Consider the following 54,087-nt stretch of genomic DNA (forward strand, 5'->3'; position numbering starts at 1 on the left):
AAGAAGATGGCCAGCAGGCCGTCGGCGGCCCACGTCCCGAGGGTGAGGTCCAGGTGCAGGGCCGCCGGCCCCACCCGGGTGTCGCGCAGCGCCTCGTAGCTCTCCGCCCAGGGGGAGTTGGCCCAGACCAGCGCGATCGCCGCCCCCACCAGCAGCAGGGCGCCGCCTACGGTCTCCTTGCGGAGCACCGAGGCGACGCGCTGCGCCTCGGTCCAGGAGCCGCGTCCGAAGAGGCGGTTGGGGGCGGTCGACGTCACGGGGCGGCTCCGGAGGGCAGGATCGGGTCGGGGGCGCGCCCGGCAACGGACGCGCTGCCGACCAGACTTCCCGGCGCACCTGGGTTTCACGCTACCCGGCGAGGAGCTCCCGGATGCGGGGGGACAGCCCGGCGTCGCCGCGGGGCGCGCCGTCGACGGTGTGCACGGTCACCGCGCCGCGCACGCCGGAGAGCAGCCAGACCGCGTCCGCGGAGTGCAGGTCCTCGACCGTGCCGGGGGTCGACGCGGTCGGCCACCCGGCAGCGCGCGCGGCGTCGAACAGCCGCGCCTGGGTGGTGCCGGCGAGGATGCCGCTGTCCACCGGGGGCGTGTGCAGCGTGCCCGCGGCGGCCCAGACGACGGTCGAGGTGGGGCCCTCCAGCAGCCGCCCCTCGAGGCTGGTGAGGACGACGTCGTCGGCCCCCAGGTCGTGCGCGTGCCGCTGGGCCGCCATGTTCACCGCGTAGGAGAGGGTCTTGGCGCCACCGAGGAGCCACGGTGCCCCCGCGCGGAAGTCCGCGGGCACCCCGAGCCCGAGCGTCACCACCGAGATGCCCTCGCGACGCTGCCGCACCGTCTCCGCGGGGACCGGGGCGAGCAGGGCCAGCGCCGTGGGCGGCGCGCCGTCGCCGAGCCCGCGGGTGAGGAGGAGGCGGCACACGCCCTCGACGTCGGCCGGCCAGCCGGCCAGCACGACGGCGACCAGCTCCCGCCAGGCCGTGTCGCCGGGGTGCGGCAGCCCCAGGAGACCGGCGGAGCGGGCGAGCCGGGCCAGGTGCGCGGGCAGGTGCGGCGTGCTCCCCCCGACCACGAGGACGGACTCGAAGACGCCGTCGCCGCGGGCCAGGCCGAGGTCGAAGGCGGTCACGACCGGCTGGTCGGCGGGGACCGGCGCCGCCGCGCCGTCCTGCCAGACCGCCACCCTGCGCTGCTCGCTCACGGGTCCAGCCTGCCGCACCGCGGGCTTAGGCTCACCGCATGGGGACCGACGACGTCGCCGCTCCGCTGGCGGAGCAGCTGCGGGCCCGCGGCCTGCGGCTGACCCCCCAGCGCGCCCGGGTGCTGGCCGCGGTCGCGGCGCTGCCGCACGCGACGCCGGAGGCGATCGGCGCCCGGCTGCGCGAGGAGGCCGGCCCCGGCGGCAGCGCCCCCGACACCTCGACGGTCTACCGGACGCTGGAGCTGCTGGAGCGGCTCGGGCTGGTCTGGCACACCCACCTGGGGCGTGGCGCGCCGGTCTACCACGCCGCGGAGCGGCCCCACCTGCACGTCGTCTGCAACTCCTGCGGCGAGATCTCGTCGGCGGCCCCCGACCTGCTCGACGCGGCGGCGGAACGTCTGGCGGCCGACCTGGGTTTCACCGTGGACGTCGGCCACGTCGCCCTGTCGGGCACGTGCCGCGCCTGCCGAGACCGCGCCGGAACGGAGTCGTCATGACCACGCCCTCACCCCTCCTCTCGCGACCCGGGGCGGTGCCCCTCGAGGCCGGACCCGAGTCCGCCCGCGTCGTCGCGGCGCACTACGGCGACCCGCTGCGCGAGCAGCGGCTGCTCGCCGAGGGCGCCGGCCTGGTCGACCGCAGTGACCGCGACGTCCTGGCGGTGCCCGGGGTGGACCGCCTCTCCTGGCTGCACAGCATCACCAGCCAGCACCTCGAGCGGCTGGCCGACGGCATCGGCAGCGAGGCGCTGGTGCTGAGCCCCCACGGGCACGTCGAGCACCACCTGGTCCTCGCCGAGCTGGGTGGCACGACCTGGGTCGACGTCGAGCCGGGCGCCGGCCCCGCCCTGCAGGCGTTCCTCGAGCGGATGCGGTTCATGCTCCGCGTGGAGCCGGGGCTGGTCACCGACGACTGGGCGGTGCTGTCCCTGGTCGGCCCCGGCGCCGACGAGGTGCTGGCGACGGCGGAGCTGCCCGTGCCCAGCGCGCCGTACGCGGTGGAGCCGGCCGGTGCCGGGTGGGTGCGCCGCATGCCGCCGGTCGGCGACGGGTCGGCCGCCGTCCACGACCTGCTGGTCCCGCGGGCGGACCTCGGGGCCGTGGCCGACCGCCTGGGCGCCCCCCTGGCGGGTGCTGCGGCCCACGAGGCGCTGCGCGTCGAGGCCAGGCGGCCCCGGTTCGGCGTCGACAACGACCACCGGACCATCCCGAACGAGCTTGAGTGGCTGAGCACCGCCGTCCACCTCGACAAGGGCTGCTACCGCGGGCAGGAGACGGTCGCCCGCGTGCACAACCTCGGCCGCCCGCCCCGCCGGCTGGTGCTGCTCCACCTCGACGGGGTCAGCGAGGACCTGCCGGGCCCCGGCGAGCCGGTGCTGGCGGGCACGCGGACGGTCGGCCGGGTGGGCAGCGTCGTCCGGCACCACGAGCTGGGTGTGATCGCCCTGGCGCTGGTCAAGCAGTCGGTGGCCCAGGACACCGCGCTGGCCGTCGGTGGCTCGACGGCCGCGATCGACCCCGACGACGCCACGCCGGCGCTCGACGACACCCAGGTGGCGGCGCGGAACCGGGTCCGGGCCGTCCGGTCTGGGACGATCGGCTGAGCGCGCCGCGGCCGTCCGCCTGACGGGTGGGCAGGTCGGGGGCGCTGACCTACGCTCCGGCCAGCGCCCGCCGCTGACCACCGCCGATGCCCGTGCGCCGGGCGTCCCGCACCTGGAGGCCACCCCCGTGAGTCCGAAGCCGTCCCCCGCCGGGGGTGCCGCCGTCGACGCGCTGCTGGACCCGGCGTTCCTGGAGAGCGCCGTGAGCCGGCCCATGGGCGACGTGCGCCGGCTGCGCCGGGAGGCGGAGCAGCAGGAGGTCAACCTCTCCTACACCCGCCGGCTGCTGCAGGGGCGCCTGGACATCGTGCGGCGCGAGCTGCAGCGGCGGGCCGAGCACGACGGGCGCTCGCTGGTCGACCTGCTGCCCGAGATCCTCGCCGAGAAGGGGCGGGGCCCCGCGCACGGCCTCGGCCGCCACCAGACGGTGCAGCCGGCGGACCCGCAGGAGTACGAGTCCTGGGTGCACGCGCTCACCCCGGGCGCCGACCTCTCGGCGATCACCGAGCTCTCCGACGCGAAGCTCGAGGCGGCCGCGCGGGCGCTCGCCGACGCCGAGAAGGGGCTGTCGGAGCGTCGCCGCGGCGTGCAGCAGGTCATGGACGGCCTGGCCGCGGAGCTCGGCCGCCGGTACCGCGACGGCGAGGCCGACGTCGCGGCCCTGCTCGCCGACGAGGGACGCCACTAGGAGGACCACTAGAAGGACCACGCCTCCCCCCGTGCCTCGCACGCTCCGCATGGGACCCTGAGGCGTGACCGTTCCAGCACCTCAGCACGCTCGCGGCGGTTCTTCCGCCTCACCGTGGCCGGAGAACCCCGTGCTGGTCGAGGTCCGGCGGTCGGGGTTCCTCGAGTCGGTGCACCGGGGAGCGCTGGTGGTGCTGGGCGCCGACGGGGACGTGCGGTTCGCCGCCGGCGACGTCGACCGGCCGGTGCTGCCCCGGTCGGCGAACAAGCCGGTGCAGGCGACCGCGATGCTGGCGTCGGGCTGGACGCCGCGCTCGGCCGAGGAGCTGGCCATCGGTGCCGGTTCCCACAGCGGCGAGGACGGGCACCGGGAGCTGGTCGCCGGCATGCTCGCCGCCGTCGGGCTGGGGCCCGACGACCTGGGCTGCCCGCCGGCCCTGCCGCAGCACGAGGCGACGAAGGCGACCTGGCTCGTCCCCGGGCGCGCCCCCGAACGCCTGGCCATGAACTGCTCGGGCAAGCACGCCGCGATGCTGTCGGCCTGCGTCGCCGCCGGCTGGCCGACGGCGGGCTACCTGGAGCGGGAGCACCCGCTGCAGCAGGCGATCGAGGCGCGGCTGGGCGAGGCGGCCGGTGTGCCGGTCGCGGCCGTCGTCGTCGACGGGTGCGGTGCGCCGCAGCACGCCCTGCCGCTCACCGGGCTGGCGCGCGGGGTCCTCTCGCTGGTGCAGGCGGCCGACGGCTCGCGGGAGCGGGCGGTCGCCGACGCGATGCGTGCCCAGCCCTGGTTCGTGGCCGGCTCGGGCCGCGAGGACACCGACCTGATGCGTGCGGTCCCCGGCCTCCTGGTGAAGGGCGGCGCCGACGGGGTGCACGTGGCGGCGGTGCCGGGTGCGGGAGCGGTGGCGCTGAAGCTGGACGACGGCGGGGACCGCGGGCGGACGCCGGCGCTCGCGGCCGGGCTGCGCCGGCTCGGGGTCCCCGCCGAGGTGCTTGCCCCGTGGGCGCGGACACCCGTCTCCGGCGGGACCGGTGTCGTCGGCGAGGTCCGGGAGTCCGCTGCGCTGGACGCCTGACCGGCCGCCGGCCGGGTGTGGCTGGTATCACCCACGGGTGCTAGCCGCTCCGCTTGCAAGAGCTAGCACCCGGGGTTAGCGTCGAAGGCGTGCAGACCCCTGGTGACTTCGTCCGCGACCAGGTGACCACGGTCCGCGAGAGGGTGGACCGGGTCGCCGGCAGCGTGGCCGACACCGTCGCCGACGCACCGAGCGTCTCGGCGGTCGGCTCGTCGGTAGGTGACTTCATCCGTGAGCAGCGCAGCGCCGCGCGCGTCTCGCTGCGCGAGCTGGCCCGCACCGCCGGGGTCAGCAACCCCTACCTGTCCCAGGTGGAGCGGGGCCTCCGCAAGCCGTCGGCGGAGATCCTCGCGTCGATCGCCCGGGGCCTGAAGATCTCGGCCGAGACGCTCTACGAGCAGGCGGGGATCCTCGACCGGCGTTCCGGGAACCCGGACACCGTGGCGGCGATCCGCAACGACGACGCGCTCTCCGAGCGGCACAAGGCCGTCCTGCTCGAGCTCTACGAGACCTACGTCCGCGAGCACCGGGCCTCGTCCCCGGCCGCCGGCTGACCCCCTTCCCCCACTCCTGAGGAGTTCCGCATGACCCCCACGCAGACCGTGAAGCAGTACGGCGAGTTCGCCGTGACCCAGGGCCGCACGCTCGCCGAGCAGGCCCGCACCCCGCTGCTGGCCTTCGTCGGCGCCGGTGACCTGGCCGTCGAGCGGGCCCGCACCGTCGTCGCGCAGTTCCGCAGCACCGCCGAGGCGCTGCCGGGCGAGGCGCAGGTCCAGGCCGACCTGGCCGTCAAGGAGGCCCGCACCCGGGCCGCCGAGGCCGCCGGCACCGCCCGCACCACCGCCCAGCAGCTGGCCGACGCCGTCCGTCCCGAGGTGCTGGCCAGCACCGTCGCCGGGCTGGTCGAGACCGCCCGCACCCAGGCCGCCGCCACGGTGGAGACCCTGGCCGAGCGCGGCGCGGTCGTCGTCGAGGACCTGCGCCGCCAGCCCGGTGTCCGCCGCGTCGTCCGTCGCGCCGAGCGGGCCGTCGACACCGTCGAGGACGCTCTCGAGGACGCGCTCGAGGACGGCGCGGAGGCCGTGGTCGAGGCCTCCAACGAGGTGACCTCGGTCGCGCAGAAGACCGCGGCGAAGGCCACCAAGGCGGCGGCCAAGGCCGAGGACAAGCTCGAGGACGCCGCCGACGCGACCAAGGACGTCGCCGAGGAGGCCGTCGCGGCGCCCAAGGCCAAGCCCGCCAAGAAGGGCACCTCGGCCGCCCGCAAGTCCCCGGCCAAGGCCACCTCGGCCCGCGTGACCCGGGCCCGCGCCGCCAAGCCGGCGGACCCGACCGCGGTGCCCACCAAGAAGAACTGACGCCACGGCGCCACCGACCAGGGCCCCGGAGCCGCGACCAGCGCTCCGGGGCCCTGTCGCGTCCGGCGAGCCCCTCCCTTCGGGCGAGTCTGCCGGTTCGCTGGTCCGGCGGACGGCGGAGCGCGGGTAGGCTCGGGGCATGGGCGTGTTCGACGGATGGCTGCTGCTCATCCTGTACTGGGCGTCCCTGGGGCTGACCGCCTGGGCGTTCGTGGACGCCCTCATCCGGCCGGCCGCCGGGTACGTCGCCGCCGGCAAGCTGACCAAGCCGGCCTGGGCGGCGATCACCGGCCTGGCCCTGCTGGTCATCTTCTGGCTGAAGACCCCGCTGTCGCTGCTCGGGCTGCCCGCGGTCATCGCGGCGATCGTCTACCTGGTCGACGTGCGTCCCGCCGTCGGCGGGATGCGCCGCGACAACACCTGGTAGCAGGCGGCCGCCCCGTCGACCCGGCTCAGGGCCGGTCGTCGGCCGGGATGATGATCCAGAGCAGCAGGTACGCCACGAACTGCGGGCCCGGGAGCACGCAGGAGAGCACGAAGGCCACGCGCAGGCCGCTGCGCGAGAGCCCGAAACGTCGGGCGATGCCGGCGCAGACGCCGGCGACCATCTTGTGGCGGGTGTCCCGGCGCAGCCGGTACGGCGCAGGTGTCGTCACGCGGCCAGCCTAGGTCCGTGCGACGAGTTCGTCTCGTCCTCGTGGCCTCGGGTTCCGCGCAGACGGTCGGGTGGTCAGCGGCCGAACACGCCGGCGGGTGGCTCGGGCGAGGGCTGCGCATCGGCGTCGAGGACCGGCCGGGCGTTGCCCGTGAACCGGTCCAGCTCGATGCCGTCGACCACGCGCGACGGCATCGGGTCGCGGGCGCACGCGCGGCTGAGCTCCGCGAGCGGCAGCTCGGCGTCGGAGGCGACGGCGACCAGGTTGCCGAAGCGCCGGCCTCGCAGGATGCCCGGCTCGGCGAGCAGGCAGACGTGCCGGAAGGCGGTGCGGAGCGTGGCGACCTGGCCGCGTGCGAAGCGCAGCGGCGGCCCGTCGGCCACGTTGGCGGCGTAGACGCCCCCGGGCCGGAGCGCCCGCGCGACCTGGCCGGCGAACTCGACGGTGGTGAGGTGGGCGGGCGTGCGGGCGCCGGCGAAGACATCGGTGACGACGACGTCGGCGCTGTCCGCATGCAGCGCGGCGAGGGCCTCGCGGGCGTCGGCGGCCCGCACCCGCACCCGGGCGGCGCGCGGCAGCGGCAGGAACTCGCGCACCAGATCGGTGAGGGGCTGGTCGATCTCGGCGACCCGCTGGCGCGACCCGGGGCGCGTGGTGGCCACGTAGCGGGGGAGCGTCAGCGCGCCGCCGCCGAGGTGGACCACGTCGAGCGGGGCGCCGGGCTCGGCGGCCAGGTCCAGCACGTGGCCGATCCGCCGGACGTACTCGAACTCCAGGTGGGTGGGGTCGGCGAGGTCCACGTGGGACTGCGGGGTGCCGTTCACCATCAGCACCCACGAGCCGTCGCGGTCGGCGTCGGCGAGCAGCTCCGCGGTGCCGCCGTCGACGGGGACCGGCCCCGGGGGAGTTCTCACCGGTGCGCCGTCCCCATCCGGCGCTCGGCCGTCCCCGCTGACATCGCAGGCCATGGTCCCATCTGCGGGCGCGTGGGCGCCGGGGACGGCCGGCGGTACAGGGGTCCGGCGAGACTCTGCCTCTGCTCCCACCTGGGAGCAGAGGCAGAGCGTTCCCGGGGGGACCCTCGGCGCTCGGGCGGCTACCGTCCCCGACGTGCGCCGGGTCGAGCTGCCGCCGCGGGAGATCACCGCCTTCGGCAGCCGTGGGGTGTCCATGGTCTCGCCGGCCCGGGTGCCGGAGTCGGTGCCCGGTTTCGCGGTGCACCTGGTGACCTTCGCGGCCGGCGCGGTCCTGGGCCGGCACGAGACGCGCCTCTGGCAGCTGTTCGCGGTGGTCTCCGGGGAGGGCTGGGCGGCCGGCGGTGACGGTGTCCGGGTGGCGCTGGCGGCGGGGGACGCCGTCCTCTGGGAGCCCGGCGAGCTGCACGACAGCGGATCGGGCACCGGGATGGCCGCCGTGGTGGTCGAGTGCCCGGTGACGCCGGTGCCGGACGAGGGCTGAGGCCCGCTCAGACCGGGGCGACCGCCGACCACCGCACGGTGATCTCGCCGTGCCGCCAGCGCCGGCTGGAGCCCACCAGCGGCCACCCCTGCGCGCCCAGCGCCTCCACCGCCGTCGTCCAGCGCTGGCGGGGGCCGAAGGCGCTCATCCCGGCGGCGGCGGCCCAGGCGGCGTCGAAGGCGCGCAGGAACTCGTGGACCGGCTGGCCGGGCACGTTGTGGTGGATGAGCGCCTTGGGCAGCCGCTCGGCGAGATCGAACGGCGTCGCGATGTCGGAGACGCGCGCCGCGAGCGTCAGGGTGAGCGGGCCGTCGGCGTCCAGCGCCACCCAGGCCGAGCGCCGCCCCCACTCGTCGCAGGTGCCCTCGACGATCAACCCGCCGGGGGCGAGCCCGCCGCGCATGGTGTCCCAGGCGCGCGCCGCGGACTCCTCGTCGTACTGGCGCAGCACGTTGAAGGCCCGCACCAGGACCGGCCGCAGCCCGGCCAGCTCGAACCCGCCCACCCGGAAGTCCACCCGCGGCGGATCCCGGTCGGCGGCCACGGCCGCCACCCGCGCCGGGTCGATCTCCAGCCCGACGACCTCCAGGCCGGCGACCTCCGGTCCCAGCCGCTCGGCCAGCTCCAGCGTCGTCACGGCGGAGGAGCCGTAGCCCAGGTCCACGACGAGCGGACGAGCGGCGTCCCGCAGCCGCGGCACCTGCGTGGCCACCAGCCACCGGTCGACCCGGCGCAGCCGGTTGGCGTTGGTGGTCCCACGGGTGGGCAGGCCCAGTGCCCGCGCCCGCCCCGCGGCCAGCCGGGGCGCCTTGCGCTGCGGCTGAGGGGACAGCGAGGCCCGGCGCTTGTGGTCGTTGCCAGGCTCGCTCACCGGGTGGGAGCCTAGTCCGGGCTACCGTCGTCCCCGTGCAGGTGCGATCCGGGGTCCCGCTGGCGGAGCTCACCACCCTGGCCGTGGGCGGTCCCGCCGAGCGGCTGATCGAGGTGGAGACGGCCGCCGAGCTCGTGGCAGCGGTCCGCGACGCCGACGAGTCCGGCCGCCCGCTGCTGCTCATCGGCGGCGGCTCGAACCTCATCGCCCCGGACGAGGGGTGGCGGGGTGACGTGGTCGCCGTCCGCTCCCGCGGGATCGAGCGGGCGGGCGATCGCCTCACCGTGCAGGCGGGGGAGGACTGGGACGCGCTGGTCGCCTACACGGTCGCCCACGGGCTGGCCGGCGTGGAGGCGCTGTCGGGGATCCCCGGGTCGACCGGGGCGACGCCGGTGCAGAACGTCGGCGCGTACGGCCAGGAGGTCGCGCAGACCATCACCGGCGTGCGCGTGTACGACCGCGCCGAGAAGGCCGAGCGCACGCTCGCGCCGGCCGAGTGCGGGTTCGCCTACCGGGACAGTCGGCTCAAGCGCGAGCCCGGCCGGTTCGTCGTCCTCGAGGTGGCCTTCGCGCTGCACCCCGGCGAGCTCTCCCGGCCGGTCGGCTACGCGGAGCTGGCCCGGTCCCTCGGCGTCGAGATCGGTGAGCGGGCGCCGCTGGCCGCCGTCCGCGACGCCGTCCTCGCGCTGCGCCGCGGCAAGGGGATGGTCTGGGACCCGGCCGACCCCGACTGCCGCAGCGCCGGGTCGTTCTTCACCAACCCGGTCGTGCCGGCCGGGCACGCCGTCGAGGGGTGCCCCAGCTGGCCGGCCGGCGACGGCCTGGTCAAGCTCAGCGCCGCGTGGCTGGTGCAGCACGCCGGCTTCGGCCGCGGCACCCGGGACGGGCGGGTGGGGACGTCGTCACGGCACAGCCTGGCCCTCACCACCTCCGACGGCGCGACGGCGGCGGAGCTGCTGGCCTTCGCCGATCGGGTGGTCGGCACCGTGCGGGAGCGGTTCGGCGTCACCCTGGAGCGCGAGCCGACGACCCCGTCGCCCTACCGGGCGACACCGCCACCAGTTGCCGTCCCCCCATCGCGCTGAGCCGCTGAGTCGCGCCTGCGCGGGACCCTCCGGGCCCCACCCGGCGCGACCGTGCCGTCAGCCGCCGGTCAGGTCCAGGTGCATGACGTGGAGGCCGACGTAGCCGTGCTCGGGGTGCTCGAACGCCTCCGGCACGGTGCCGATGACGCGGAAGCCCAGTGACCGCCACAGGCGCACGGCCGCCGTGTTGGTCTCGACGACGGCGTTGAACTGCATCGCCCGGTAGCCGCCCGCGCGCGCCGCCGCTACCACGTGCTCGCCGAGGGCGCGGCCCACGCCGCGGCCCTGCGCCGCCGGGTCGACCATGAAGCTCGCCGTCGCCACGTGGGAGCCGCGCCCCGGCCGGTTCGGGCCCGTCTTCGCGCTGCCCAGGACCCGGTCGCCGTCGACGGCGACGAACGTGCGTCCGGGCGGGGGCTCCATCCACAGCGCCCGCGCCTCCTCGGAGGAGAGCCCGGCGGGATAGGCGTAGGTCTCCCCGGCGTCGACGACCGCACGGAAGATCGGGTGGATCGCCGGCCAGTCGGCGCCGGTCGCCTCGCGGATCTGCATCGTCACTCCTCCCGGGCCACCTTGTGCTGGGCGGCCTGGGCGCGCGGCCGCACGACGAGCAGGTCGACGTTGACGTGGTGCGGGCGGGTGACCGCCCACGCGATGCAGTCGGCGACGTCCTCGGCCACCAGCGGCTCGCGCACCCCGCGGTAGACGGCGTCGGCCCGCTCCTGCGAGCCCGTCCGGTTGAGCGAGAACTCCTCCGTCTTCACCATGCCGGGGGCGATCTCGATCACCCGGACCGGCTCGCCGCAGAGCTCCAGTCGCAGCGTCTCGGCCAGCGTGTGCACCCCGTGCTTGGCCGCCGTGTACGAGGCGCCGCCCTCGTAGGAGATCAGCCCCGCGGTGGAGCCGACGAACAGCACGTCCCCGGCGCCGCTGGCGCGCAGCGCCGGCAGCAGGGCCTTCGTGAGCCGCACGGTCCCGAGCACGTTCACCTCGTAGGTGCGCGCCCACGAGTCCAGGTCGGCCTCGGCCACCGGCGCGGTGTCGAACGCCCCGCCCGCGTTGTTGACCAGCACGTCGACGCGGTCGAGGGCGGCGGTGAACGCCTCCACCGAGCCGGGGTCGGTCACGTCGAGGGGGAGGGCCCGGGCCCCGATCGACGAGGCGAGCGCCTCGAGACGGTCGAGGCGGCGGGCGCCGACGACGACGTCGAAGCCCTCGGCGGTCAGCCGGCGGGCCGTGGCCGCGCCGATCCCGCTCGAGGCGCCGGTGACGACGGCGGTGCGGCCGGTACCGGGCAGGGCGCCGGCCCCCGCGGGGGCCGGGGGTGAGGAACCTGACATGTGCCCATCCTGGCGCTGTTGCAGGATGGAGTACCGACAGGGGTGCCGGTCGGGGCCCTCGCAGAGCAGAGCGGAGGTCCGTCGTGCCCGCTCGCCGCTTCCCCCGGGCCGGCCGCCCGGCGCGCGTGGCGACGCTGTCGGTGCACACCAGCCCGCTGGACCAGCCCGGTGCCGGTGATGCCGGCGGCATGAACGTCTACATCGTCGAGGTGTCGCGCCGGCTGGCCGCCCAGGGCATCGAGGTCGACGTCTTCACCCGCGCCACCTCCAGCGAGCTGCCCCCGGTGGTGGAGGTGACGCCCGGCGTCACCGTGCGGCACGTCAGCGCCGGGCCGTTCGAGGGCCTGGGCAAGGAGGAGCTGCCCGCCCAGCTCTGCGCGTTCACGGCCGCGGTGCTGCGCGCGGAGGCCCAGCACGAGCCGGGCCACTACGACGTCGTGCACTCGCACTACTGGCTCTCCGGGCAGGTCGGCTGGCTGGCCCGCGACCGGTGGGGGGTGCCGCTGGTGCACACCGCGCACACCCTGGCCAAGGTCAAGAACGAGGCGTTGGCCGCGGGCGACCGCCCCGAGCCCCGCGCCCGCGTGATCGGGGAGGAGCAGGTGGTGGCCGAGGCCGACCGGCTGATCGCCAACACCGACGAGGAGGCCCGCCAGCTGGTGCGCCTCTACGGCGCGGACCCCGCGCGCACCCTCGTCGTCCCGCCGGGGGTCGACCTCGACCGGTTCCGGCCGGGCAGCCGGGCGGCGGCCCGCCGCACGATCGGCGTCCCGGACGACGCCGTCGTGCTGCTGTTCGTCGGGCGCATCCAGCCGCTCAAGGCTCCCGACGTGCTGCTGCACACCGCGGCCCGCCTGCTGGCCGACGACCCGGCGCTGCGCTCCCGGCTGCAGGTGCACGTGGTCGGTGCGCCCAGCGGCACGGGCCTGGACGCTCCCCGGCAGCTCGAGCAGCTGGCCCGCTCGCTGGGCATCGGCGACGTCGTCCGCTTCCACGCGCCGCAGCCGCCCGCGCGGCTGGCCGAGTTCTACCGGGCCGCGGACGTGACGGTCGTCCCCAGCCACAACGAGTCCTTCGGCCTGGTGGCGCTGGAGTCGCAGGCCTGCGGCACCCCCGTCGTCGCGGCGGCCGTGGGCGGCCTGCCGACGGCGGTGCGCGACGGTGTCTCCGGTGTGCTGGTCGACGGCCACCGGGCCGACGACTACGCCGCCGCGGTGCGCTCGGTCCTCGCCCGCCGGGAGCTGCTGGCCGCGGGCGCCGGCCGGCACGCGGCCGGCTTCTCCTGGGACCGCACCGCCGACGCGCTCGTCGACGCCTACGTCGCCGCGGCCGCCGACATGGCGGCGCCGCCGGCCCGCCCGGTGCGCGACCGCCGGGGTGGGCCGCTGCGGGCCCTGCCCGGGATGGGGGTCGCGCGGTGAACCGGACGATCGAGGAGCTCGACGCCGTCATCGACCGGACCCTGCGCGACAGCGAGCTGGTGCACGAGCACCCGAGGCCGGGCACGTGGCTCGTGGAGCTGCCGGGGACGAAGAAGCTGAAGACGGTCTGCGGGCTCATCGTCGGGGATCACGCGCTGCGCGTGGAGGCGTTCGTCTGCCGCCAGCCCGACGAGAACCGCGAGCAGCTGTGGACCTACCTGCTGCAGCACAACGCCCGCATGTACGGCGTCTCGTACTCGATCGACTCCGTCGGCGACGTGTACCTGACCGGCCGGCTGCCGCACGCCGCCGTCACGCCCGAGGAGCTCGACCGGCTCCTCGGGGCGGTCCTCAGCTACGCCGACGACCACTTCAACACCATGCTCGAGATCGGGTTCGGCACGTCGATCCGCCGCGAGTGGGAGTGGCGGGTCAAGCGCGGGGAGTCGCTGCGCAACCTGGAGGCGTTCGCGGCCTTCGCCGACCCCTCGCGCCGCCCGGCCGCGGGAGGGCGGGGCGCCGACCCGGCGCCCGGGGCGTGACGGCGACGGACAGGTCGCAGCCGGGTGCCGAGGCACCCGGCGAGGGCGCGGGGCCCGGCTACGCCCGCCGGTGGTGGGTGCTGGCCACCATGACCGTCTGCCTGCTCGTGGTGATCATGGGCAACACGATCCTCAACGTCGCCCTCCCGACGCTGCAGCGGGAGCTGGAGGCCAGCCAGGGCGAGCTCCAGTGGGTCGTCGACGCCTACATCCTCGTGTTCGCCGGCCTGCTGTTCACCTGGGGCGTCATCGGCGACCGGATCGGCCGCCGGCGGGTGCTGCTGATCGGGCTGGGCATCTTCGCCGTGGGGTCGGTGTTCGCCGCGCTGAGCGACAGCCCCCTGGAGCTCATCGCCTGGCGGGCGGTGATGGGCATCGGCGGGGCGGCGGTCCAGCCGACGACGCTGGCGGTCATCACCAACGTCTTCCCGCCCCGCGAGCGCGGGCGCGCCATCGGCGTCTGGGCGGGGACGGCCGGGATCGCCGTCGCCGGCGGCCCGCTGGCCGGGGGCGCGGTCCTGGAGCACTTCTGGTGGGGCGCGGTCTTCCTCGTCGGCGTCCCCGTGGCGGCGCTGGGCATCGTCGCCGTGCTCGCCTTCGTCCCGGAGTCGAGGGACCCCAACCCCGGCCGGCTGGACGTGCCGGGCGTGCTGCTGTCGATCGTCGCGCTCGCCGGCCTCGTCTACGGCATCATCCACGGCGGCGGGGGAGCGGGGTGGACGACGCCGGGCGTCCTCGTACCCCTGCTCGGCGGTCTGGTCCTGCTGGCCGTCTTCGTCTGGCTGCAGCGCCGGTCGGCCCACCCCGCGCTCGACGTCTCGCTGTTCCGCAACCCGGCCTTCTCCGCCGCCGCAGCAGCCCTCGGCCTGAACTTCTTCGCGCTCCTCGGCGCGACGTTCTACCTGGTGTTCTACCTGCAGGGCGCGCGCGGCTACTCGCCGTTGCAGAGCGGCGCGGCGCTGATCCCGGTCGCGCTCGGCATGGCGCTCATGGCGCCCCGCAGCTCCGGGCTGGCCGAGCGGTTCGGGGCCAAGGCCGTCTGCGCGACCGGCTTCCTGCTCATCACCCTGTCGTTCCTCGGGGTGCAGCTGCTCGACCTCACCTCCCCCGTCTGGCTGCTGCTGGTGGTGCTCTCCGTGCAGGGGCTCGGCATGGGCGCGGTCATGGCCCCCGCAACCGAGTCGATCATGTCCGTGGTGCCGCGGGAGAAGGCCGGCGCCGGTGCCGCGGTCAACAACTCGGTGCGGCAGGTGGGCGGCGCCCTGGGCGTCGCGATCCTGGGCTCCCTGCTGGCCGCCACCTACTCCGCACAGCTGGGGTCCGTGGCCGACGGGCTCCCGGCCGGTGCGCGCGACGACGCCCGGCAGTCGGTCGTCGCCACGCTGGACGCCGTGCGCCGGGCGCAGGCCGAGGGGACGCCGGAGGTCGCGCGGGCCGCGACCGCGGTGATCGAGCCCGCCCGGGAGGCGTTCGTCACGGCGATGCACGTGACGGCCATCGGGACGGCGGCCGCGACCCTCGTCGCGGCGGTGGTGGTGCTGCTCTGGCTGCCGGGCCGGCCGAGACGGGTGTCCTCGGCCACGCAGTGACCCGATAGCGCAACGGAGTGTTGACGAGGGTGCGCCGCACCGGTGCCCGGCCGCGGCGCGGCCCTCGCCGTGCCCACGGGCAGCGAGGAGGTCACCGCGGCGGTGTGCTGGGCGCGCGACGGCGAGCGGGAGCTGGCCCTGGCCTGACGGCCCTGCTGCCCGTGGCGGCGGCGTCGGGCAGGATGATCGCCGTGACGACCTCGACGGGAACCCTGGTGCTGCTCCGCCACGGCGAGAGCGAGTGGAACAAGGCCAACCTCTTCACCGGCTGGGTGGACGTGCCGCTCACGGAGAAGGGGCGCGAGGAGGCTGCCCGCGGCGGACGGCTGATGGCCGAGCACGGGCTGCTGCCCGACGTCTCGCACACCTCGCTGCTGCGCCGGGCGATCATGACCGCTGAGCTGGCGCTGCACGAGGCCGACCGGCAGTGGATCCCGGTGAGGCGCTCCTGGCGGCTGAACGAGCGGCACTACGGGGCGCTGCAGGGCAAGGACAAGGCCGCCACGCTCGCCGAGTACGGCGAGGAGCAGTTCATGACCTGGCGCCGCTCCTACGACACCCCGCCGCCGCCGATCGAGCCGGGCAGCGAGTACAGCCAGGACGGCGACGCCCGCTACTCGTTCCTCCCGCCGGAGGCGCGCCCGGCGACCGAGTGCCTGGCCGACGTCGTCGTCCGGATGCTGCCGTACTGGTACGACGCGATCGTGCCGGACCTGCGGCTGGGGAAGACCGTGCTGGTCGCCGCCCACGGCAACAGCCTGCGCGCGCTGGTGAAGCACCTCGACGACATGGGGAAGGACGAGGTCGTCGGCCTCAACATCCCGACCGGGGTGCCGCTCCGCTACGACCTCGACGACGACCTGCGGCCGGTGAAGCCGGGCGGCGAGTACCTCGACCCCGGCGCCGCGGCGGCCGCCATCGAGGCCGTCAAGAACCAGGGCAAGCGCTGACGGGCCGGCCCCGCAGGGGTCGGTGAGGAAGCGCGGGAGCCGCCCCCTGCGGGCGCTGCGACGGAGGGGACCCGGGGATTCCCCGGGGGAGTCGGCAGCGCCGGGCTCAGCCCAGCAGGGAGCGGCTCCAGGCCGCGGTGCCGTCCGTCAGGACGACGATGCGGTCGCCTCGGACTCCCAGCGCTCGCCGGTGACCAGGTAGCAGACCCGCCGGGCCACGCTGACCGCGTGGTCGGCGAAGCGCTCGTAGTAGCGACCCAGCAGCGTGATGTCGATGGCCGACTCGATGCCGTGCGGCCAGGTCTCGCTCAGCAGCTGGCGGAACAGGCCGCGGTGGATCTGGTCCATCGCGTCGTCGTCGGTCTCCAGCTCCCGCGCCGCCTCGATGTCCCGCTTCGCGATCACCGTCGCCGTCTTCGCGATGAGCAGCTCGGCCACGTTGCCGGCCTCCAGGAAGGCCGGGCGCACCTCCTGCGGCACCGCGTGGTCGGGGAACCGCATGCGCGCCACCTTGGCGATGTGCGCGGCGAGGTCGCCCATGCGCTCGAGGTCGGCGACGATCCGCATGGCCGCCGTGATGGTCCGCAGGTCGCCGGCCACCGGCTGCTGGCGGGCGAGCAGGGTGAACGTGCGCTGCTCGATGCTCTCCCGGGTGGCGTCGATCTGGTCGTCGCCGGCGATGACCCGGTCGGCCAGGGCGACGTCGGCGTCGAGGAGCGCCGTCGTGGCGGTGCTCATCTGCGAGCCCACGGAGTTGGCCATCTCCACCAGGCAGGTGTTGATGTCTTCGAGTTCCTCGTGGTAAGTGTCCCGCACGGTCGTCCTCTCGTCGTGATTCCCCGGCGACGGTAGGCGCGCCGGGGACCGTTCCGGCCGCTGAGGGGTGAACTCCGGCCCTATCGCCGGTGAACACTGACCCGTCCGAGCGGTGAACCTCTTGCCGGATCATGGTGCCCGGCCCCGGCACACCTAGCATCTGGGCCGTGAGTCCACTGGTCGCCCTGGTGGTCGGCCTCCTCCTGGGTGGGGTGGTGGCCGCCGCCATCATCCTCCGTTCCGGCCGCGAGCTGGGGCGCCGCCCCCTCGACGGGGCGGCCGTCGCGCTGCCCGAGGACGTGCTGGCTCGGCGGTTGGTGGAGCTGATGGATCCGGCGGTCGTGGTGGTCGGCATCGACGACGCCGTGCTGCTGGCCAACCCGGCGGCCCGGGCGCTGGGCATCGTGCGGGGCACCCGGCTGCTGGTGCCCGAGCTGCTGACGCTCGCCCGGGCGGTGCGCGGCGGGGGCTCCCGCCGCGTGGACGTCCGGCTGCCCGGTGACGTGGTCGGCGGGGGGCCGCGGCTGGTCGGTGTGCACGGCGTGCGCCTCGACGGCGGCACGACCCCGCCTCCCGGCCAGGTCGCGCTGGTGCTCCAGGACGTCACCGAGGCGCGGCGGGTGGAGGCGGTGCGCCGCGACTTCGTCGCGAACGTGGGGCACGAGCTCAAGACGCCGGTGGGGGCGCTGGCCCTCCTCGCCGAGGCCATCGAGGGGGCGGCCGACGACCCCGAGGCGGTGCAGCGCTTCGCGGCCCGGATCACCCACGAGGCCGACCGGCTGGGTCGGCTGGTGCGGGAGCTGATCGACCTCTCCCGGCTGCAGGGCGGCGAGCCGCTGCCCGACCTGGTGCCCGTGGAGGTCGACCGGGTGCTCGGCGAGGCGGTCGACCGCACACGCACCGCCGCCCGCGCCAAGGAGTTGGAGATCGTGGTCGGCGGGCAGCATGGGCTGGTGGTGCGCGGGGTGGAGAGCCAGCTGGTCACGGCGGTGACCAACCTGCTGGCCAACGCGGTGGCCTACAGCGAGGGCAGGAGCCGGGTCGCGGTCGCCGCCCGGGCGCGGTCGGGGTTCGCGGAGATCGCCGTCACCGACAGCGGCATCGGCATCCCGCGCGCGGACCGGCACCGGGTGTTCGAGCGCTTCTACCGGGTGGACCAGTCCCGCGCCAGCAGCACCGGGGGAACCGGGCTGGGCCTGGCCATCGTCAAGCACGTCGCCAGCAACCATGGTGGTTCGGTGACCGTCTGGAGCGAGGAAGGGCTGGGCTCGACGTTCACCCTGCGCATCCCGCTCGCCGGCCCCGCCGAGAACCCGGCGGCGGAGTCGTCCGTCCCCGCAACGCAGAAACTGGAGAGCGAGACCCCATGAGCCGAGTCCTGGTCGTCGAGGACGAGGAGTCCTTCTCCGACGCCCTGTCCTACATGCTGCGGCGGGAGGGCTTCGAGACCGTCGTGGCCGCCACCGGGCCCGATGCGCTGGAGGAGTACGACCGCGGCGGCGCCGACATCGTGCTGCTCGACCTGATGCTCCCCGGCCTGCCGGGCACCGAGGTCTGCCGGGCGCTGCGGTCCCGCGGCAACGTGCCGATCATCATGCTCACCGCGAAGGACGCCGAGATCGACAAGGTCGTCGGCCTCGAGCTCGGTGCCGACGACTACGTGACCAAGCCGTACTCGGCGCGCGAACTGGTCGCGCGCATCCGCGCGGTGCTGCGCCGACGGGGCGAGGCCGCGGAGGCGGCGCCCGTCGAGGGCGGGGTGCTGACCGCCGGGCCGGTCCGGATGGACGTCGAGCGGCACGTCGTCGCGGTCGACGGGGAACAGGTCGCCCTCCCGCTGAAGGAGTTCGACCTGCTGGAGTTCCTGCTCCGCAACGCCGGCCGGGTGCTCACGCGGGCCCAGCTCATCGACCGGGTGTGGGGATCGGACTACGTCGGCGACACCAAGACCCTCGACGTCCACGTGAAGCGGCTGCGGGCCAAGCTCGAGCCCGACCCCGCGAACCCGAAGTACCTGCTGACGGTGCGGGGTCTGGGCTACAAGCTGGAGGCCTGAGGAAGGGCACCCGTCTCCCCACCCCTCGCACGCTCGGGGTGGGACCCGGGACGGGGCCGGGGTCCTACGACTTCAGGTCGTCGATCTTCTTCGAGGCGTCGGCCTTCGAGATGTCCTCCGGGATCTCCTCGTCGGTGCCCCGGGCGAGCGTCTCGAGGTAGCTCTTCTGCGCACCCGTGGCGGGCTCGTCACCGGTGACCCACTCGTCCGGGTCCTTCTCGGTGGTCTGGTCCGCGGCGTTCGGTTCGCTCATGTGTTCGATGCTAGGCCGGGTGCAGCTCCCTCGCCTCCCGGGCGGGTGCGGCGGCGCGCGCGGCCCGGGCGGCCTCCCAGCGGCGGCCGGTCCGGTACGCGTGCACGGCGCCGCAGGCGGGGCACTCGACGTGCAGCCCGATGTGCGTCGGGTGGTTGGTGACCGACCGGATCCGCCGGTCGGCGACCAGCTCGTCGGAGCGGGTGACGGGGCAGGTGATCAGCAGCATGCCGGCAGCCTGCGCCGGTCGGGCCGGCGGGACGAGTGGCAGGAACGACCGGCATCGCATGATTTCTGCCATCATCTGTGCATGCCCAGCACCGCGCCCGGCACCGGCGCCGCTCCCGTCGTCGTCAGCGCCGTCGTGGCCGACGGTCTCGTCGGCAGCTTCGGGGTGGGGGTCGCCGCCGAGGTGTTCGGCTACGACCGTCGCGCCCTCGGCCTGCCCGTCTTCGACTTCGCGCTGGTCACCGAGCGGCCCGGCGTGCTCCGTACCGACACCGGCATCCCGATCGTCGTCGAGCAGGGCCTCGACCGCCTGGAGCGCTCCGGCATCGTGCTGATCACCGCCTGGGAGGTGTTCGAGGAGGACCCCTCGGCGGAGCTGCTGGACGCGCTGCGGGCCGCTGCCGCCCGCGGCGCGATCCTGGTGAGCCACTGCACCGGGGCCTTCGTGCTCGCCGCCGCCGGCCTGCTGGACGGGCGGCGGGTGACCACGCACTGGAAGTACGCCGGGGAGCTCGCCGCGCGGTTCCCCGCTCTCGACGTCGACCCTGCCGTCCTCTACGTCGACAACGGGCAGGTGATCACCGGTGCGGGGACGGCGGCCGGCGTCGACGCGCTGCTGCACCTGGTGCGCCGCGAGTGGGGCGCGACAGCGGCGAACGCGCTCGCCCGGGAGATGGTCGTCCCACCGCACCGCGACGGCGGCCAGGCGCAGTTCGTCGACGCCCCGGTCCCCGCCTGCTCCGACGACCTGCTGGGCGTCGTCCTGGAGTGGGCCGGCCGGCACCTCGCCGAGGACCTGTCGGTCGACGTCCTGGCGCGCCGGGCCCTGATGAGCCCGCGCAGCTTCGCTCGGCGGTTCAAGGCCACGACCGGGACGACGCCGCACGCCTGGGTGCTCGCGCAGCGGCTGGCGGCGGCCGAGGAGCTGCTGGAGAACAGCGATGCGCCCGTCGAGGAGATCGCCCGGCTGGTGGGCTTCGGGACCGCCGCCGGGCTGCGCGAGCAGTTCGCCCGCCGGCGCGGGGTCTCCCCGCGCTCCTACCGGCAGACCTTCCGGACCGGCGGGGCGTCACGCGTCGGGGCGCCGCCGGTGCAGCTGGAGGGGTACCGGCCCGGCGAGCGCCGGGCTGGCGGGGTGCGGGGCGATCAGGCCCAGGTCTAGCCGGAGCTCGGCCAGCCGGCGTAGCTCCTCGTAGGCCGGCGCCCCGAGCAGCGCGACCAGCTCCGCGGCGTAGGTCTCGACCAGCGGCTCGGGGGAGACGTGCGCCGTCGGGGAGCCGGTGCACCACCAGTGCAGGTCGGCACCGCCGGGCCCCCACCCGCGCCGGTCGAACTCACCGATCGTCGAGACCAGCACCCGCGTGCCGTCGGGGCGGTCCACGTGCTCCTGCTCGCGGCGGACCGGCAGCTGCCAGCACACGTCCGGCTTGGTGGTGAGGGGGTGCAGGCCGGTGCGCAGCGCCATCCGGTGCAGCGCGCACCCCGTGCCGCCGGAGAACCCCGGCCGGTTCAGGAAGACGCAGGCGCCGTCCACCACGCGGGTCCGGAGCGACCGGGTGGCGTCGTCCTCGTCGTCGGCGCCGTCCTCCTCGGTCCACGCGCCGCGCCCGACCGGGGCGAGCTGCCAGTCCTCGCCGGTGAGGTCGGCCACCGCGGCGGTCACCCGGTGCAGGTCGTCCTCGTCGGTGAAGAAGGCCCCGTGGCTGCAGCAGCCGTCGTCCGCCCGGCCCTCGACGACGCCTGCGCAGCCCCGGCCGAAGACGCACGTCCACGCCGACGTCAGCCAGGTCAGGTCCGCCCGGACGACGTGCTCGGGGTCGGCGGGATCGGGGAACTCCACCCACTCGCGGGGGAAGTCCGGGTCGACCTCGTCGGGAGGCTCGTTTCGCACCGGGCCAGCCTAGAAGGCCCCCCGCGTCCGCACGCCTCGCTCCGCTCGGCGCGAGCCTCTGGAGGGGGCCAGGCAGAATCGCTCGCATGCGGTTGGGTGTGCTGGACGTCGGATCGAACACCGTGCATCTGCTGGTGGTGGACGCCCACCGCGGTGCGCACCCCACGCCGATGCACGACGACAGGTCGGTGCTCCGGCTGGCCGAGCACGTGGGGCCCGACGACGTGCTGTCCAAGGCGGGGGAGAAGGCGCTCCTCCAGGCGGTGCAGGACGCCCGCGCGCAGGCGGAGGCGCAGCGCTGCGACGAGTTCATGGCGCTGGTCACCTCGGCCATCCGCGAGGCGGCCAACGGCCTGGAGGTGCTGGACCGGGTCCAGCGGCGCACCGGTGTGGAGCTGCAGGTGCTCAGCGGCGAGGAGGAGGCGCGGCTGACCTTCCTCGCCGTCCGGCGCTGGTTCGGCTGGAGCGCCGGCCGGCTGCTGGTGCTCGACATCGGCGGGGGCTCCCTGGAGCTCGCCGCGGGCATCGACGAGGACCCCGAGGTGGCCCTCTCCCTCCCCCTGGGGGCGGGCCGGATGACGCGGCGGTTCCTGCCCCGGGCGGAGGAGGGTGGACGCCCCGACCTCGCAGCCCTGGACGAGCTCGCCGCGCACGCCGCCGACCTGCTCGGGCCGGCGGCGGAGAAGATCGCCGCGGCCGGTCCGCCGGACCTGGTGGCCGCCACGAGCAAGACCTTCCGCACCCTCGCCCGGCTCGCCGGGGCCGCGCCGTCGGGCGCCGGGCTGCGCGTCCCCCGGGAGCTGACCGCGACCGGGCTGGGTCAGCTGGTCGGCTTCGTCTCGCGCATCGGCTCGTCGGCGCTGGCCGAGCTGCCGGGCGTGTCCGCCGCGCGGGCGCACCAGGTTCCCGCCGGTGCGGTCGTGGCTGCCGCTACTCTGCGTGCGCTCGACGTACCGTCCGTGCGGATCTGTCCGTGGGCGCTGCGCGAGGGAGTCATCTTGCGCAGGCTGGACTCGTTGGGAGGCGCGTGATGGCCGAGCCGGACTGGAACCCGGACACGGGAGGTCGCTCGCTCGCCGAGATCCTGCGGGAGGCAGGAATCGAGTCCGCCGCCCGCACCGCCCGCCGTCGCCGGGTCGAGGACGAGGACGACACCGGGATCCGCCAGCGCCGCGCCGACGCCGGTGCCGACCGCTCCGGGTACGGCCGGCGGCGCAGCGACATGCAGCTGCCGGAGCCGGCCCCGGCGCGCAGTCACGGGGCCCGGGCGTCGGGCCGGGCCGCCGACCCGGTGACCGCCGCGATCCCCGGCCTGCGGCCGGACCGCAAGCCCGGGGTGCCGCACCCCTCGGGTCCGGTGCCGCCGTTGCGGCGGCCCGCCGAGGCCGCCGGCGCGCAGCGCACGGCCACGCGCCGGCCCGCCCGCGAGGCATCGGTCACCGACGCGCCGGCCACCGAGAAGTCGTCCCGCGACGGCGTCCCCTCGACCGGGCCGATCCCGGTCGTGCGGGCCGGCGACCCGGACGCCGACCTGGACGTCACCCCGCGGGAGAGCGCGCTGGCCTGGCTCCGGTTCGCCGGCGAGCTGGTCATCGCCCTCGCGGCCGGGGTGGGCATCTACTTCGCGGCCACGGTGCTGTGGGAGATGATCCCGCACCTGGCGGTCTTCCTCGCCCCGCTCGCGGTCGCCGGCCTGGTGAGCGGGGTCAACGTGTGGCGGGAGCGCCAGGGCGCCGAGCCGGTCGGCGCCCGGCTGCTCGCCGTCCTGGTGTTCGCCGGGACCCTGCTGACCATCGCCCCGGCGGCCACCCTCCTCGCGACGTCCTGATCCGCCCTCAGGCGTCGGCCGGCTCGGCGTCGCGCGAGGCCGCGAACTCCTCGACGATCGCCGCCCCGAACGCGTCCAGGTCGTCGGGCTTGCGGCTGGTGATCAGGTTCCCGTCGACGACGACCTCCTCGTCCACCCAGTTCGCGCCCGCGTTGCGCAGGTCGGTCTGCAGCGACGGCCAGGAGGTCATGCGCCGGCCGCGGACCACGTCGGCCTCGATCAGCACCCAGGGCGCGTGGCAGATCGCCGCCACCGGCTTCCCCGCCTCGAAGAAGGCCTTGACGAAGGTCACCGCGTCGGCGTCGGCGCGCACGAAGTCGCCGTTGATCACGCCGCCCGGCAGGACCAGCGCCGCGTAGTCGTCCGGGTCCGCCGACCCGAGGTCGGTGTCCACCGTGCGGTGCTCGCCCTTGTCGATGTGGTCGTAGGCGGTGATCGTGCCGGTCGAGGACGACACCAGCTCCGGCTCGGCACCGGCCTCCTCGAGCGCCTGCCAGGGCCGGTCCAGCTCGACCTGCTCGACACCGTCGGTGGCCAGCACGGCCACCCTCATCCCGTCCAGTTCTCCTGCCATGACGGCGGCGCTACCCGGCGCCCTGAGCCGGCACACGCCGGAGCACTACGGTTTCGGGCGTGCCCGTCCACCCGCGCCGCCGGTTCCCCGGTGGGCCCGCTCGCTGCCCGGTCGTCCTGGTGGCCGGCGACGGGGGACCGGCCGTCGCGTCCGTCCAGCCGCGACCGATCGCCATCACCGGAGAGCGCGCGGCCGGGAGCGGCCGCGCGCCCGAGAGCTGGGAGCACGTCATGCCCTGGGGAGAACCGACCGAGGACCGCCGCCTACCGGCCGTCGGCTGCGCCGTCCGCGCGCAGGTGCCCGTCGCGGGTGGGCGGTCGTGACGGCCACCGGCCGCCGCGGCCTGGCGATCATCGGCGGCGGCAAGATCGGTGAGGCGCTGCTCTCGGGCCTGGTCCGGCGCGGCGGGGCCGACGGGATCCTGGTCGTCGAGCGCAGCGCGGAGCGCGCCGCGGAGCTGACCGGGCGCTACGGCGTGCCGGCGGTGTCGCTGGCCGACGCCGCGGCCCGGGCGCGCGTGCTCCTCCTCGCGGTGAAGCCGCAGGACATCGACACGCTCCTCGGCCTGGTCACCGAGCACGTCGACACCGGGCACCTGATCGTCTCGGTCGCCGCGGGGGTGCCCACCGCGCGGCTCGAGGCCGCGCTGTCCCCCGGCGTCCCGGTGGTGCGGGTGATGCCGAACACCCCGGCGCTGGTGGACGAGGGCATGAGCGTGCTGTCGGCCGGTGCGCACGCGGGTGAGGAGCACCTGGACGAGGCGGAGGCCCTGCTGGCCGCCGTCGGGCAGGTCCGCCGGGTCCCGGAGTCGCAGCAGGACGCCGTCACCGCGCTGTCGGGCAGCGGGCCGGCGTACTTCTTCTACCTGGTCGAGGCGATGGTGGACGCCGGCATCCTGCTGGGCCTGCCCCGCGCGCTGGCCGCCGACCTCATCGTGCAGACGGCGCTGGGCGCGGCGGTGATGATGCGTGACTCGGGGGAGCACCCCGTCCAGCTGCGCGAGGCGGTGTCCAGCCCGGGCGGCACGACCATCGCCGCGATCCGGGAGCTGGAGAAGCACGGCGTCCGTGCGGCGCTGATGGCGGCCATCGAGGCGGCGCACGCCCGTTCTGTGGAGCTGGGTGCCGACAAGTCCTGACGTCGAGCCGCTAGGACGCAGTGCCGGCGCCTTCCCGAGTCGACAGATCGACCGGACGGTGCGTGAGCGGGCGAACACGCTAGTGCACGGAGGCGAGGAAATGGGCGACGCTGCGTCACCGAGTTCTTACCGTGTCGCGAAACGCGCCGAAACGCGTGTGCACCGTGTTGCATAGGTGTAGTTCTGCCTAGGACGGACCGGTCCGCCTGTTCGTTTCAACCATCGCTTCCGTCACGCACGCCCCCTTACTCTCAGTACCAGCGCGTGCGTGTTCAGTTGCCGGTGGGGAAGCCGGCGCCACGACACGAGCTAGGTTCCGGAGACGAAGACATGACCATGCCCCAGCGCCACGCCGCTCACGCTGCCGCCACCGTCGTCCGTCCGGGGATGCCCGTCCCCCGCCCGATGGGCCGTCCGATGACGGCCGCCGCCATGGGGCGCCCCGTCCCCGCGCAGCACCCGGCCGCCATGCCGATCGGTCGCCCGGCCGTCCCGGCCCCCCGCGCCGCCGTCACCTTCCTGACCGTCGCCGAGGTCGCCTCGATGATGCGCGTCTCCAAGATGACCGTGTACCGCCTGGTCCACGCCGGTGAGCTCGCCGCCGTGCGCGTCGGCCGCTCGTTCCGCGTGCCCGAGCGCGCCGTGCAGGACTACCTGCGCGACGCCTACACCGACATCGCCTGAGAGAGCGCCGGCGACAACGTCGTCGCCTGGGGGAGGACCCCGTCCTCCTCACCCCTCGCGGGCTCGGGGTGAGCCTCCGGACGCGGCCGAGGGCCGGCTCCACCCGACGGGAGCCGCGCGCGGCTGTGGTGTCGCACCGAGTGACCCCGACGGGTTTCCGGTTGGGGTGCGGGCCGGCTCTGCGCGACGTGGCCGGCAGTCGCCCGCGACGGCGCCCGGAGGATGACGGTGTCAGCCGCAGCGTCGCCCGGGGGTGACCGTGCTGCAGCGTCACCGCGGGGCGGCTCGGGTACGCTCGGTCGCCGGGCGACACCGGGATGCGGTCCCGCTGTCGCGTGCGAGCTGATCATCTAGCGACGAAGTCGGGAGCACACACGTGGGTTCGGTCATCAAGAAGCGGCGCAAGCGGATGGCTAAGAAGAAGCACCGCAAGCTGCTGAAGAAGACGCGCGTCCAGCGCCGCAACAAGAAGTGAGCTGAGGCTCGTGCCGCCCGCGGTCGTCCTCGTCACCGGCGTGAGTCGGTGGTTGGGCGGCGCGCTGGCGGCCGAGCTCGCCACCGATCCGCGCATCCAGCGGGTCATCGGCGTGGACACCGTCCCGCCCTCCCCGGCCATGCTGCGCCGGTTGGGCCGTACCGAGTTCGTGCGGGCCGACATCCGCAATCCGCTGATCGGCAAGGTCATCGCGGCGGCGTCGGTCGACACCGTCGTGCACATGAACATCAGCTCGACGCCCGCCGGCTCCGGTGGACGGGTGCCGATGAAGGAGCTCAATGTCATCGGCACGATGCAGCTGCTCGCGGCCTGCCAGCGGGCGCCCTCGGTGCGCCGGTTCGTGCTGAAGTCGACCAGCGCCGTCTACGGCGCGTCCTCCCGCGACCCGGCCGTGTTCACCGAGGCGATGCAGGCCCGGCAGGTGCCCTCGGGCGGGTTCGCCAAGGACAGCGTCGACATCGAGGGCTACGTGCGCTCCTTCGGCCGCCGGCGTCCCGACGTCGACGTGGCCGTCCTGCGCTTCACCAACTTCATCGGTCCGCGCATCGACTCGCTGCTCACCGGGTTCCTGCGCATGCCGCTGGTCCCCACCGCCCTGGGCTACGACGCCCGCGTGCAGCTGCTGCACGAGGACGACGCGCTGGCGGTGCTCACCCGCGCCACCGCGGGCGACTTCGTCGGCACCGTGAACGTGGGCGGCGAGGGCACCCTGCTGCTCTCGCAGGCCATCCGCCGCCTCGGCCGTGTCGAGGTGCCGCTCCCCTCACCGGCGCTGGGATCGGTCGGGCGCCTCTCGCGCCGGTTCGGCTTCGTCGACTACTCCCCGGAGCAGATGCGCTTCCTCAACTTCGGCCGGGTGGTGGACACCACGGTGCTGCGCACCTCCTTCGGCTACACCCCTCGCTACAGCACGGCAGCGGCGCTCGCCGACTACGCGCGCACGGTCGCCCCGCTCCTGGACCCCGCTGCGGTCCGGGCGGTCGGCGGGGGGCTGCGCTCGGTGCTGGGCCGCCTCGGCGACACCGCCTCGGCCGTCGAGCAGCGGCTGCGCCCGGCCCCACCGGCGCCGGACCTCCGGGCGGTGCGCGATGCCTGAGGCCCGGGTCATCCGGCTGCGTCCCGACGAGGACGAGCCGCGCGTGGCCGCGCCGTCGGCACCGCCAGGCTGGGAGGAGCAGGTCGTCGGCGGGATCGACTTCCTGGAGCGGCGCCTCACCGGCGAGTACGAGACCGACGAGTTCGGCTTCGACCCCGACCTGGCCGATCACGTGCTGCTCCCCATGCTGCGCCCGCTGTTCCAGAAGTGGTTCCGCGTGGAGACCTTCGGCCTGGAGAACGTGCCGGCCGACAGCGGGGCGCTCGTGGTGGCCAACCACTCCGGCACGCTGCCGGTGGACGCGCTCATGACGACCGTGGCGCTGCACGACGAGCACCCGGCGACCCGCCGCTTCCGGCTGCTCGGTGCCGACCTCGTGTTCGAGCTGCCGGTCGTGGGCGCGCTCGCCCGCAAGTTCGGCGCGACCCTGGCGTGCAACGAGGACGCCGAGCGGCTGCTCACCAGCGGCGAGCTGGTGGGCGTCTTCCCCGAGGGCTTCAAGGGCATCGGGAAGCCGTTCCGGGAGCGGTACACGCTGCAGCGGTTCGGCCGGGGTGGCTTCGTGTCCGCCGCACTGCGCACCGGGGCGCCGATCATCCCCTGCGCGATCGTGGGCGCCGAGGAGATCTACCCGATGATCGGGAACGCCCGGACCGCGGCGCGGCTGCTGGGCCTGCCGTACGTCCCTATCACCCCCACCTTCCCGCTGCTGGGCCCGCTGGGCCTGGTGCCGCTGCCCTCCAAGTGGCTGATCGCCTTCGGGGCGCCGATCGAGACGGCGTCCTACGGACCGGCCGCCGCGGAGGACCCGATGCTGGTGTTCAACCTGACCGACCAGGTGCGGGAGACCATCCAGCACTCGCTCTACCAGCTGCTCCTGCGCCGCAGGAGCGTCTTCAGCTGAAGGCCCTCGTCAGGGGCCCGCGCCGAGCGTGCGAGGCGTGGGAGGACGAGGGTCCTCTCACCAGGGCAACTTGTTGCGGCGGCGCAGGGCGAGCGCGCCACCGACCAGCCCGCCGGAGAGCGCGGCGGCGGCCACCGTCGGCACGCCGATCTTCGCGGCCTTCCGCCCGGTGCGGAAGTCGCGGATGGTCCAGCCCCGGGCGCGGGCGACCGCCCGCAGCTCGGTGTCGGGGTTGACCGCCACCGCCGTGCCGGTGAGGGACAGCATGGGCAGGTCGTTGGCCGAGTCGCTGTAGGCGGTGCAGCGGGACAGGTCCAGGCCTTCCCGCTCGGCGAGGGCCAGCACCGCCTCCGCCTTGGCCGGTCCGTGCATCAGCTCGCCGACCAGCCGCCCCGTGTAGCGGCCGTCGACGATCTCGGAGACGGTGCCCAGCGCCCCGGTCAGCCCGAGCCGGTGCGCGATGATCGAGGCGAGCTCGACCGGCGTGGCCGTCACCAGCCACACCCGCTGACCGGCGTCGAGGTGCTTCTGCGCGAGGGCGCGGGTGCCCGACCAGATGCGGTCGGCCATCAGCTCGTCGTAGATCTCCTCGCCGGCCTGCATGATCTCCGAGACCTCGCGGCCGGCGACGAAGGCGAGCGCGTTCTCGCGGATGGTGAGCATGTCGTCGGCGCTCTCGTTGCCGGCGATGCGGAACTTCGCCTGCTGCCAGGCGAAGCGGGCGATGTCGCGGCTGGTGAGGTACTTGCGGGCGGCGAGGCCGCGGGCGAACCAGAACAGCGAGGCGCCGATCATCATCGTGTTGTCGACGTCGAAGAACGCCGCAGCGGTGAGGTCGGGCTCGACGGCCGTCGGGCTCGCCACCTCCGCCGCCGCCGCCGACGCGGCGCCGGCGACGTGGGCGCGGGTCTCCTCGGCGGACTGCGCGGCACGGCGACCGCGCACCGACAGTCGCGGCACGGCGACCTCCCTCACTCGATCCGGCACGGTGCGCCGGAACTGCGCCTTGCGGCCGGCCCGGCACCGCCCTTGCGACCCTAGCCGGGCGGTGGCCCCGGGTCAGGTCGTGGTCAGCACTCGCCGATCGTGAGCAGCGGCGGCAGGCAGAGGTTCAGCGGACCTGGCAGCGGGACGTCGAGCACCGGTGGGGGCGCCGACCGGGTCGTGCTGCTGCCCGGTCCGGGCCCGCCGGGCACCGGCAGGGCCGGCACCGACGGGCGGGGGGCGCCGGGCGTGACCGTGGCGCCACCGGTGGGCGCGCTGCCCGGCCCGGGCGCCTGCGGTGTGCCCGCAGGGGTGCTACCGGGCTCGGAGGGGGTGGGCGGTGCGGCGGGTCCGGCGGGTCCGGCGGGTTCGGCGGGCCCGGCCGACGGCGGCACGGTGGTGTCGGTGTCGGTGTCGGTGTCGGTGTCGGTGTCGGGCGGAACCGCGGCCGGGGACTCGTCGACCACCGCGGGCGGGGCGGCGGTGAGGCAGAGGCCGGGGACCGGGCCGAGCGCGTCGTCCCCGACGACGGGGGGGCCCGCGGAGCACTGCAGCGCCGCGCGCAGCCCCTCGACCCGGGCGGTCAGTGCGCGGAGCAGGTCCGTGGACGCCCCGTAGGCCGGTGCGGCGGCCGCCGGGACGTCGTCCGACAGCGTCGCGAGCCCGCCCGAGTGCGCGGCGGCCCAGCGGGCCAGGGTGTCCAGCGGTGCGGCGTCGCGGAGCTCCACGGCGCGCCCGGTGAGCCAGGTGGCCCCCTGGGCGGTGTGCTCGTCCATGGCCCGCAGGGTGTGCTGGACGAGCGCCGGCTCCCCGGCGGCGGCGAGGAGGGCGAGCTCCTCCAGGCGCGTGCTGGCCAGCTCCAGCAGGGTCTGGCCGCGGCTGTCGCCGGCGAGCGCCAGCTGCGTCTGCTCGGTGCCGCGCTTGAGGTCGTAGAGGGGATCGCCCGGCTGCGCGCCGGCCGCCACGGCCACGAGGGCCGCCAGGCCGGTGACGCCGACCGCGGCGCCGGCGAGCCCCGCGGTCAGCCGTCCCCGCCACCGGGCCGGCGGGCGGTCCACCGCGCGAGCCGCGAGCAACCGCCGGCGCAGCGAACGGCCGGCGGGCTCCGGGGTGCGGACGGCGGCCATCGCCACCAGCCGGGCGCGGGCGCGGGCCCGGTACCGCGGCTCGGGGTCGGTGTCGAGCTGAGCGGCGAGGCGCTCGAGGCGAGCGGCCAGCGCCGCCCCGGTGTCGGGTGCGGACGGGGGACCGGTCATGGTCGAGCCGTTCTCGGGCCGGATCACCCGCCACCTCCCGTCCTCGCCTCGGCGCTCGTCCGCATCCCGGCGAGGGTCCGCCGCCCCGTGTCCAACGATGGAGCGAACCGGCCGGTTACGGCCCGGCCCCGGGGTGCGGTCACCGCAGCCCGTCGGGGAGCAGGCTCGCCAGCCGCCGGACCGCCCGGTGCTGGAGCGCCTTGATCGCGCCGTCCTTCTTCCCCATGATCTCGGCAGTCTCGGAGACGGACAGACCGTGCATGAAACGCAGCACGATGCACTCCTGCTGCTCGCCCCCCAGCTGCCTCACGCACGCCAGGAGCTCCTCGTTGGTCAGGTGCTGCAGCACGGCGTCCTCGGGCCCGTCGGTCGCCCGGTCGGCGTCCCGCATGTCCGCGGTGCTGACCTCCAGCCGGAAGCGGCTGCTCTTCACCTGGTCGCGGATGATGTTCCGGGCGATCGTCACCAGCCAGGCGCCGACGTCACGACCCTGGAACGACAGCGAGTCGATGCGCCGCAGCGCCCGCACGAACGTCTCGCTGGTGACGTCCTCGGCCGTCGCGCGGTCGCCGACCCGGTGGTAGGCGTACCGGTGCACCAGCGTCACGTAGTGGTCGTAGAGCCGCCCGAACGCCTCGGCGTCCCCGCCCTGGGCCCGGCGGACCAGCCCCCACACGTCGACGTCCCCGGCCGCCACGAGGCCCGCACCGGCGTCGGCGAGCTCCGCGGCGACCTCCACGGGGAGGGGGTCGGCGTCGTCGTCCGGAGGGCCGGTGAGCGAGGCGAGCGCTCCAGGAACCCGCCGTTCCCCCGCGCTCGCGCGGGGGAACGGCGTCGGACGCGGGCGGGGGCCGGCACCGGGCGGCCGCCCGGCGTCCAGGGGGTGCGGCATGCGGGCGTTCGACCTCCTCGTCGGCCCGCTGTGCCTGGACCGTCCTCGTTCGCCACGCGCGCCGTCACGGCGCGCATGGGCTGCGTCGCAGGCCCCATGGTGACAACATCGCCCCTGGCCGTCCACGGCAGCCCACCCGGGCGCGTCCCACGCGTCCCCCGACCGGGGCTGCGCCGCACCGACGACAGGAGATGTCCGTGTCCGAGGCAGGCACGTCGCTGGCCGCGCTGGTACGCGCCGCCGCGCAGCGCGACCCCGACGCCCCGGCGGTGGTGACCGGGGACCGCCGGCTCAGCTGGGGCGAGCTGGACGCGGCGGCGGACCGGGCGGCCGCGGGGTACGCCGACCGCGGGCTGACCGCCGGCGACCGCGTCGCCGTGCAGCTGCCGAACGGGCTGGACTGGTTGCGGGCGGTGCTGGGCGGTCTGCGCGCCGGGCTCGTCGTCGTCCCGGTGAACACCGCCTACACCGACCCGGAGCTCGAGCACGTCCTCACCGACTCCGGGGCCGCGCTCCTGGTGGCGCCCGGCGTCCGCGACCCGCTGGCCGGCGTGCCGGTCTGCCCCGGTCCGCCCGCGGCCGACGGCCCGGCGCCCACCGTGCCCGACGACCCCGCCGCGCTGGCCTTCCTCTGCTACACCAGCGGGACCACCGGCCGGCCGCGCGGCGCGATGCTCACCTCGGGGGCGCTGCGCGCCAACCAGCAGCAGTGCCTGGCCATGACCTCGCCGCCGGTCCGCCCCGACGACCGGGTGCTCCTGGTGCTGCCGCTCTTCCACGTGTACGGGCTCAACGCGGGCTTCGGGCTGGTCGCGGCCACCGGGGCCTGCGCCGTGCTGCAGGAGAGCTTCGATCCGCGCGCGTCCCTGGCGGTGATGGCGGAGGAGGGCGTCACCGCCGTGCCGGGCGCCCCGCCGATGTACCAGGCCTGGCTGGCCGCGGCCGACGCGGGCAACCTCGAGAACCCCGCCCACCCGGACGCCGAGCTGCGCCGTGGCTTCGCGGCCGTGCGCGTGGCCTCTGCCGGAGCCGCGCCGCTGCCCGAGGAGGTCTGGACGGCGATGCGCGAGCGGGCCGGCGTCACCGTGTGGGAGGGCTACGGGCTCACCGAGGCGGCGCCCGTCGTGGCCAGCACCCTGGCCACCGGCCGGGCCAAGCCCGCGTGCATCGGTGGCCCGGTGCCGGGGGTGGAGCTGGAGCTGCGCGACACCGCGACCGTCGGCGCCCGCACCGTGGACCCGCCCGACGGCGGGGATGCGGACGCCGGTGCGGAGGAGGACGCTGACGAGGCCGACGAGGGCCCGGGCGAGATCTGGGTGCGCGGTCCGAACCTCTTCTCCGGTTTCTGGCCCGACGGGGCCGACGGGCCGGACGCCGACGGCTGGCTCGGCACCGGCGACCTCGCCTACCGAGACGCCGACGGCGACCTGCACCTGGTCGACCGGCGCAGCGACCTGGTCCTCGTCAGCGGCTTCAACGTCTACCCGGCCGAGGTGGAGCGCGTCCTCGAGCAGCACCCGGCGGTGGCGGAGAGCGCGGTCATCGGCGTCCCCGACCCGCGCACCGGGGCGGCGGTGCGGGCCGTCGTCGTCCTGGAGCCGGGTGAGCGACTGGCGGTGGAGGAGCTGCAGCGGCACGCTGCGGAGTCGCTCGCGCGGTACAAGGTCCCGACGTCGGTGCACTTCCTCCCGTCGCTGCCGCACTCGCTGACCGGCAAGGTCAGCCGTGCCCGCCTCCGCGAGCTCGGCCTCACCGGCACCGACGCCGCGGCACCGGTCGGCGCAGCGGCCGGCGAGGCCACCGATGGCTGAGCGGCTGCAGCTGCTGGTCCGCGACGGCTGCCACCTCTGCCTGACCGCCGCCGAGCAGCTGGCCCCGATCGCCGCCCGCGCCGGCCTGGAGCCGGTCCGGGTGGACGTCGACGCCGACCCCGAGCTGCAGGCGGAGTACGGCGACCGGGTGCCGGTGCTGCTGCTCGACGGCCGGGAGCACTCCTACTTCACGCTCGACGTGCCCCGCCTGCGACGGGACCTCGGGCTGGACTGAGGCGCGGCCCCGTCCGGTTGCCTCCCGGTTCCGGGGGGCGGGGCCGGACCCGGGCCCCCCGTACGGGTGGCGGCCGGCCAGCGGTTATCGTGCTCTCCACCACACCTGTGACCCGATCGGTCCAGGTCAACGGCCCGTCGCCGCGTCGGCAACTTTGTTCCTGCGTTCACAAGCGGTTACCGTGGCGGACGCGAGCGCGCCGAGCGCTCGCGTCCCCGATGTCGCAGCACCGCCCCCGGCGCCCGCCGGGTACCGGGCGCGACCGCTGTGGAGAGCCCGTGATCCAGCCGCGGCCCCGGACCATCCCGGAGGCCACCGTCGCTCGTCTGGCCGTGTACCTGAGGGTGCTCACCAGCTTCGCCGACGGCGGCCGGACGACCGTCTCCTCCGGTGACCTGGCGACGGCCGCGGGGGTCAACCCGGCGGGTCTGCGCAAGGACCTGTCCCACCTGGGCTCCTGCGGCGTCCGCGGCGTCGGCTACGACGTGCGCGCCCTGCGGGAGCGCATCGCCCGCGTGCTGGGGGCCGAGCAGTCCCGCGCCTGCGTGCTCGTGGGCATCGGCAATCTCGGGACGGCGCTCGCCGACTACGCCGGGTTCGGCAGCCGGGGCTTCGAGTTCGTCGGCCTCTTCGACGCCGCGCCGGGCCGGGTGGGCCAGCGCATCGGCGGCCTGACCGTGCAGGACGTGACCGGGCTGGAGGCCGGCGTGACGGCCGCGGGGGCCTCCATCGGGGTCATCGCGACGCCGGCCGAGGTCGCCCAGCAGGTCTGCGACCGGCTCGCCGCGGCCGGGGTGAGGAGCATCTTGAACTTCGCACCGGTGACGTTGTCGGCGCCCCCGGGCGTCGACGTCCGCCAGGTCGACCTGTCCGTCGAGCTGCAGGTGCTGGCCTTCCTGGGCCAGCAGCGGGCCGTGCCCGTGGGGGAGGAGTCGGCATGAGCCTGCTCGCGGTGGGCGTGAGCCACCAGACTGCACCGGTCGCGCTGCTGGAACAGTTCGCGATGGGGCCCGACGAGCGGGTCAAGGCGCTGCACGAGCTGGTCGACAGCGACCACGTGAGCGAGGCACTCGTCCTCGCCACCTGCAACCGGGTCGAGGTGTTCGCCGAGGTCGAGCGCTTCCACGGCGGCGTCACCGACGTCAGCCGGGTGCTGGCCCGTCAGGCCGGGGCCACGGTGGAGGAGCTCTCCCCGTACGTGACCGTGCACTACGAGGACCAGGCCGTCGCCCACCTGTTCACCGTGGCCGCCGGGCTGGACTCGATGGTGGTCGGGGAGACGCAGGTGCTCGGGCAGCTGCGCGCCGCCTACGCCCTCGCCCGCGAGGAGGGCACCGTCGGCCGCGCCCTGCACCCGGTCGCCCAGCGCGCGCTGCGCGTGGGCAAGCGGGTGCACTCCGAGACCGGCATCGACCGGGCCGGCGCCTCGCTGGTGTCGGTGGCCCTCGACCGGGCCGAGGCCCGCATCGGCGCCCTCGCCGGCCGCCCCGTCCTCGTCGTCGGCGCCGGCTCCATGGGTGCGCTCGCCGCCACCACGCTGGCCCGCCGCGGTGCCTCCGTCGTCGTCAGCAGCCGCACCCCGGCCTCCGCCGAGCGGCTGGCCGAGGCCGTGGGCGGCCGCGCCGCCCCGCTGGACCACATGGGCGAGGAGCTCGCCGCCGCCGACGTCCTGCTCACCTGCACCGGTGCCACCGGCCTGGTCGTGGGCACCGAGGTCGTCGCCGCGGCGATGGCCGGCCGGCGCGACCGGCCGCTGGTGGTCATCGACCTCGCGCTGCCCCGGGACGTGGACCCCGGCGTGGCCGCGCTGCCCGGCGTGCACGTCGTCGACCTGGCCCTCCTGCAGGGCGAGCGGAACACGGCGCTGCTGCAGGGCGAGCAGCGCGACGGGGAGGCCACCGCGGGGCCCGTGGCGGCCGACGACATCAGCACCGCCCGCGCCATGATCGAGGCGGAGACGGCGCTGCTGCGCGCCGAGCGGCAGGCCGCCGAGGTGGGGCCCACCGTCTCCGCGCTGCGCAGCCAGGCCGCCGAGGTCGTCGACGCCGAGCTGCTGCGGCTGGCCGGCCGGTTGCCCGACCTGGACGCGCGGGCGCGTGCGGAGATCGCCCGCACCGTGCGCCGCGTCGTCGACAAGCTGCTGCACGAGCCCACCGTGCGGGTGAAGGAACTGGCCGCCACGCCGGGTGGCACGGACTACGCCGGCGCGCTGCGGGCACTGTTCGGCCTGGGCATCGACGCCGATGTCACCCCCGGCGCCGGCCGGCTGGCCGACGCCGTCACCGTCGACCCCGACCGTCCGGGAGGCCCGGCATGACCGCCGCCGACGTGCAGGACGCCGCCACCACGGTGGCGGGCACCGCTGTTCCGCTGCGGCTGGGCACCCGGGCCAGCGTGCTGGCGCAGACCCAGTCCCGGGCCGTCGCCGACGCCCTCACCGCCGCCACCGGTGTGCCGGTCGAGCTGGTGCTGATCAGCACCGAGGGCGACCGGTCCTCCGCGGCCATCGCCCAGCTCGGCGGGACCGGGGTGTTCGTCACCGCGATCCGCCGGGCCCTGCTCGCCGGCGAGGTCGACCTGGCGGTGCACAGCTACAAGGACCTGCCCACCGCGCCGGAGCCGGGGTTGAGCCTGGCCGCCGTCCCGGTGCGGGAGGACCCCCGGGACGCCCTGGTCGCCCGCGACGGGCTCACCCTCGGCGAGCTGCCGTCCGGTGCGCGGATCGGCACCGGCGCCCCCCGCCGCGTCGCCCAGCTGCGGGCCCTCGGGCTCGGGCTGGAGATCGTGCCGATCCGCGGCAACGTCGACAGCCGGCTCGCCCGGGTGGCCGGTGCCCCCGACGGCCCGGGTGACCTGGACGCCGTCGTGCTCGCCCGGGCCGGGCTGAGCCGCATCGGCCGCACCCACCGGATCACCGAGACCCTCGATCCGCTGCAGGTGCTCCCCGCTCCCGCCCAGGGAGCCCTCGCCGTGGAGTGCCGCACCAGCGACGCCCGCACCCGCGAGCTGCTGGGCCGGCTCGAGGACGCCGCCACGCGCGCCTGCGTGGTGGCCGAGCGGGCGGCGCTCGCCGCCCTCGAGGCGGGCTGCAGCGCACCGGTCGCCGCCTACGCGGAGGTGGCCGAGGGCGAGAGCGGCCCGGAGCTGTACCTGCGCGCCTCGGTGACCGCGCTCGACGGCAGCGACTCCGTGCGCGGTTCGCTCACGGGTCCGCTCGCCGACGCCGCGGCCCTCGGCCGCACCCTCGCCGCCGAACTGCTCGACCGGGGCGCGGCCGCCCTGATGGCGGCCGGCGAGTGACCCCCTGCCCCACCCAGACCCCAGCAGACGCCCGAAGGACTCGGGCCACAACAGACGCCCGACGGAGTCGGGCCAGGATCAGGAGCACGGCATGACGCGCTTCCGCAAGACCGCAGGCCAGTCCGGCCGGGTCGTGTTCGTCGGCGCCGGCCCGGGCGACCCGGGCATGCTCACCGCCCGCGCCACCGCGGCGCTGGCCGAGGCGTCGGTGGTCCTCGTCGACCCCGACGTCGCCGCCGCCCTCCAGGACGCGGTCCGCGAGACCAACCCGGAGGCCGAACTGACGCCGGTGTCCGGTGAGCCCGCCGAGGTGGCCAAGGGCGCCGTCGCGGCGGCGAAGGGCGGCGCGGTCGTCGTCCGCCTCGTCACCGGTGACCCCTACACCTCCGACGACGTGGTCAAGGAGGTGCTCGCCGTCTGCCGCACCTCCGTGCCGTTCGACGTGGTGCCGGGGGTCGCGACCGCCACCGCCGTCCCCGCCTTCGCCGGCGTCGCGCCGGGCAGCACCGCGGTGACCGCGGACCTGCGCAGCGGCGTCGACGTCGCCGCGCTGGCCGGGGCCGCCGCCGCGACCGGCGGCACGCTGGTCCTCCAGGGCACCGCCGAGGCGCTGCCCGACGCGGCCGCACGCCTGGTGGAGGGCGGGCTCTCCGGCAGCACCCCGGTCGTGGTGACGACCGGCGGCTCCGGGACCGGCCAGAAGAGCCTGGTGAGCAAGCTGTCGGCCGTGGCGGAGAAGACCGCCGTCCTCGACCCGCTCAGCGGGCCCGTGGTGGCCACCGTCGGCGCCGCCGTCGACAAGCGCGCCAAGCTGTCCTGGTGGGAGAGCCGCCCGCTGTTCGGCTGGCGGGTGCTCGTGCCGCGGACCAAGGACCAGGCCGGGGACATGAGCGACCGGCTCCGGGCGTACGGGGCGGTGCCGGTCGAGGTGCCGACCATCGCCGTCGAGCCGCCGCGCAGCCCGGCCCAGATGGACCGCGCCGTCAAGGGCCTGGTCACCGGCCGCTACGGCTGGATCGTGTTCACCTCGGTCAACGCGGTGCGGGCCGTCCGGGAGAAGTTCGTCGAGCTGGGCCTCGACGCCCGCGCGTTCGCGGGCGTGAAGGTGGCCTGCGTCGGCGAGCAGACCGCCGAGGCCGTGCGGGACTTCGGCATCCAGCCGGAGCTGGTGCCCAGCGGCGAGCAGTCCAGCCAGGGCCTGCTGGCCGACTTCCCCGAGTACGACGACGTGCTCGACCCGATCGAGCGGGTGCTCCTGCCGCGCGCCGACATCGCCACCGAGACCCTGGCGGCCGGGCTGGTCGAGCGCGGCTGGGAGATCGACGACGTCACCGCCTACCGGACGGTGCGCGCCGCGCCGCCGGCCGCGTCGGTGCGCGAGGCGATCAAGGGAGGTGGCTTCGACGCCGTCTGCTTCACCTCCTCCAGCACGGTGCGCAACCTGGTCGGCATCGCCGGCAAGCCGCACGCCAAGACCGTCGTCGCGGTGATCGGCCCGGCGACGGCGGCCAGCGCCCAGGAGTTCGGGCTGCGGGTCGACGTGCAGCCGGAGACCGCGGCCGTGGCGCCGCTGGTGGACGCGCTGGCCGAGTACGCCCTGTCGCTGCGCGAGGCGGAGGACGGCGAGGGCAAGTGATCGAGGGTGGTGGGGCGAACCCGGGCTTCGCGCGCGGACGCCGGCTGCGGTCCACGCCGGCGCTGCGGCGGCTGACCGCGCAGACCAGGGTGGCCCCGGCCGACCTGGTGCTGCCGGTCTTCGTCAAGGAGGGCATCGACTCGCCGGTGCCCATCGGCTCGATGCCGGGCGTGGTCCAGCACACCCAGGACTCGCTGCGGAAGGCCGCGGCCGAGGCCGCCGAGGCGGGCATCGGCGGGCTCATGCTCTTCGGCATCCCGTCGGAGAAGGACCCGGTCGGGTCCGGGGCCGACGCCGCCGACGGCGTGGTCAACGTGGCGCTGCAGCACCTGCGGGCGGACCTCGGTGACGAGCTGGTCCTCATGGCCGACCTCTGCCTGTGCGAGTACACCGACCACGGGCACTGCGGCGTCGTCACCCCGGCCGGGGTCGTCGACAACGACCCGACCCTGGACCGGTACGCCGCGGTGGCGATCGCGCAGGCGCAGGCCGGCGCGCACCTGGTGGCGCCCAGCGGGATGATGGACGGGCAGGTCGCCGCCATCCGCGCCGGGCTGGACAGCGCCGCGTTCTCCGAGGTGCCGATCCTGGCCTACGCGGCCAAGTACGCCTCGGGCTTCTACGGCCCGTTCCGCGAGGCCGCCGAGGGTGCCCCGCAGTTCGGCGACCGGTCGACCTACCAGATGGACCCGCCGAACGCCGACGAGGCGCTGCGCGAGGTCGCGCAGGACCTCGCCGAGGGTGCCGACGCCGTCATGGTGAAGCCGGCGCTGCCCTACCTGGACATCGTCTCCAAGGTCGCCGACGCCGTGCAGGTGCCGGTGAGCGCCTACCAGGTCAGCGGCGAGTACGCGATGGTCGAGGCGGCCGCCGCCAACGGCTGGGTGGACCGCGAGCGGGCGATCCTCGAGACGCTGGTCGCCATCCGCCGCGCGGGCGCCGGCCAGGTGCTCACCTACTGGGCCGTCGAGGCGGCGCGGTTGCTGACCCGCTGACCCGGGGGTGGTCGGGGACGTGACGTACGTCGAGCCCGGGGGCTCCTGGCGGCCGTTCTGGCTGGTCGCCGGGGCCCTCGGGCTCTTCCTGCTCGGGGACCTGCTGCTGCCCGGGCCGGACGTCCCGCCGCTGGTCTGGGCGCTCACCCTGGTCGCGGTGCCCGGCGTAGTCGCGATCGGTTGCCTGTCCGCCCGCCGGGTGTGGACGGTCCGGGTGGACGCCGACGGCCTGGCGGTGGGCCGCGAGCAGGTGCCGCTGCGCGACGTCGACGCCACCGCGCTGCGGGAGGCCGACGCCGGGGTGGATGCCGGTGCCCCCGTGCTCGGCGGGGGCTGGTCGCTGCCGCGGGGCCGCACGGGGCTGCCGCTGCGGCTGGCCGACGGTCGGACGGTGCTGGTCCCGACCCGCGACCCCGCGGCGCTGCGGGCCGCCCTGCTCGGGAGTGTGCGCGATGCCTCCGACCGCTCGCCGGGCGCAGAGGGGACACTGGGGACGTGACCTCGCTGGACAGCCCGCCCTACACCTACGAGGCCCCGGTTTCCGCCGGCCTCTTCGCCCGCGGTCAGGACGTCACCCCGGGCGGGGTGAACAGCCCGGTGCGCGCCTTCCGCGCCGTCGGCGGCACGCCGCGCTTCATGGCCGAGGCCTCCGGTCCCTGGATCACCGACGCGGACGGGCGGCGCTACGTCGACCTGGTCAGCTCGTGGGGGCCGATGATCCTGGGCCACGCGCACCCTGCCGTCGTCGAGGCGGTGACCGCGGCCGCGCGTCGCGGCCTGTCCTTCGGCGCCCCCACCGAGGGCGAGCTGGAGCTGGCCGAGGAGATCCGCAACCGCGTCGCGCCGGTCGAGCGCGTGCGGCTGGTCAACTCCGGCACCGAGGCGGTGCTCTCGGCCGTGCGGCTGGCGCGCGGGGTGACGGGCCGCCCGCTCCTGATCAAGTTCGCCGGCAACTACCACGGCCACGTCGACGCGCTGCTGGCCGCGGCCGGCTCCGGGGTGGCCACGCTGGGTCTGCCCGACACCCCCGGGGTGACCACGGGGGCCGCCGCGGACACCATCGTGCTGCCCTACAACGACGTCGCCGCCGTCGAAGCGGTCTTCGCCGAGCGCGGCGACGCCATCGCGGCCGTGGTCAGCGAGGCCGCGCCCGGCAACATGGGCGTGGTGCCGCCGCTGGACGGCTTCAACACCGAGCTGCGGCGGATCACGGCGGCGCACGGTGCGCTGCTGGTGCTCGACGAGGTCATGACCGGCTTCCGGGTGTCGGCGTCGGGCTGGTACGGCCTCGACCCGGTCGACGCCGACCTGTTCACCTTCGGCAAGGTCATGGGCGGGGGGCTCCCGGCGGCGGCGTTCGGTGGCCGCGCCGACCTCATGGAGCACCTCGCGCCGAGCGGGCCGGTCTACCAGGCCGGCACCCTCTCGGGGAACCCGGTGGCGGTCGCGGCCGGCCTGGCCACCCTGCGGAACTGCACCGACGAGGTCTACGCGCAGTGCGACGAGGTCTCCGCCGTGCTGCGCGGGGCAGCGAGCGCGGCGCTGTTCGCCGCCGGTGTGCCGCACCGGGTGCAGCAGGCCGGCAACATGTTCTCGGTCTTCTTCGTGCCCGACGAGCGCCAGGTCCGGGACTACGACGACGCCCGCACCCAGGACGTCTCCCGCTACACCGCCTTCTTCCACGCCCTGCTGGCCCGCGGGGTGTACCTCCCGCCGTCGGCGTTCGAGGCGTGGTTCGTCAGCGCGCAGCTCTCCGGCGAGGCCCTCGACCGGGTGCTCGAGGCGCTCCCGGCCGCGGCCCGGGCTGCCGCCGAGGCCGACGCCCACCGCACCGGCGCGATCGACAGCGAGCGCTCCTCGTGACCACCACCGTCGTCCACCTCCTCCGGCACGGCGAGGTGCACAACCCCGCCGGCGTGCTCTACGGCCGGCTGCCCGGCTACCGCCTCTCCACCGCCGGCGAGGCCATGGCCGTCGCGGCCGCGGAGTGGTTCAGCGGGCGGGACGTCGTCCACCTGGTGTCCAGCCCGCTGGAGCGGGCTCGGCAGACCATCCGCCCCCTGGCCGAGGCGACCGGGCTGGAGGTGCAGATCGACGAGCGGATCATCGAGGCCGGCAACGCGTTCGAGGGCCGGGTCGTCGGCGGGGGCGGCGGCGTCTTCCGGGCGCCCCGCAACTGGTGGAAGCTGCGCAACCCGTTCCAGCCCTCCTGGGGCGAGCCGTACGTGGAGATCGCCGCGCGCATGATCGCCGCGGTCGAGGCGGCCCGGGACGCCGCCCGCGGGCACGAGGCGGTGCTGGTCAGCCACCAGCTGCCCATCTGGGCCACCCGCCTGCACGTCGAGGGACGCCGGTTCGCCCACGACCCCCGCCGCCGGCAGTGCTCGCTGGCCAGCGTCACCTCGCTCACCTACGAGGACGACGACTTCGTGCGCGTCTCCTACGCCGAGCCGGCCGGCGCCACCGATCCGGACGCGGTGCCGGGCGCATGAGGCGGCTGCTGACGGCCCTGCTGGCGGGCGCGATCCTCACCGGGTGCAGCACCGGCTCCGACGCGGTCGAGGTCAACAACGGCGGCGAGTTCCGGTTCGTCGAGGCCACCCCGGCCGGCGAGGTGATCCCGGCCGACGAGCGGGCGACCGCGCCGGAGTTCTCCGGCACCCTGCTGGGCGGCGGGGAGTTCTCGTCGGCGGCGCTGGCCGGGGACGTGACCGTGCTGAACTTCTGGGGGTCCTGGTGCGGCCCGTGCCGGATCGAGACGCCCGAGTTCCAGGAGGTCTACGCCGAGGTGCGGGACGAGGGCGTGCAGTTCGTCGGGCTGAACGTGAAGGAGACCGACGAGCAGTTCGCGCTGGCCTTCGTCGAGCGCTTCGGCATCGAGTTCCCCTCGCTCTACGACCCGCGCGGCGAGGTGGCGCTGGCCTTCCGCGACTACCCGGCCAACGCCGTCCCCTCCACCATCGTGCTGGACCGCCAGGGCCGGGTCGCCGCCGTGTACACCGGGGCGGTGGCGCAGGACGACCTGCGCGCGGTGCTGGACCAGGTGCAGGCGGAGGAGGTCTGACGTGGGGGAGACCTTCGCCGGCCTGGTCACCGACGGGCCGTTGCTGGTGGCGGCGGCCGTCGCGGCGCTCGTCGGCCTGATCAGCTTCGCCTCGCCCTGCGTGCTGCCGCTGGTGCCCGGTTACCTCTCCTACGTCACCGGGCTGGTGGGCAGCGCCGCGACCACGGCCCCGGCCCCGGCTCCGGCTGCGTCCGCGCCCGCCGGGGGCAGCACGGCGGCCACCGCCACGGCGGTGCTCCCGGCGGCCGATCTGCGCCCGCCGCGGGGGCGGATGGTGCTCGGTGCCCTGCTGTTCGTGCTCGGCTTCACCGCGGTGTTCGTGACCATCAGCACGGCGTTCGGCGGACTCGGCCGGCTGCTCCTGGTGCACAACGAGCTCATCACCCGGGTGATGGGCGGCATCACGGTCCTCATCGGGCTGGCGTTCCTCGGCCGGGTGCCGTTCCTCCAGCGCACCGCGCGCCTGTCGACCCGGCCGGCGGCCGGGCTGGCGGGGGCCCCGCTGCTCGGGGTCGTCTTCGGGCTCGGGTGGACCCCCTGCATGGGGCCCACGCTGGCCGCCGTCCAGAACCTGGCCTTCGCCGAGGCCACCGCAGGCCGCGGGGCGCTGCTGGGGCTGGCCTACTGCCTGGGGCTGGGCGTGCCGTTCGTGCTCGTCGCCCTCGGTGCCCGCTGGGCCGTGGGGGCCACGACGTTCCTCCGCCGGCACGCGCAGGCCGTGACCCGCTTCGGCGGGGCCGTGCTGGTGGTGGTCGGGCTGCTCCTGGTGACCGGTGCGTGGACCGAGATGATGGGCTGGCTGCGTTCCTGGCTGGCCGCGACCGGGTTCGGGGAGTCGGCGCTGTGAGCATCGAGGCGCCCCCGCGCCCGGCCACCCCGACCCCGCCCGCCGGGCCCCCGGCCGGCCGTCGGCTGGGCGGCCTGCTGCTGCGCTGGTGGCGGCGGCTCACCGCGATGCGCACGGCGATCGTGCTGCTGTTCCTCCTGGCGCTGGCGGCCGTCCCGGGCTCGCTGCTGCCGCAGCGGTCGCTGTCCCAGAACAACGTCCGGCAGTACTTCGCCGACCACCCCGACCTGGCCCCGGTGCTGGACCGGCTCTACCTGTTCGACGTCTTCAGCTCGCCGTGGTTCGCCGCGGTCTACCTGCTGCTGTTCCTCTCGCTCATCGGCTGCGTCCTGCCGCGGGCCCGGGAGCATGCTCGCGCACTGCGCACCCCGCCGCCACCGGCCCCCCGGAACCTGCTCCGGCTCCCCGACGCCGATCGGTGGCCCGTGGCGCACGCCCCGGGGGCCGCGCTCGACGGCGTCGAGGAGGAGCTGCGGGTGCGGCGCTACCGGGTCGTGCGCCGCGAGACCGCGCGCGGCCCGGAGCTCTCGGCCGAGAAGGGCCACCTGAAGGAGACCGGGAACCTGGTCTTCCACCTCTCGCTGCTGGCCCTCCTGCTGAGCCTCGCGGGGGGGAAGCTGTGGGGCTACGAGGGCAGCATCCTGGTCACCGAGGGACAGGGGTTCTGCAACTCCTTCCAGCAGTACGACACCTACTCCGCGGGCCCGCTGGTCGACAGCGGCGACCTCAGCCCGCTCTGCGTCGACCTCGAGCAGTTCACCGCCGAGTACGAGGAGAACCTCACCGCCGCCTCGTTCACCGCGGACATCCGCTACGGCGAGCCCTCCGCCGAGGGGCGGCCGACCACCATCGGGGTCAACGACCCCCTCCGGGTCGACGGCGACCGGGTCTACGTGACCGGTCACGGCTTCAGCCCGACGTTCACCGTGACCGTGCCGGACGGGACGACCTTCACCGACCTCACCGTGCCCTTCCTGCCCAGCGACCAGCAGACGCTGGCCAGCGAGGGCGCGCTCAAGCTGCCCGACATCCCCGGCCGGGAGGAGCAGCTGGCACTGAAGGGCTTCTTCGCGCCCACGGGTCTGGTGCAGGGCGGCGTGCTGACCTCCGTCGACCCGCGGCCGCTGGCCCCGCAGGTCGCGCTGATCGCCTTCTCCGGCTACCTCGGCCTCGATTCCGGGCTGCCGCAGTCGGTGTACTCCCTCGACGAGAGCCAGATCGAGCGCGGCCGGCTGACCGAGGTGGGCTCGGCGAACCTCTCGGTGGGCGAGTCCCTGGACCTGCCCGACGGCACCCGCGTCACCTTCAGCGGGGTCAAGGAGTTCGCCGCCCTGCAGTTCTCCCACGACCCCGGCCAGGTGTGGGTGCTGGGCTCGGCGATCACCCTGCTGGCCGGCCTGCTGGGCATGCTCCTGCTGCGCCGGGAGCGCGTCTTCGCCCGGGCCGAGCCCGCCCCCGACGGCGGCGGTACCGTGCTCACGCTCGCCTCGCTGACGCGGGGTGGCGGCGAGAACGGCTCCCGGTTCGCCACGCTGTCCCACGACCTGCGGGACGCGCTGAGCGCCGCACCCGCCCGCACCGCACCTGAACCGGAGGTCCCCCCGCGTGACTGACTCCTCGCTGGCCGAGCTGTCCGACACCCTCTTCTCCGTGAGCGTCGCGCTCTACTCCGTCGCGCTGCTGGCCTTCTGCGCCCAGCTCGCGTTCGGCCGGCGGACGGTGCGCAGCCGCGAGCTCGCCGGTGTCGGCGCCGGGCCGGTCGCCCCCGAGCCCCCCGCCGCCCCGGCCGGGCAGGAGGCGCCGGAGACGGCGCAGGGCACCCGCTGGGGGCTCCTCGGCATGGCGCTGACCCCGCTGGGCGCGCTGGCCCACGCCGGCGTCCTCGTCGCCCGCGGCATGGCCACCGACCGGCTGCCCTTCGGCAACATGTACGAGTTCGCCACGGCCGTCGTGCTGGTCGCGGTGGTCGCCTACTTCGTGCTGGCGCTGCGCCAGCCCTCGCTGCGGCACATCGGCGTCTTCGTCCTCGGCCCGGTGATCCTCGCGATGGTGGGCATCGGCCTGTTCCTCTACGCCGAGGCGGGGCCGCTGGTCGCCGCGCTGCGGTCGAGCTGGCTGGGCATCCACGTGACGAGCGCGATCCTGGGCTCCGGCATCTTCCTGGTGAGCGGCATCGCCAGCGTCCTGTACCTGGTCCGCACCCGCCGCAGCGCCGCCGCGCCCGGCGCGGCTGGGGGGCTGCTCGACCGGCTGCCGTCCGCCGCGGGGTTGGACCGGGTGGCGCACCGCACCGCGGTGTTCGGCTTCCCGATCTACACGTTCGCGATGATCGCCGGCGCGATCTGGGCGGAGAGCGCCTGGGGCCGGTTCTGGGGCTGGGACCCCAAGGAGACCTGGATGTTCATCTCCTGGGTCGTCTACGCCGGCTACCTGCACGCCCGCACCACCCCCGGCTGGCGCGGCCGTCCCGCCGCCTGGACCAACGTGCTGGGGTTCGCCGTGGTGCTGTTCAACCTGCTGTACGTGAACATGGTCTCGACCGGCCTGCACAGCTACGGCGGGGTCTGAGCGCTCCCCCGTCCGGGGAGCAGTGCGGCGCGGGGCGGTGACCGATGTCGGACCTGCGTGCTTCCATGCCCTCATGGAGCTGATCAGCAGCGCACGGGCCCGCCGGGAGGTGCGGCGTGGGTAGGCACGCGGCGGCCGACGGGGAGGCGTCGCACCCGCTCGTCGCGGCCGCGCTCGCCGGCCGGGAGGCCGACGGTCCGGGCGCGCACCGCGGGAGCCCGCGGGGCGCGGCGGAGGAGGGCGACCTGGGCTGGCCGGGCGGCCCCACCCGCCAGGGCGGCGGCGGTCTCGGCTGGCCGGGGGACGCCGACGGCTCGGCGCCGGACTCGGGCACGTCCGAGGCGGGCCCGCGGCGCGGCTGGCGCCGCTTCTTCGGAACGACCCCGGCCGCCTGAGAGGGCCGCTCGCACGTTCGGCTCAGGCCCCGGGAAGGGCCCGGACGGCGTTACGTGGGGGAGCCGTCGTCCCGGCGCGCGCGGCGCTCCAGCTCCCGGAGGAACTCCGGGTCGTCATCGGGGGCCACGAACCGGACCGGTCCCCGGGGCCGCTGCGGCCGGCGCTCCGGGCGCGCGCTCCCCTCGGGGCCTGCGTTCGCCGCGGCGCGCACCACCAGTGCGACGACCACGACCGCCATCACGAGAACCACCAGGAACACCACGGGCCCACCCCCTCGTCGACCGCCAGCGTACGTCGGCGGCGATACTCGGTGCCGCGCAACGCAGATCCCATACCCGGGCAGGACGGAGAACCACCATCGACGCCGTGGACCAGCAGCTGATCGAGCTGCTGCGCGCCAACGGCCGGGCCAGCTACGCCGAGCTCGCGCGGCAGGTGGGGCTCTCCTCGCCCGCCGTGCACGAGCGGGTGGGCAAGCTGGAGGCGGCCGGGGTGATCACCGGGTACCGCGCCGTCGTCGACCCGGCGGCGGTGGGCCTGCACGTCACCGCGCTGGTCAGCGTCATCGAGAGCGACGCGGTCGACGACACCGGCGTCGAGGCGGGCCTGCGGGAGATCCCCGAGGTGGAGGACTGCTGGCGGGTCGCCGGCAGCGAGGGGTACGTGCTGAAGGTGCGCGTGACCGACATCCCGGCACTCGAGGCGGCCATCGACGCGTTGAACCGGATCAGAGGGGTCGCACGCACGAGGACGACGGTCGTTCTCTCGACCAAGTGGGAGGGCCGTCATGGCTGAGAACAACCCGAGCGCCGCCGGTGCACCGGTGAGCCCGGCCGGTGGCGCCGCGACGCCGCCGAAGGTCCTGCCGTGGCTGGTGATCTACACGGTCGGCCGCTTCGCGATCGCCGCGGCGCTCGTCCTGGTCCTCTGGTGGGCCGGGCTGGGCAGCTACCCCGGCCTGCTGTTCGGGCTGCTGCTGTCGATGCCGGTCTCCTACGTGCTGCTGCGGCCCTCCCGCGACCGGCTCACCGAGGCGCTGGCGGCGCGCAGCATCGCGCGGCGCACGGCCAAGGAGGACCTGCGCGCTCGGCTCAGCGGGGACGCTCCGCAGTAGCAGCGCTCAGGAGAGGGCGAGGCCCGCGCCGAGCAGCACGCCGGTGACCAGGGTCAGCAGCCCGGTCGAGGCCAGGGCCCCGATGAGCGCCGGCCCGCGGCCGCCTCCCAGCACGGTCCGCACCGGGGCGAGCGCGAGCGGCGCGGCGACCAGGGCCAGCAGCGCCCACGGCCGCGCGAGCCCCACCGCGGCGACGACGGCGAACGGCACGACCAGCAGCGCGGCGTAGAGCACTCGGGTGCCCCGGTCGCCGAGCAGGACGGCGAGCGTGCGCTTGCCCACCCGGGCGTCGCCCTCGATGTCGCGCAGGTTGTTCACCACGAGGATCGCCACGATCAGCAGGCCGATGGGTACGGAGACGGCGAACGCCAGGCCGGGCAGGGTGCGGGTCTGCACGTACGTGGTGCCGACGACGGCGACCGGGCCGAAGAAGACGAAGACGAAGACCTCGCCCAGCGCCCGGTAGCCGTAGGGCAGCGGGCCGCCGGTGTAGGTCCAGGCCGCGGCGATGCAGACCGCCCCCACCGCGACCAGCCACCAGTTCGACAGCGCCGCCAGGGCCAGCCCGGCGACCCCGGCGACCGCGAAGGAGGCCAGCGCCGCCCCGAGCACCTGCCCGGGTGGAGCTGCGCCGGAACCGACCAGCCGCATCGGACCGACCCGCTCGGCGTCGGTGCCGCGCCGGCCGTCGGAGTAGTCGTTGGCGTAGTTGACCCCCACCTGCAGCGCGAGGGCCACGACCAGCGCGAGCAGCGCGGGGCCGAGCCGGAAGCCGTCGAGCGCGACCGCGGCACCGGTGCCGACCAGCACCGGCGAGACCGCCGCCGGCAGGGTGCGGGGGCGGGCGCCGGCCAGCCACTGGGCAGGGGTGGCCATCAGACCTCCGGGGTGCGGGCCGCGACGGCGCGGCGGTCGGGCTTGCCCGTGTGCAGGGTGGGGATCGAGGCGATGAGCCGTAGCTCCCGGGGCGCGGCGGGGGCGCCCAGCCGCTCGGTCACCCACGGTCGCAGCTCGGCCAGGGTCGGTGCGCCGCCGGGCGCCGGGACGACGGCGGCGACGACCCGCTGACCCCACTCCGGATCGGGTCGGCCGAAGACGACGGCGTCGGCGACGGCGGGGTGCTCGCGCAGCGCGGCCTCCACCGCTGCGGGCGGCACGTTGACGCCGCCGGAGATGACGACCTCGTCCAGCCGGCCGTGCACGGTGAGGCGGCCGTCGGGGCCGAGCGTGCCCGCGTCCCGGGTGCGGAACCAGCCGTCCGCGAACGCGGCCGCGGTCGCCTGCGGATCACCGCGGTAGCCGTGCGCCAGCACCGGGCCGGCCAGCTCGATCCCGTCGGTAACCCGCACGGTCACGCCGGCCAGCGGCAGGCCGTCGTAGACGCAGCCACCGGCGGTCTCGGTCATCCCGTAGGTGGTCGCGACGGCGACGCCCGCGGCCCGGGCGCGGGCCAGCAGGGCCGGGTCGGTGGCCGCGCCGCCCACGAGCACCGCGTCGAAGGCACGCAGCGCATCCGGTTCGGCGTCCAGCGCGCGGCGCAGCTGGGTGGGGACGAGGGAGGTGTACCGGCGGTCGCCGGCCGGCATGCGGGCGACGGCGTCGGCCAGCGGCTCCCCGGCACCGAGGCGGGTGGCGCTGCGCCCGCCGAGCAGGCCGCGGCAGAGGACCTGCAGCCCGGCGATCGCCGACACGGGCAGCGCGAGCAGCCAGCTGCCCGGGCCGCCGAGCCGGTCGAGGGTCGCGGCCGCGGACGCCCGCAGCGCGGCGGCCGACAGCAGCACCCCGCGACCGTTCCCGGTGGAGCCGGAGGTCACGACGACGAGGTCGGTGCCCGGCTCGAGCGGCTCGTCGGGGCGGAGCGCGGCGCGGGCGGCGTCGACGACGGCCGGGGGACCGGCGGGCAGCACGGCCAGCGGGCGCTCGCCGTCCAGCGCCGCGCGGACGTCGTCGTCGGAGAGCTCGGCCGCGGGCACGAGGGTGAGGTGCCGAGCCACGAGGGACGAGCCTATGCGGCCCCCTGCAGGGGCCCGCCACGAGCCTGCGAGTGGTGGGGGGCAGGGGGTCCTTCTCCTAGGCTGATCGCCATGACCGCCGCCGCCGCGCCCGCGCTCCCGGCGGAGATCACCGAGCTGGCCGTCTACGAGGTGCCGCTGCGCAGCCGCTTCCGGGGCATCGACGTGCGCGACGGCGTGCTGCTGCGCGGCCCGGCCGGCTGGGGCGAGTTCTCCCCGTTCTGGGACTACGACGCCGCCGAGAGCCGCCGCTGGTGGGCCGCCGCGGTGGAGGCCGCGGTCGAGGGCTTCCCCGCGCCGGTGCGCGCGTCGGTGCCGGTGAACGTGACCGTGCCGGCGGTCGGCGCGCAGCGGGCGCACGCGATCGTGGCGGCGTCCGGCTGCCGCACCGCCAAGGTGAAGGTCGCCGAGCCGGGGCAGACCGCCGCCGACGACCGCGCCCGCGTCGAGGCCGTGCGCGACGCGCTCGGTCCCGGTGGCGCGATCCGGGTGGACGCGAACGCCGCCTGGGACGTCGACACCGCCGTGCGGCGGATCCGCGAGCTCGACGCCGCCGTCGGGCTGGAGTACGTCGAGCAGCCGTGCGCCACCCTCGCCGAGCTGGCCGCGCTGCGCCGGCGGATCGACGTGCGCGTCGCCGTGGACGAGGGCGTGCGCCGGGCGGCCGACCCGCTGGCGGTCGACCTGCGCGAGGCCGGCGACGTCGTCGTCCTGAAGGTGCAGCCGCTGGGCGGTGTGCGGGCGGCGCTGCGCGTCGCGGAGGCCCACGGCCTGCCCTGCGTCGTCTCCTCGGCGCTGGAGTCCTCGGTCGGCATCGCCGCCGGGGTGGCGCTCGCCGCCGCGCTGCCGGAGCTGCCCTTCGCCTGCGGCCTGGCGACCGTCGCGCTCTTCACCGGAGACGTCTGCTCGTCCCCGCTGCTGCCCGTGGACGGCGCGCTGCCGGTGGCCCGGCCCGAGCCGGACCGGCGCGCCGTCGTGGCGGGCGGCGAGGGCGCCGCCGCCCGCTGGCGGGCCCGGATCGACGAGGTGCTCGCCGCGTGAACCCCGCCAGCGCCTTCGCCCGCGTGCTGGTCGACGAGTTGGTGCGCGGCGGCGTCACCGACGCCGTGCTGGCGCCCGGCTCGCGGTCGGCGCCGGTGGCCCTGGCCCTCGCGGCGGCCGAAAGGGACGGCCGGCTGCGGCTGCACGTGCGCCTCGACGAGCGGACGGCGGCGTTCCTCGCCCTCGGCCTGGCCAAGGGCTCCGGCCGCCCGGTGCCGGTGCTCACCACGTCCGGGACGGCGACCGCACACCTGCACGCCGCGGTGCTGGAGGCCGACGCGAGCGGGGTGCCGCTGCTGGCGCTGACCGCCGACCGCCCGCCGGAGCTGCGGGCCACCGGCGCCAACCAGACGATCGAGCAGGCCGGCCTGTACGGGGCGGCGGTGCGCTGGGCGGCCGACGTCGGCGTCCCCGAGGCCGGCCGGGAGGCCGAGCAGAACCGCTACTGGCGGTCCGTGGTGGCCAAGGCGCTCACCGTCGCCGCCGGCACGCTGTCGGCCGACGCCGGTCCGGTGCAGCTGAACCTCGCGCTGCGCGAGCCACTGCTGCCCGACGAGGAACTCCCGGCCGAACTCGCGGCCCCGTGGGCCGGCCGGCCGGGAGGTGCGCCGTGGACGGTGGCCGAGCCGTCGGCCGGCTGGGCGGCGCGGGCCCGCCGGCTGCCCCCGCGGACGCTGGTGATCGCCGGTGACGGGCCTCTGCACGGCGCCCCGGGCCTCGCCGAGGGCTCGGCGTGGCCCGTCGTGGCCGAGCCGAGCAGCGGGCTCTGGGGGCGCCCGGGGAGCGTGCGCGGTGGCGTGCTGGCGCTCGGTGCGCCCGGCTGGCTGGCCGTGCACCGGCCCGAGCGGGTGCTGGTGGTGGGGCGGCCGACGCTCTCCCGCCCGGTCGGCGCCCTGCTGGCCGACCCCGCCGTCACCGTCGAGACGGTGAGCGCCTCGCCGCGGTGGGCCGACGCCGGCCGGTCGAGCAGCCACGTGGCCCGGCTGTTCGCCGGCGCAGACCCCGACGACCCGGTCGACGCCGACTGGGCGGCCGCCTGGCACGCCGCCGCCGCCCGGGTCGGCGCCGCCGTCGACGCGGTGCTCGACGGCGCCCCGGCGCTGACCGCCGCCCGGCTGGCCCGCGACGTCGTCGCCGCCCTGCCCGCGGGCGCGCTGCTGGTGCTCGGGTCGTCCACGCCGGTGCGCGACGTCGACCGGCTGGCCGTGCCCCGGGACGACGTGACGGTGCTGGCCAACCGCGGGGTCGCGGGCATCGACGGGACGATCTCGACCGCCGTGGGCGCGGCGCTCGTCCACGCCGGTCCCGCGTACGCGCTGATGGGCGACCTGACGTTCCTCCACGACCTGACCGGGCTGCTGCTCGGCGAGGGCGAGCGCCGCCCGGACCTGACGGTCGTCGTGCCGGACAACGACGGCGGCGGAATCTTCGCCCAGCTGGAGCCGGGGCAGGACCGGTTCGCCGCGGACTACCGGCGGGTCTTCGGCACCCCGCACGGGCGCGACCTGGTGGCGGTGGCGGAGTCGCTGGGCTGGCCGGCGACACGGGTGTCCACGCCGGCGGAGCTCACGGCGGTGCTCGGCCTGGGGGGTCCGCAGGTCGTCGTCGTCGGCACCGACCAGCGCACCGAGGCGACGCTGGCCCAGGACCTGCGGCGCGCCGCTGCGGCGGCGCTGGGGGAGTAGCCCGCGCCGCTCCGGGGGTGCTCCTCCTGCTGGAGGAGTCCTGCACGCCGCCCAGAGGGTGTGCAGCAGCCCCAGAGCGCGCGGCTCAGCCCTCGAGCGCGGCCTGGAACGCGGCGAACTTCGACTGGGTCTCGGCCAGCTCCGCGGCTGGGTCGGAGCCGGCGACGATGCCGCAGCCGGCGAAAAGCCGCGCCCCGTCGTCGCCGACCAGCTCGGCGCAGCGCAGCGCGAGGCCGAACTCGCCGTCGCCGGTCGAGTCCAGCCAGCCGACCGGTCCGGCGTACCGGCCGCGGTCCATGCCCTCGAGCTCGCCGATGAGCGCGGCGGCGTCCGGCGTGGGGGTGCCGCAGACGGCCGCCGTCGGGTGCACCGCACCGACCAGCTCCAGCAGCCCGGCCGAGCCGCGCTGGGTGCCCACGACGTCGGTGGCCAGGTGCCGCACGTTGGCCAGCGTGAGCAGCTCCGGCTCCGGCGGTGCCGTCAACTCGTGGCAGTACGGCTGCAGCGCCCGCACCAGGGAGTCGACGGCGAGGCCGTGCTCGGCGCGGTCCTTCCCCGAGTCCATCAGGGCCGCGGCCAGCCGCTCGTCCTCGGCGCCGGCCCCGCGCGGCGCGGTCCCGGCCAGCACGCGCGAGGAGAGCCGCCGGCCGGTCCGGCGCAGCAGCAGCTCCGGAGTGGCGCCCAGCAGGCCGTCGACGGCGAAGGTCCAGCACCCCGGGAACCGGGCGGCCAGCCGGCGCAGCATTCGCCGGGGGTCGAGCGGGACGTCGGAGGAGACCAGCAGGTCGCGGGCGAGCACGACCTTCTCCAGCTCGTCGGCGTCGATGCGGGTGACGGCGGCGGCCACCGCGGCGCACCAGCTCGCGGGGTCCAGCGCCCCGTCGGCGTAGCGCAGCCGGGGCGCCGGGCCGTCGTCGGCAGGGGCCGTGTCCGGCAGCTCCGGTGCGGCCCCGACGGCGGTGACCCAGCCGACGCCGTCCCGCCGCCCGACGACGACCTCGGGGACGACGAAGACCGACGTCCCCGTGACCGGGTCGAAGGCGATGCTCGCGAACAGCACCGGGCCCGAGCCGGGGACGCGCAGCTCGTCGGCGACGTCGAGGCCGGCGGTGAACCGGTCCCACCACTCGGCGGCCTCGGCCAGCGCGTGCGGGCCCGAGACCTCCAGCCGCGCCGCCTCGCCCCAGCCGACCAGGCCCTCACCGTGGCGCACCCAGGAGAGGCCGCCGCGGACCGGGAGCAGGTCGAGCAGTTCGCCGGCCGCGTCGGAGCGGACCGTGGTGACGGTGCGCGACGCCGCCGCCGGGGAGGTCAGGGCGGCGGCAGTCACGTGATCAGAGTAGGAGGCCTTGTAGCGTCGATGCCGTGGCAGACCGGCGAGAGAACTCGCACACCGCCGGCCTGCGGGCCGGGCTGGACAAGCGACCGGCCGAGGTCGCGGCGATGTTCGACCGGGTCGCGCAGCGCTACGACGTCACCAACACCGTCCTCTCCGCGGGGCTGGACGCCTCCTGGCGACGGGCCACCCGCGAGGCGCTGGGGGCCCGGCCGGGCCAGACGGTGCTGGACGTCGCGGCCGGGACGGCGGTCTCCACCGTCGAGCTCGCCGCCGGCGGAGTGACGGCGATCGCCTGCGACTTCTCCCAGGGCATGCTGCGCGCCGGGGCCGCGCGACCGGTGCCCAAGGTGGCCGGTGACGCGATGGCGCTGCCGCTGGCCGACGAGAGCGTGGACGGCGTGGTCATCTCCTTCGGCCTGCGCAACGTGGCCGACCCCGACGCCGCGCTGCGGGAGTTCGCCCGGGTGACCAAGCCCGGCGGGACGCTGGTGGTCTGCGAGTTCTCCAGCCCCACCTGGTCGCCGTTCCGCACCGTCTACACCGAGTACCTGATGAAGGCGCTGCCCCGCATCGCCCGGGCGGTGAGCAGCAACCCCGAGGCCTACGTCTACCTGGCCGAGTCGATCCGCGCCTGGCCCGACCAGGCGGCGCTCGCCGGCCGGCTGCAGGACGCCGGCTGGGCCGACGTCGCCTGGCAGAACCTCACCGGGGGGATCGTCGCGCTGCACCGTGCCCGCAAGCCCTGAGGGCCTCCGGGGGTGCAGCGGGGGGACGGCCTCGGCGGGACGAGCGCCGGTGCCCGACGACCCCGCGCGCCCCCTTCCCAGCCGCTCCGGCCGTTAGCCGCCCGGCGGGCCGGGTAGCCGGACCACATGGCTGGAGACCGGAGACCTTTCGCAGATCGCCGGGAGGCGGGCCGGGCGCTCGCCGCGCGGCTGGTCGACGACGACCTGGTCACCCCCGGGCACGGCGACGTGGTCGTACTCGGCCTGCCGCGGGGCGGGGTCGTCGTGGGGGCGGAGGTGGCCGCCGCCCTCGACGCAGCGCTCGACATCGTCGTCGTCCGCAAGGTCGGCCTGCCCTGGCAGCCGGAGCTCGCCATGGGCGCGATCGCG

General features: G+C 75.9%; 64 protein-coding genes (2 of these 64 cut by a window edge). 45 read left to right on the top strand and 19 right to left on the bottom strand.

Translation table 11 applies throughout. The features are described from left to right. Both nhaA and ACI8AG_RS05580 read right to left on the bottom strand, forming a co-directional pair. A protein-coding gene (nhaA, locus tag ACI8AG_RS05575; protein ID WP_456596237.1) for a Na+/H+ antiporter NhaA crosses the window boundary here: on the bottom strand, positions 1-257 show its 5' end (the start). It extends 1,360 nt beyond the left edge of the window; only the first 257 of its 1,617 coding nucleotides appear in the window; it begins with the start codon at positions 255-257; its stop codon lies off the left edge, out of view. A 91-nt stretch (positions 258-348) separates the two neighbouring features. After that, entirely contained in the window at positions 349-1,197 is an 849-nt protein-coding gene (locus tag ACI8AG_RS05580) for an aminotransferase class IV (RefSeq protein WP_456596238.1), read from the bottom strand. Between the two features lie 38 nt (positions 1,198-1,235). Here ACI8AG_RS05580 and ACI8AG_RS05585 point away from each other — a divergent pair, with 38 nt between their 5' ends. From ACI8AG_RS05585 to ACI8AG_RS05615, 7 genes are all read left to right on the top strand, one after another. Further along, the gene (locus ACI8AG_RS05585) at positions 1,236-1,694 is read left to right on the top strand and encodes a Fur family transcriptional regulator (RefSeq protein ID WP_456589171.1); all 459 of its coding nucleotides are present in this window, start codon (positions 1,236-1,238) and stop codon (positions 1,692-1,694) included. Further along, positions 1,691-2,800, top strand: coding sequence for a CAF17-like 4Fe-4S cluster assembly/insertion protein YgfZ (gene ygfZ / locus ACI8AG_RS05590; RefSeq protein ID WP_456596239.1), 1,110 nt, complete (start codon positions 1,691-1,693; stop codon positions 2,798-2,800). Before ACI8AG_RS05585 ends, ygfZ begins: the two co-directional genes overlap by 4 nt. 127 nt (positions 2,801-2,927) lie before the next feature. Continuing rightward, on the top strand, positions 2,928-3,488 hold the full coding sequence (locus ACI8AG_RS05595; protein ID WP_456589169.1) for an RsiG family protein: 561 nt from the start codon (positions 2,928-2,930) through the stop codon (positions 3,486-3,488). Positions 3,489-3,618: 130 nt separating this feature from the next. Next, on the top strand, positions 3,619-4,563 hold the full coding sequence (locus ACI8AG_RS05600) for an asparaginase (RefSeq protein ID WP_456596240.1): 945 nt from the start codon (positions 3,619-3,621) through the stop codon (positions 4,561-4,563). Positions 4,564-4,652: 89 nt separating this feature from the next. Then, the gene (locus ACI8AG_RS05605) at positions 4,653-5,117 is read left to right on the top strand and encodes a helix-turn-helix domain-containing protein (RefSeq protein WP_456589167.1); all 465 of its coding nucleotides are present in this window, start codon (positions 4,653-4,655) and stop codon (positions 5,115-5,117) included. A gap of 30 nt (positions 5,118-5,147) precedes the next feature. After that, entirely contained in the window at positions 5,148-5,921 is a 774-nt protein-coding gene (locus ACI8AG_RS05610; protein WP_456589166.1) for a hypothetical protein, read from the top strand. Positions 5,922-6,060: 139 nt separating this feature from the next. Next, positions 6,061-6,348: a DUF2516 family protein gene (locus tag ACI8AG_RS05615; protein ID WP_456589165.1), complete on the top strand. Its 288-nt coding sequence runs from the start codon at positions 6,061-6,063 to the stop codon at positions 6,346-6,348. Positions 6,349-6,373: 25 nt separating this feature from the next. On the opposite strand, the gene ACI8AG_RS05620 is transcribed toward ACI8AG_RS05615, so the two are convergent. Together ACI8AG_RS05620 and ACI8AG_RS05625 are read right to left on the bottom strand one after the other, a co-directional pair. Then, positions 6,374-6,577, bottom strand: coding sequence for a PspC domain-containing protein (locus ACI8AG_RS05620; protein ID WP_456589164.1), 204 nt, complete (start codon positions 6,575-6,577; stop codon positions 6,374-6,376). Between the two features lie 74 nt (positions 6,578-6,651). After that, complete coding sequence (locus ACI8AG_RS05625) at positions 6,652-7,491, bottom strand: spermidine synthase (protein WP_456596241.1); 840 nt, start codon at positions 7,489-7,491, stop codon at positions 6,652-6,654. Between the two features lie 196 nt (positions 7,492-7,687). Between ACI8AG_RS05625 and ACI8AG_RS05630 the strand changes: the two genes are divergently transcribed. Further along, positions 7,688-8,035: a cupin domain-containing protein gene (locus ACI8AG_RS05630; protein WP_456596242.1), complete on the top strand. Its 348-nt coding sequence runs from the start codon at positions 7,688-7,690 to the stop codon at positions 8,033-8,035. A 7-nt stretch (positions 8,036-8,042) separates the two neighbouring features. On the opposite strand, the gene ACI8AG_RS05635 is transcribed toward ACI8AG_RS05630, so the two are convergent. After that, on the bottom strand, positions 8,043-8,906 hold the full coding sequence (locus tag ACI8AG_RS05635) for a class I SAM-dependent methyltransferase (protein ID WP_456596243.1): 864 nt from the start codon (positions 8,904-8,906) through the stop codon (positions 8,043-8,045). Between ACI8AG_RS05635 and ACI8AG_RS05640 the strand changes: the two genes are divergently transcribed. Further along, positions 8,810-9,991, top strand: coding sequence for a UDP-N-acetylmuramate dehydrogenase (locus ACI8AG_RS05640; protein ID WP_456596244.1), 1,182 nt, complete (start codon positions 8,810-8,812; stop codon positions 9,989-9,991). The genes ACI8AG_RS05635 and ACI8AG_RS05640 overlap by 97 nt on opposite strands. 57 nt (positions 9,992-10,048) lie before the next feature. Here ACI8AG_RS05640 and ACI8AG_RS05645 read toward each other — a convergent pair whose 3' ends face one another. Further along, positions 10,049-10,543, bottom strand: a complete 495-nt coding sequence (locus ACI8AG_RS05645) for an N-acetyltransferase family protein (RefSeq protein WP_456596245.1) — start codon at positions 10,541-10,543, stop codon at positions 10,049-10,051. Positions 10,544-10,545: 2 nt separating this feature from the next. Continuing rightward, positions 10,546-11,331: an SDR family oxidoreductase gene (locus tag ACI8AG_RS05650; RefSeq protein ID WP_456596246.1), complete on the bottom strand. Its 786-nt coding sequence runs from the start codon at positions 11,329-11,331 to the stop codon at positions 10,546-10,548. An 83-nt stretch (positions 11,332-11,414) separates the two neighbouring features. Here ACI8AG_RS05650 and mshA point away from each other — a divergent pair, with 83 nt between their 5' ends. The 4 genes from mshA (at position 11,415) to ACI8AG_RS05670 (ending at position 15,833) form a co-directional block, all read left to right on the top strand. Then, the gene (gene mshA / locus ACI8AG_RS05655) at positions 11,415-12,752 is read left to right on the top strand and encodes a D-inositol-3-phosphate glycosyltransferase (protein WP_456596247.1); all 1,338 of its coding nucleotides are present in this window, start codon (positions 11,415-11,417) and stop codon (positions 12,750-12,752) included. Then, entirely contained in the window at positions 12,749-13,294 is a 546-nt protein-coding gene (locus ACI8AG_RS05660) for a YbjN domain-containing protein (protein ID WP_456596248.1), read from the top strand. The genes mshA and ACI8AG_RS05660 overlap by 4 nt, the downstream gene beginning before the upstream one ends. After that, complete coding sequence (locus ACI8AG_RS05665) at positions 13,291-14,883, top strand: MFS transporter (protein WP_456596249.1); 1,593 nt, start codon at positions 13,291-13,293, stop codon at positions 14,881-14,883. The genes ACI8AG_RS05660 and ACI8AG_RS05665 overlap by 4 nt, the downstream gene beginning before the upstream one ends. Before the next feature lie 182 nt (positions 14,884-15,065). Next, positions 15,066-15,833: a phosphoglyceromutase gene (locus ACI8AG_RS05670; RefSeq protein ID WP_456596250.1), complete on the top strand. Its 768-nt coding sequence runs from the start codon at positions 15,066-15,068 to the stop codon at positions 15,831-15,833. 147 nt (positions 15,834-15,980) lie between these two features. Here ACI8AG_RS05670 and phoU read toward each other — a convergent pair whose 3' ends face one another. Then, the gene (phoU, locus tag ACI8AG_RS05675) at positions 15,981-16,649 is read right to left on the bottom strand and encodes a phosphate signaling complex protein PhoU (protein ID WP_456596251.1); all 669 of its coding nucleotides are present in this window, start codon (positions 16,647-16,649) and stop codon (positions 15,981-15,983) included. A 167-nt stretch (positions 16,650-16,816) separates the two neighbouring features. On the opposite strand from phoU, the gene ACI8AG_RS05680 reads away from it, so the two are divergent. Beyond that, positions 16,817-18,019 (top strand): sensor histidine kinase, encoded by a 1,203-nt coding sequence (locus tag ACI8AG_RS05680; RefSeq protein ID WP_456596252.1) that lies wholly within the window; start codon positions 16,817-16,819, stop codon positions 18,017-18,019. Continuing rightward, positions 18,016-18,705: a winged helix-turn-helix domain-containing protein gene (locus tag ACI8AG_RS05685; protein ID WP_456589151.1), complete on the top strand. Its 690-nt coding sequence runs from the start codon at positions 18,016-18,018 to the stop codon at positions 18,703-18,705. Before ACI8AG_RS05680 ends, ACI8AG_RS05685 begins: the two co-directional genes overlap by 4 nt. Positions 18,706-18,769: 64 nt before the next feature. Here ACI8AG_RS05685 and ACI8AG_RS05690 read toward each other — a convergent pair whose 3' ends face one another. Next, a complete protein-coding gene (locus ACI8AG_RS05690; RefSeq protein WP_456596253.1) occupies positions 18,770-18,958 on the bottom strand; it encodes a DUF3072 domain-containing protein in 189 nt (62 codons plus the stop codon). Positions 18,959-18,968: 10 nt separating this feature from the next. Further along, positions 18,969-19,187, bottom strand: a complete 219-nt coding sequence (locus tag ACI8AG_RS05695) for a hypothetical protein (protein WP_456596254.1) — start codon at positions 19,185-19,187, stop codon at positions 18,969-18,971. An 81-nt stretch (positions 19,188-19,268) separates the two neighbouring features. Between ACI8AG_RS05695 and ACI8AG_RS05700 the strand changes: the two genes are divergently transcribed. Continuing rightward, positions 19,269-20,348, top strand: coding sequence for a helix-turn-helix domain-containing protein (locus ACI8AG_RS05700; RefSeq protein WP_456596255.1), 1,080 nt, complete (start codon positions 19,269-19,271; stop codon positions 20,346-20,348). Here the strand turns inward: ACI8AG_RS05700 and ACI8AG_RS05705 are convergent. After that, positions 20,256-21,077: a hypothetical protein gene (locus tag ACI8AG_RS05705; RefSeq protein ID WP_456596256.1), complete on the bottom strand. Its 822-nt coding sequence runs from the start codon at positions 21,075-21,077 to the stop codon at positions 20,256-20,258. The genes ACI8AG_RS05700 and ACI8AG_RS05705 overlap by 93 nt on opposite strands. Before the next feature lie 86 nt (positions 21,078-21,163). Here ACI8AG_RS05705 and ACI8AG_RS05710 point away from each other — a divergent pair, with 86 nt between their 5' ends. After that, positions 21,164-22,108, top strand: a complete 945-nt coding sequence (locus ACI8AG_RS05710) for a Ppx/GppA phosphatase family protein (protein WP_456589146.1) — start codon at positions 21,164-21,166, stop codon at positions 22,106-22,108. Continuing rightward, a complete protein-coding gene (locus ACI8AG_RS05715; RefSeq protein ID WP_456596257.1) occupies positions 22,108-22,905 on the top strand; it encodes a hypothetical protein in 798 nt (265 codons plus the stop codon). The genes ACI8AG_RS05710 and ACI8AG_RS05715 overlap by 1 nt, the downstream gene beginning before the upstream one ends. A gap of 7 nt (positions 22,906-22,912) precedes the next feature. On the opposite strand, the gene ACI8AG_RS05720 is transcribed toward ACI8AG_RS05715, so the two are convergent. Continuing rightward, complete coding sequence (locus tag ACI8AG_RS05720) at positions 22,913-23,479, bottom strand: type 1 glutamine amidotransferase domain-containing protein (RefSeq protein WP_456596258.1); 567 nt, start codon at positions 23,477-23,479, stop codon at positions 22,913-22,915. Between the two features lie 59 nt (positions 23,480-23,538). Between ACI8AG_RS05720 and ACI8AG_RS05725 the strand changes: the two genes are divergently transcribed. From ACI8AG_RS05725 to ACI8AG_RS05750, 6 genes are all read left to right on the top strand, one after another. Then, positions 23,539-23,802, top strand: coding sequence for a hypothetical protein (locus ACI8AG_RS05725; RefSeq protein ID WP_456596259.1), 264 nt, complete (start codon positions 23,539-23,541; stop codon positions 23,800-23,802). Beyond that, complete coding sequence (proC, locus tag ACI8AG_RS05730) at positions 23,799-24,617, top strand: pyrroline-5-carboxylate reductase (RefSeq protein WP_456596260.1); 819 nt, start codon at positions 23,799-23,801, stop codon at positions 24,615-24,617. Before ACI8AG_RS05725 ends, proC begins: the two co-directional genes overlap by 4 nt. A 330-nt stretch (positions 24,618-24,947) precedes the next feature. After that, complete coding sequence (locus ACI8AG_RS05735) at positions 24,948-25,301, top strand: helix-turn-helix domain-containing protein (protein ID WP_456589141.1); 354 nt, start codon at positions 24,948-24,950, stop codon at positions 25,299-25,301. A 376-nt stretch (positions 25,302-25,677) separates the two neighbouring features. Beyond that, positions 25,678-25,776, top strand: a complete 99-nt coding sequence (locus ACI8AG_RS05740) for a 30S ribosomal protein bS22 (RefSeq protein WP_012854759.1) — start codon at positions 25,678-25,680, stop codon at positions 25,774-25,776. 40 nt (positions 25,777-25,816) lie between these two features. After that, positions 25,817-26,893 carry an NAD-dependent epimerase/dehydratase family protein gene (locus ACI8AG_RS05745; protein ID WP_456596261.1) on the top strand — a complete coding sequence of 359 codons (1,077 nt, stop codon included), beginning with the start codon at positions 25,817-25,819 and terminating at the stop codon, positions 26,891-26,893. Beyond that, positions 26,886-27,797 carry a lysophospholipid acyltransferase family protein gene (locus ACI8AG_RS05750; protein WP_456596262.1) on the top strand — a complete coding sequence of 304 codons (912 nt, stop codon included), beginning with the start codon at positions 26,886-26,888 and terminating at the stop codon, positions 27,795-27,797. The genes ACI8AG_RS05745 and ACI8AG_RS05750 overlap by 8 nt, the downstream gene beginning before the upstream one ends. A gap of 57 nt (positions 27,798-27,854) precedes the next feature. On the opposite strand, the gene ACI8AG_RS05755 is transcribed toward ACI8AG_RS05750, so the two are convergent. From ACI8AG_RS05755 to ACI8AG_RS05765, 3 genes are all read right to left on the bottom strand, one after another. Continuing rightward, entirely contained in the window at positions 27,855-28,757 is a 903-nt protein-coding gene (locus tag ACI8AG_RS05755) for an HAD family hydrolase (RefSeq protein WP_456589138.1), read from the bottom strand. A gap of 110 nt (positions 28,758-28,867) precedes the next feature. Further along, positions 28,868-30,037: a DUF5667 domain-containing protein gene (locus tag ACI8AG_RS05760; RefSeq protein ID WP_456596263.1), complete on the bottom strand. Its 1,170-nt coding sequence runs from the start codon at positions 30,035-30,037 to the stop codon at positions 28,868-28,870. Between the two features lie 139 nt (positions 30,038-30,176). Further along, on the bottom strand, positions 30,177-30,929 hold the full coding sequence (locus tag ACI8AG_RS05765) for a sigma-70 family RNA polymerase sigma factor (protein ID WP_456596264.1): 753 nt from the start codon (positions 30,927-30,929) through the stop codon (positions 30,177-30,179). 191 nt (positions 30,930-31,120) lie between these two features. Here ACI8AG_RS05765 and ACI8AG_RS05770 point away from each other — a divergent pair, with 191 nt between their 5' ends. The 15 genes from ACI8AG_RS05770 to ACI8AG_RS05840 all read left to right on the top strand — a co-directional run bounded on the left by ACI8AG_RS05770 (position 31,121) and on the right by ACI8AG_RS05840 (position 45,780). Beyond that, the gene (locus ACI8AG_RS05770; protein WP_456596265.1) at positions 31,121-32,740 is read left to right on the top strand and encodes an AMP-binding protein; all 1,620 of its coding nucleotides are present in this window, start codon (positions 31,121-31,123) and stop codon (positions 32,738-32,740) included. Further along, positions 32,733-32,975, top strand: coding sequence for a glutaredoxin family protein (locus ACI8AG_RS05775; RefSeq protein ID WP_456589134.1), 243 nt, complete (start codon positions 32,733-32,735; stop codon positions 32,973-32,975). The genes ACI8AG_RS05770 and ACI8AG_RS05775 overlap by 8 nt, the downstream gene beginning before the upstream one ends. 278 nt (positions 32,976-33,253) lie before the next feature. Continuing rightward, positions 33,254-33,916: a redox-sensing transcriptional repressor Rex gene (locus ACI8AG_RS05780; protein WP_456596266.1), complete on the top strand. Its 663-nt coding sequence runs from the start codon at positions 33,254-33,256 to the stop codon at positions 33,914-33,916. Next, positions 33,913-35,292 carry a glutamyl-tRNA reductase gene (locus ACI8AG_RS05785; RefSeq protein ID WP_456596267.1) on the top strand — a complete coding sequence of 460 codons (1,380 nt, stop codon included), beginning with the start codon at positions 33,913-33,915 and terminating at the stop codon, positions 35,290-35,292. Before ACI8AG_RS05780 ends, ACI8AG_RS05785 begins: the two co-directional genes overlap by 4 nt. Next, on the top strand, positions 35,289-36,275 hold the full coding sequence (gene hemC / locus ACI8AG_RS05790; RefSeq protein ID WP_456596268.1) for a hydroxymethylbilane synthase: 987 nt from the start codon (positions 35,289-35,291) through the stop codon (positions 36,273-36,275). Before ACI8AG_RS05785 ends, hemC begins: the two co-directional genes overlap by 4 nt. A 91-nt stretch (positions 36,276-36,366) precedes the next feature. Next, a complete protein-coding gene (locus ACI8AG_RS05795) occupies positions 36,367-37,911 on the top strand; it encodes a uroporphyrinogen-III synthase (protein ID WP_456596269.1) in 1,545 nt (514 codons plus the stop codon). Then, the gene (gene hemB / locus ACI8AG_RS05800) at positions 37,908-38,906 is read left to right on the top strand and encodes a porphobilinogen synthase (RefSeq protein WP_456589129.1); all 999 of its coding nucleotides are present in this window, start codon (positions 37,908-37,910) and stop codon (positions 38,904-38,906) included. The genes ACI8AG_RS05795 and hemB overlap by 4 nt, the downstream gene beginning before the upstream one ends. Positions 38,907-38,925: 19 nt before the next feature. Beyond that, positions 38,926-39,405 carry a hypothetical protein gene (locus ACI8AG_RS05805; protein ID WP_456596270.1) on the top strand — a complete coding sequence of 160 codons (480 nt, stop codon included), beginning with the start codon at positions 38,926-38,928 and terminating at the stop codon, positions 39,403-39,405. Next, entirely contained in the window at positions 39,402-40,769 is a 1,368-nt protein-coding gene (gene hemL / locus ACI8AG_RS05810; protein ID WP_456596271.1) for a glutamate-1-semialdehyde 2,1-aminomutase, read from the top strand. Before ACI8AG_RS05805 ends, hemL begins: the two co-directional genes overlap by 4 nt. Beyond that, complete coding sequence (locus tag ACI8AG_RS05815) at positions 40,766-41,398, top strand: histidine phosphatase family protein (RefSeq protein WP_456589126.1); 633 nt, start codon at positions 40,766-40,768, stop codon at positions 41,396-41,398. The genes hemL and ACI8AG_RS05815 overlap by 4 nt, the downstream gene beginning before the upstream one ends. Then, positions 41,395-41,970, top strand: a complete 576-nt coding sequence (locus ACI8AG_RS05820; protein ID WP_456596272.1) for a TlpA family protein disulfide reductase — start codon at positions 41,395-41,397, stop codon at positions 41,968-41,970. Before ACI8AG_RS05815 ends, ACI8AG_RS05820 begins: the two co-directional genes overlap by 4 nt. 1 nt (position 41,971) lies before the next feature. Then, entirely contained in the window at positions 41,972-42,817 is an 846-nt protein-coding gene (locus tag ACI8AG_RS05825; protein ID WP_456596273.1) for a cytochrome c biogenesis CcdA family protein, read from the top strand. After that, on the top strand, positions 42,814-44,430 hold the full coding sequence (resB, locus tag ACI8AG_RS05830; protein WP_456589123.1) for a cytochrome c biogenesis protein ResB: 1,617 nt from the start codon (positions 42,814-42,816) through the stop codon (positions 44,428-44,430). The genes ACI8AG_RS05825 and resB overlap by 4 nt, the downstream gene beginning before the upstream one ends. Continuing rightward, on the top strand, positions 44,423-45,385 hold the full coding sequence (ccsB, locus tag ACI8AG_RS05835; RefSeq protein ID WP_456589122.1) for a c-type cytochrome biogenesis protein CcsB: 963 nt from the start codon (positions 44,423-44,425) through the stop codon (positions 45,383-45,385). The genes resB and ccsB overlap by 8 nt, the downstream gene beginning before the upstream one ends. 116 nt (positions 45,386-45,501) lie before the next feature. Then, a complete protein-coding gene (locus ACI8AG_RS05840; RefSeq protein WP_456596274.1) occupies positions 45,502-45,780 on the top strand; it encodes a hypothetical protein in 279 nt (92 codons plus the stop codon). 50 nt (positions 45,781-45,830) lie between these two features. Here the strand turns inward: ACI8AG_RS05840 and ACI8AG_RS05845 are convergent, their stop codons facing one another. Continuing rightward, the gene (locus ACI8AG_RS05845) at positions 45,831-46,043 is read right to left on the bottom strand and encodes a hypothetical protein (RefSeq protein ID WP_456589120.1); all 213 of its coding nucleotides are present in this window, start codon (positions 46,041-46,043) and stop codon (positions 45,831-45,833) included. Between the two features lie 104 nt (positions 46,044-46,147). Here ACI8AG_RS05845 and ACI8AG_RS05850 point away from each other — a divergent pair, with 104 nt between their 5' ends. After that, a complete protein-coding gene (locus tag ACI8AG_RS05850; RefSeq protein WP_456589119.1) occupies positions 46,148-46,576 on the top strand; it encodes an Lrp/AsnC family transcriptional regulator in 429 nt (142 codons plus the stop codon). Beyond that, positions 46,569-46,895 (top strand): DUF4229 domain-containing protein, encoded by a 327-nt coding sequence (locus ACI8AG_RS05855; RefSeq protein ID WP_456596275.1) that lies wholly within the window; start codon positions 46,569-46,571, stop codon positions 46,893-46,895. Before ACI8AG_RS05850 ends, ACI8AG_RS05855 begins: the two co-directional genes overlap by 8 nt. Positions 46,896-46,901: 6 nt before the next feature. Here ACI8AG_RS05855 and ACI8AG_RS05860 read toward each other — a convergent pair whose 3' ends face one another. Both ACI8AG_RS05860 and menE read right to left on the bottom strand, forming a co-directional pair. Continuing rightward, positions 46,902-47,771 carry a 1,4-dihydroxy-2-naphthoate polyprenyltransferase gene (locus ACI8AG_RS05860; RefSeq protein WP_456596276.1) on the bottom strand — a complete coding sequence of 290 codons (870 nt, stop codon included), beginning with the start codon at positions 47,769-47,771 and terminating at the stop codon, positions 46,902-46,904. Beyond that, entirely contained in the window at positions 47,771-48,889 is a 1,119-nt protein-coding gene (gene menE, locus ACI8AG_RS05865) for an o-succinylbenzoate--CoA ligase (RefSeq protein WP_456596277.1), read from the bottom strand. Before menE ends, ACI8AG_RS05860 begins: the two co-directional genes overlap by 1 nt. 90 nt (positions 48,890-48,979) lie before the next feature. Here menE and ACI8AG_RS05870 point away from each other — a divergent pair, with 90 nt between their 5' ends. Both ACI8AG_RS05870 and menD read left to right on the top strand, forming a co-directional pair. Continuing rightward, the gene (locus tag ACI8AG_RS05870) at positions 48,980-49,948 is read left to right on the top strand and encodes an o-succinylbenzoate synthase (RefSeq protein WP_456596278.1); all 969 of its coding nucleotides are present in this window, start codon (positions 48,980-48,982) and stop codon (positions 49,946-49,948) included. Next, positions 49,945-51,633, top strand: coding sequence for a 2-succinyl-5-enolpyruvyl-6-hydroxy-3-cyclohexene-1-carboxylic-acid synthase (menD, locus tag ACI8AG_RS05875; protein ID WP_456596279.1), 1,689 nt, complete (start codon positions 49,945-49,947; stop codon positions 51,631-51,633). Before ACI8AG_RS05870 ends, menD begins: the two co-directional genes overlap by 4 nt. Before the next feature lie 85 nt (positions 51,634-51,718). Here menD and ACI8AG_RS05880 read toward each other — a convergent pair whose 3' ends face one another. Further along, entirely contained in the window at positions 51,719-52,963 is a 1,245-nt protein-coding gene (locus tag ACI8AG_RS05880) for an isochorismate synthase (protein WP_456596280.1), read from the bottom strand. Positions 52,964-52,998: 35 nt separating this feature from the next. Between ACI8AG_RS05880 and ACI8AG_RS05885 the strand changes: the two genes are divergently transcribed. Then, entirely contained in the window at positions 52,999-53,718 is a 720-nt protein-coding gene (locus ACI8AG_RS05885; protein ID WP_456596281.1) for a demethylmenaquinone methyltransferase, read from the top strand. A 126-nt stretch (positions 53,719-53,844) separates the two neighbouring features. Then, positions 53,845-54,087, top strand: the 5' end (the start) of a protein-coding gene (locus ACI8AG_RS05890; protein WP_456596282.1) for a phosphoribosyltransferase. 462 nt of this gene lie beyond the right edge of the window; only the first 243 of its 705 coding nucleotides appear in the window; it begins with the start codon at positions 53,845-53,847; the stop codon falls past the right edge of the window.

It is taken from the genome of Blastococcus sp. SYSU DS0552 (genome assembly GCF_054050815.1).

Coding starts and splice junctions, on each gene's coding strand:
- ACI8AG_RS05585 (WP_456589171.1), top strand. CDS start 1,236: ATGGGGACCGACGACGTCGCCGCTCCGCTGGCGGAGCAGCTGCGGGCC.
- ygfZ (WP_456596239.1), top strand. CDS start 1,691: ATGACCACGCCCTCACCCCTCCTCTCGCGACCCGGGGCGGTGCCCCTC.
- ACI8AG_RS05610 (WP_456589166.1), top strand. CDS start 5,148: ATGACCCCCACGCAGACCGTGAAGCAGTACGGCGAGTTCGCCGTGACC.
- ACI8AG_RS05615 (WP_456589165.1), top strand. CDS start 6,061: ATGGGCGTGTTCGACGGATGGCTGCTGCTCATCCTGTACTGGGCGTCC.
- ACI8AG_RS05645 (WP_456596245.1), bottom strand. CDS start 10,543: ATGCAGATCCGCGAGGCGACCGGCGCCGACTGGCCGGCGATCCACCCG.
- ACI8AG_RS05650 (WP_456596246.1), bottom strand. CDS start 11,331: ATGTCAGGTTCCTCACCCCCGGCCCCCGCGGGGGCCGGCGCCCTGCCC.
- ACI8AG_RS05670 (WP_456596250.1), top strand. CDS start 15,066: ATGATCGCCGTGACGACCTCGACGGGAACCCTGGTGCTGCTCCGCCAC.
- ACI8AG_RS05685 (WP_456589151.1), top strand. CDS start 18,016: ATGAGCCGAGTCCTGGTCGTCGAGGACGAGGAGTCCTTCTCCGACGCC.
- ACI8AG_RS05690 (WP_456596253.1), bottom strand. CDS start 18,958: ATGAGCGAACCGAACGCCGCGGACCAGACCACCGAGAAGGACCCGGAC.
- ACI8AG_RS05695 (WP_456596254.1), bottom strand. CDS start 19,187: ATGCTGCTGATCACCTGCCCCGTCACCCGCTCCGACGAGCTGGTCGCC.
- ACI8AG_RS05700 (WP_456596255.1), top strand. CDS start 19,269: ATGCCCAGCACCGCGCCCGGCACCGGCGCCGCTCCCGTCGTCGTCAGC.
- ACI8AG_RS05710 (WP_456589146.1), top strand. CDS start 21,164: ATGCGGTTGGGTGTGCTGGACGTCGGATCGAACACCGTGCATCTGCTG.
- ACI8AG_RS05715 (WP_456596257.1), top strand. CDS start 22,108: ATGGCCGAGCCGGACTGGAACCCGGACACGGGAGGTCGCTCGCTCGCC.
- ACI8AG_RS05720 (WP_456596258.1), bottom strand. CDS start 23,479: ATGGCAGGAGAACTGGACGGGATGAGGGTGGCCGTGCTGGCCACCGAC.
- ACI8AG_RS05735 (WP_456589141.1), top strand. CDS start 24,948: ATGACCATGCCCCAGCGCCACGCCGCTCACGCTGCCGCCACCGTCGTC.
- ACI8AG_RS05750 (WP_456596262.1), top strand. CDS start 26,886: ATGCCTGAGGCCCGGGTCATCCGGCTGCGTCCCGACGAGGACGAGCCG.
- ACI8AG_RS05760 (WP_456596263.1), bottom strand. CDS start 30,037: ATGACCGGTCCCCCGTCCGCACCCGACACCGGGGCGGCGCTGGCCGCT.
- ACI8AG_RS05765 (WP_456596264.1), bottom strand. CDS start 30,929: ATGCCGCACCCCCTGGACGCCGGGCGGCCGCCCGGTGCCGGCCCCCGC.
- ACI8AG_RS05770 (WP_456596265.1), top strand. CDS start 31,121: ATGTCCGTGTCCGAGGCAGGCACGTCGCTGGCCGCGCTGGTACGCGCC.
- ACI8AG_RS05775 (WP_456589134.1), top strand. CDS start 32,733: ATGGCTGAGCGGCTGCAGCTGCTGGTCCGCGACGGCTGCCACCTCTGC.
- ACI8AG_RS05785 (WP_456596267.1), top strand. CDS start 33,913: ATGAGCCTGCTCGCGGTGGGCGTGAGCCACCAGACTGCACCGGTCGCG.
- hemC (WP_456596268.1), top strand. CDS start 35,289: ATGACCGCCGCCGACGTGCAGGACGCCGCCACCACGGTGGCGGGCACC.
- ACI8AG_RS05795 (WP_456596269.1), top strand. CDS start 36,367: ATGACGCGCTTCCGCAAGACCGCAGGCCAGTCCGGCCGGGTCGTGTTC.
- ACI8AG_RS05820 (WP_456596272.1), top strand. CDS start 41,395: ATGAGGCGGCTGCTGACGGCCCTGCTGGCGGGCGCGATCCTCACCGGG.
- ACI8AG_RS05855 (WP_456596275.1), top strand. CDS start 46,569: ATGGCTGAGAACAACCCGAGCGCCGCCGGTGCACCGGTGAGCCCGGCC.
- ACI8AG_RS05860 (WP_456596276.1), bottom strand. CDS start 47,771: ATGGCCACCCCTGCCCAGTGGCTGGCCGGCGCCCGCCCCCGCACCCTG.
- ACI8AG_RS05870 (WP_456596278.1), top strand. CDS start 48,980: ATGACCGCCGCCGCCGCGCCCGCGCTCCCGGCGGAGATCACCGAGCTG.